General features: G+C 61.2%; 35 protein-coding genes, 1 tRNA gene and 1 pseudogene (1 of these 37 running past the window's edge). 18 read left to right on the top strand and 19 right to left on the bottom strand.

Annotation, left to right across the window (positions count from 1 at the left end):
• Together cysC and NKJ89_RS11560 are read left to right on the top strand one after the other, a co-directional pair.
• The coding region (gene cysC / locus NKJ89_RS11565; protein WP_352602437.1) for an adenylyl-sulfate kinase at positions 1–1,119 on the top strand (1,119 nt) is incomplete at its 5' end.
• A gap of 509 nt (positions 1,120–1,628) precedes the next feature.
• A complete protein-coding gene (locus NKJ89_RS11560; protein ID WP_352602435.1) occupies positions 1,629–1,886 on the top strand; it encodes a hypothetical protein in 258 nt (85 codons plus the stop codon).
• A 140-nt stretch (positions 1,887–2,026) separates the two neighbouring features.
• Here NKJ89_RS11560 and NKJ89_RS11555 read toward each other — a convergent pair whose 3' ends face one another.
• The 3 genes from NKJ89_RS11555 to NKJ89_RS11545 form a co-directional block, all read right to left on the bottom strand.
• A complete protein-coding gene (locus NKJ89_RS11555; RefSeq protein ID WP_352602433.1) occupies positions 2,027–2,341 on the bottom strand; it encodes a DUF982 domain-containing protein in 315 nt (104 codons plus the stop codon).
• Between the two features lie 271 nt (positions 2,342–2,612).
• On the bottom strand, positions 2,613–2,861 hold the full coding sequence (locus NKJ89_RS11550; protein ID WP_352602431.1) for a hypothetical protein: 249 nt from the start codon (positions 2,859–2,861) through the stop codon (positions 2,613–2,615).
• A 124-nt stretch (positions 2,862–2,985) separates the two neighbouring features.
• The gene (locus tag NKJ89_RS11545) at positions 2,986–3,456 is read right to left on the bottom strand and encodes an Hsp20 family protein (protein WP_352602429.1); all 471 of its coding nucleotides are present in this window, start codon (positions 3,454–3,456) and stop codon (positions 2,986–2,988) included.
• 529 nt (positions 3,457–3,985) lie between these two features.
• On the opposite strand from NKJ89_RS11545, the gene NKJ89_RS11540 reads away from it, so the two are divergent.
• The 9 genes and pseudogenes from NKJ89_RS11540 to NKJ89_RS11500 all read left to right on the top strand — a co-directional run bounded on the left by NKJ89_RS11540 (position 3,986) and on the right by NKJ89_RS11500 (position 14,424).
• A complete protein-coding gene (locus tag NKJ89_RS11540) occupies positions 3,986–5,386 on the top strand; it encodes a Do family serine endopeptidase (protein WP_352602427.1) in 1,401 nt (466 codons plus the stop codon).
• A 566-nt stretch (positions 5,387–5,952) separates the two neighbouring features.
• Positions 5,953–6,699 (top strand): annotated as a pseudogene (locus NKJ89_RS11535) (YoaK family protein); the annotation flags it as partial.
• A gap of 255 nt (positions 6,700–6,954) precedes the next feature.
• Positions 6,955–7,269, top strand: a complete 315-nt coding sequence (locus NKJ89_RS11530) for a helix-turn-helix domain-containing protein (RefSeq protein WP_352602453.1) — start codon at positions 6,955–6,957, stop codon at positions 7,267–7,269.
• Entirely contained in the window at positions 7,266–9,287 is a 2,022-nt protein-coding gene (gene hyfB / locus NKJ89_RS11525; RefSeq protein WP_502904124.1) for a hydrogenase 4 subunit B, read from the top strand. Before NKJ89_RS11530 ends, hyfB begins: the two co-directional genes overlap by 4 nt.
• Positions 9,278–10,234, top strand: a complete 957-nt coding sequence (locus tag NKJ89_RS11520; RefSeq protein WP_352602425.1) for a respiratory chain complex I subunit 1 family protein — start codon at positions 9,278–9,280, stop codon at positions 10,232–10,234. The genes hyfB and NKJ89_RS11520 overlap by 10 nt, the downstream gene beginning before the upstream one ends.
• Positions 10,234–10,896, top strand: coding sequence for a hydrogenase-4 component E (locus NKJ89_RS11515; protein ID WP_023758337.1), 663 nt, complete (start codon positions 10,234–10,236; stop codon positions 10,894–10,896). The genes NKJ89_RS11520 and NKJ89_RS11515 overlap by 1 nt, the downstream gene beginning before the upstream one ends.
• Positions 10,893–12,344, top strand: a complete 1,452-nt coding sequence (locus NKJ89_RS11510; RefSeq protein ID WP_352602423.1) for a hydrogenase 4 subunit F — start codon at positions 10,893–10,895, stop codon at positions 12,342–12,344. The genes NKJ89_RS11515 and NKJ89_RS11510 overlap by 4 nt, the downstream gene beginning before the upstream one ends.
• Positions 12,345–12,363: 19 nt before the next feature.
• Positions 12,364–13,881 (top strand): hydrogenase large subunit, encoded by a 1,518-nt coding sequence (locus NKJ89_RS11505; protein ID WP_352602421.1) that lies wholly within the window; start codon positions 12,364–12,366, stop codon positions 13,879–13,881.
• Positions 13,882–13,893: 12 nt separating this feature from the next.
• The gene (locus tag NKJ89_RS11500; protein WP_352602419.1) at positions 13,894–14,424 is read left to right on the top strand and encodes an NADH-quinone oxidoreductase subunit B family protein; all 531 of its coding nucleotides are present in this window, start codon (positions 13,894–13,896) and stop codon (positions 14,422–14,424) included.
• Here the strand turns inward: NKJ89_RS11500 and NKJ89_RS11495 are convergent.
• Together NKJ89_RS11495 and NKJ89_RS11490 are read right to left on the bottom strand one after the other, a co-directional pair.
• A complete protein-coding gene (locus tag NKJ89_RS11495; RefSeq protein WP_352602417.1) occupies positions 14,407–15,618 on the bottom strand; it encodes an aspartate aminotransferase family protein in 1,212 nt (403 codons plus the stop codon). The two genes, NKJ89_RS11500 and NKJ89_RS11495, sit on opposite strands and share 18 nt — an antisense overlap.
• A gap of 193 nt (positions 15,619–15,811) precedes the next feature.
• The gene (locus tag NKJ89_RS11490; RefSeq protein ID WP_352602415.1) at positions 15,812–16,699 is read right to left on the bottom strand and encodes a LysR family transcriptional regulator; all 888 of its coding nucleotides are present in this window, start codon (positions 16,697–16,699) and stop codon (positions 15,812–15,814) included.
• 96 nt (positions 16,700–16,795) lie between these two features.
• On the opposite strand from NKJ89_RS11490, the gene NKJ89_RS11485 reads away from it, so the two are divergent.
• Positions 16,796–17,761, top strand: coding sequence for a quinone oxidoreductase family protein (locus NKJ89_RS11485; protein WP_352602413.1), 966 nt, complete (start codon positions 16,796–16,798; stop codon positions 17,759–17,761).
• A 236-nt stretch (positions 17,762–17,997) separates the two neighbouring features.
• Here NKJ89_RS11485 and NKJ89_RS11480 read toward each other — a convergent pair whose 3' ends face one another.
• Positions 17,998–18,915 carry an AraC family transcriptional regulator gene (locus NKJ89_RS11480; RefSeq protein ID WP_352602449.1) on the bottom strand — a complete coding sequence of 306 codons (918 nt, stop codon included), beginning with the start codon at positions 18,913–18,915 and terminating at the stop codon, positions 17,998–18,000.
• A 132-nt stretch (positions 18,916–19,047) separates the two neighbouring features.
• On the opposite strand from NKJ89_RS11480, the gene NKJ89_RS11475 reads away from it, so the two are divergent.
• From NKJ89_RS11475 to NKJ89_RS11465, 3 genes are read left to right on the top strand one after another with little or no spacing between them, the layout of a single operon-like run.
• Complete coding sequence (locus NKJ89_RS11475) at positions 19,048–19,791, top strand: SDR family NAD(P)-dependent oxidoreductase (RefSeq protein WP_023758344.1); 744 nt, start codon at positions 19,048–19,050, stop codon at positions 19,789–19,791.
• 10 nt (positions 19,792–19,801) lie between these two features.
• Entirely contained in the window at positions 19,802–20,203 is a 402-nt protein-coding gene (locus tag NKJ89_RS11470; protein WP_352602411.1) for a VOC family protein, read from the top strand.
• 4 nt (positions 20,204–20,207) lie between these two features.
• A complete protein-coding gene (locus NKJ89_RS11465) occupies positions 20,208–20,549 on the top strand; it encodes a nuclear transport factor 2 family protein (protein ID WP_352602409.1) in 342 nt (113 codons plus the stop codon).
• A gap of 148 nt (positions 20,550–20,697) precedes the next feature.
• Here the strand turns inward: NKJ89_RS11465 and NKJ89_RS11460 are convergent, their stop codons facing one another.
• From NKJ89_RS11460 to NKJ89_RS11440, 5 genes are all read right to left on the bottom strand, one after another.
• Positions 20,698–21,549 (bottom strand): LysR family transcriptional regulator, encoded by an 852-nt coding sequence (locus tag NKJ89_RS11460; protein WP_352602407.1) that lies wholly within the window; start codon positions 21,547–21,549, stop codon positions 20,698–20,700.
• 390 nt (positions 21,550–21,939) lie between these two features.
• Positions 21,940–22,944, bottom strand: coding sequence for a zinc-dependent alcohol dehydrogenase family protein (locus NKJ89_RS11455; RefSeq protein ID WP_352602405.1), 1,005 nt, complete (start codon positions 22,942–22,944; stop codon positions 21,940–21,942).
• 42 nt (positions 22,945–22,986) lie between these two features.
• Positions 22,987–23,280, bottom strand: coding sequence for a hypothetical protein (locus NKJ89_RS11450; protein WP_352602403.1), 294 nt, complete (start codon positions 23,278–23,280; stop codon positions 22,987–22,989).
• A 6-nt stretch (positions 23,281–23,286) separates the two neighbouring features.
• Positions 23,287–23,751, bottom strand: coding sequence for a (2Fe-2S)-binding protein (locus NKJ89_RS11445; protein WP_352602402.1), 465 nt, complete (start codon positions 23,749–23,751; stop codon positions 23,287–23,289).
• Between the two features lie 31 nt (positions 23,752–23,782).
• A complete protein-coding gene (locus NKJ89_RS11440; RefSeq protein ID WP_352602400.1) occupies positions 23,783–25,240 on the bottom strand; it encodes an LVIVD repeat-containing protein in 1,458 nt (485 codons plus the stop codon).
• A gap of 102 nt (positions 25,241–25,342) precedes the next feature.
• On the opposite strand from NKJ89_RS11440, the gene NKJ89_RS11435 reads away from it, so the two are divergent.
• Positions 25,343–26,242, top strand: a complete 900-nt coding sequence (locus NKJ89_RS11435) for a LysR family transcriptional regulator (RefSeq protein ID WP_352602398.1) — start codon at positions 25,343–25,345, stop codon at positions 26,240–26,242.
• Between the two features lie 9 nt (positions 26,243–26,251).
• Here the strand turns inward: NKJ89_RS11435 and NKJ89_RS11430 are convergent, their stop codons facing one another.
• From NKJ89_RS11430 to NKJ89_RS11410, 5 genes are all read right to left on the bottom strand, one after another.
• Positions 26,252–26,764 carry a nuclear transport factor 2 family protein gene (locus tag NKJ89_RS11430; RefSeq protein WP_352602396.1) on the bottom strand — a complete coding sequence of 171 codons (513 nt, stop codon included), beginning with the start codon at positions 26,762–26,764 and terminating at the stop codon, positions 26,252–26,254.
• 190 nt (positions 26,765–26,954) lie between these two features.
• Positions 26,955–27,923: an alpha/beta hydrolase gene (locus tag NKJ89_RS11425; protein WP_352602394.1), complete on the bottom strand. Its 969-nt coding sequence runs from the start codon at positions 27,921–27,923 to the stop codon at positions 26,955–26,957.
• Between the two features lie 98 nt (positions 27,924–28,021).
• A complete protein-coding gene (locus tag NKJ89_RS11420; protein ID WP_352602392.1) occupies positions 28,022–28,705 on the bottom strand; it encodes a helix-turn-helix domain-containing protein in 684 nt (227 codons plus the stop codon).
• 615 nt (positions 28,706–29,320) lie between these two features.
• A tRNA-His gene (locus NKJ89_RS11415) sits at positions 29,321–29,397 on the bottom strand.
• 349 nt (positions 29,398–29,746) lie between these two features.
• Positions 29,747–30,205, bottom strand: a complete 459-nt coding sequence (locus tag NKJ89_RS11410; protein ID WP_352602390.1) for a phasin — start codon at positions 30,203–30,205, stop codon at positions 29,747–29,749.
• Positions 30,206–30,453: 248 nt separating this feature from the next.
• Here NKJ89_RS11410 and NKJ89_RS11405 point away from each other — a divergent pair, with 248 nt between their 5' ends.
• The gene (locus tag NKJ89_RS11405; RefSeq protein ID WP_352602389.1) at positions 30,454–34,389 is read left to right on the top strand and encodes a PAS domain S-box protein; all 3,936 of its coding nucleotides are present in this window, start codon (positions 30,454–30,456) and stop codon (positions 34,387–34,389) included.
• A gap of 404 nt (positions 34,390–34,793) precedes the next feature.
• Here NKJ89_RS11405 and NKJ89_RS11400 read toward each other — a convergent pair whose 3' ends face one another.
• On the bottom strand, positions 34,794–36,764 hold the full coding sequence (locus NKJ89_RS11400; protein WP_352602387.1) for an acetoacetate--CoA ligase: 1,971 nt from the start codon (positions 36,762–36,764) through the stop codon (positions 34,794–34,796).
• A gap of 212 nt (positions 36,765–36,976) precedes the next feature.
• Between NKJ89_RS11400 and NKJ89_RS11395 the strand changes: the two genes are divergently transcribed.
• Positions 36,977–38,830 carry an AsmA family protein gene (locus NKJ89_RS11395; RefSeq protein WP_352602385.1) on the top strand — a complete coding sequence of 618 codons (1,854 nt, stop codon included), beginning with the start codon at positions 36,977–36,979 and terminating at the stop codon, positions 38,828–38,830.
• A gap of 19 nt (positions 38,831–38,849) precedes the next feature.
• Here the strand turns inward: NKJ89_RS11395 and NKJ89_RS11390 are convergent, their stop codons facing one another.
• A complete protein-coding gene (locus NKJ89_RS11390) occupies positions 38,850–39,668 on the bottom strand; it encodes an ABC transporter permease (RefSeq protein ID WP_023758360.1) in 819 nt (272 codons plus the stop codon).
• Between the two features lie 4 nt (positions 39,669–39,672).
• On the bottom strand, positions 39,673–40,614 hold the 3' portion of the coding sequence (locus NKJ89_RS11385) for an ABC transporter permease subunit (RefSeq protein WP_352602383.1). 33 nt of this gene lie beyond the right edge of the window; only the last 942 of its 975 coding nucleotides appear in the window; the start codon falls outside the window, past its right edge; its stop codon occupies positions 39,673–39,675.

Here is a 40,614-nt window from a genome sequence, read left to right as displayed (position 1 = left end):
GGCGACGAGATCGTTGTCGCCAAGTCCGGCAAGTCTTCGCGCGTCAAGCGGATCGTCTCGCATGGCGGCGACCTCGCCCAGGCGGCTGCCGGCCAGGCCGTCACACTGGTTCTTGACGACGAGGTCGAGATCTCGCGCGGCAACATGCTGGTTTCGCCGGCCGCACGGCCGCAGGTCGCCGACCAGTTCGCCGCCAACATCGTCTGGTTCGACGAGCATGCGCTGCTGCCCGGCCGCTCCTACATCCTGCGCACCGAGACCGACCAGACCAGCGCCACCGTCACCGACCTGAAATACCGGATCAACGTCAACGACTTTGCCCATGAGGCGGCCAAGTCGCTCGAAATGAACGAAGTCGGCATCTGCAACATCTCGACGCGGACGCCGATCGCCTTCGATCCCTTCGCCGAGAACCGCACCACCGGCGCCTTCATCCTGATCGATCGCATCTCGAATGCCACCGTCGGCGCCGGCATGATCCTGCACACGCTGCGCCGCGCCGAAAACATCCATTGGCAGTCGCTCGACGTCGGCAAGCGTGTGCGCGCCGACATGAAGAACCAGCGGCCCGCCGTGTTCTGGTTCACCGGACTGTCGGGCTCCGGCAAGTCGACCATCGCCAACCTGTTCGAAAGGAAGCTGTTCGCCACCGGCCGCCATACCTATATCCTGGACGGCGACAACGTCCGGCACGGTCTCAACCGCGATCTTGGTTTCACCGACGCCGATCGCGTCGAGAACATCCGCCGCGTCGCCGAAGTGGCGCGTTTGATGGCCGATGCCGGGTTGGTGGTCATCGTGTCGTTCATTTCGCCGTTCAGCGCCGAGCGGCGCATGGCACGCGAATTGATGGCCGATGGCGAGTTCATCGAGGTGTTCGTCGACACGCCGTTCGAGGAATGCGCCAGGCGTGAACCGAAGGGCCTCTATGCGCGCGCGCTGAATGGCGAGATCAAGAATTTCACCGGCGTCGATTCTCCCTACGAAGCGCCGCAAAACCCGGAAATCCATCTCCAGACACTCGGCAAATCGGCCGAACAGATGGTAGACGCCCTGGAACACTGGCTGAACGAGCGCGACATTGCCGAAGACCAATACGACAGCGGCGGCGGCATCTGACGACAGGGAGGTGAAACTTAAAGGCCCCGGCGCATCACCAGCACCGGGGCCCTTGAGGCATGTACGAGCTACCTAGCATGTCTGCATATGATCGTAGCCTAATATGATGAATGAACAGTGAATGACCACCATCTAGCTTGGGGGCAATGACCGGTGCAGCGGGCGACCTTGGAGGGACTGATGACCCGCCGCACTTGTCACTCTCCCCACGGGATATCCGCGATTTGACGGTACCTTAGCGTTTAACGCAATTGCGTCAAAAGGATTACCCCAGTCAAAGGGGATGATCGCCGCTGCTACCGGGTGAACTTTCGTATCGCCAGTGTCTCGCGGCGGACTTGGAGGGCGGCAGCCGGCGCTTCGCTGTCCGATTCAGGTCCAACTGTTGGCTGCATGCCCACTATGCCATCTCTGCCCCGGACCGTCGCAAGCGTAAAGCCGGGGGGACGCCTCTTGCAAATAGTCCTTCGAACACCATCTGCTTCGCTAGCATTCGGACGGAGGAAAGGATGAGCATGACACGCCAAGACGTTCTCTCGATCCTCGGACGCGTAGACGACGCAACGATTGCTGAAATCATTGCGTCCGGTGCTTCGCTCGAGGAGTTGAGAGAGGCATGGGCCTGGGCTTTTGCCGATGAGGCGCTGATGAGCGAGGGACGACCGCTGCCAGGAACACGGATGGCAAATCTAATCGATCTGATCCAACCTGACGAAGAAGGAGACCTGGCGGATCCGGCCCAAGGGAATCCCAGCGGCAGCCATTAATTCTGAGAAGCCGGCTACAGCCTTTTCGAAGACCAATCCCGATTTCGCGTGAGCCCCTAACTCTGCGAGCCTTGCCGTCGTACGACGAGGCATCGGGCGGCGATTCGAATTGCCCCCGTCTTTAGCCGCTGGATGACGGGCTAGCCGTCAATGTCCATAGGCTGATTTACGCCGCCAATCTTCGGCCCTGTCATCCAGTGCGGCGCCACAGGCACATTGTCGATCACACCGACCCTGCGTGCCCAAGCCGTAAACGTCTTGTGCGCCGCCTCGACGGACTTCCGACCATCATACGCAGCGTAGCAAGTGTCACATGCCGCCGCGTGAAGGAGGCCTCGCCTTTCGACCGGCCATTCCTCCAGAAACTCTATCGCATCCATGAGACAAACGATCTTTCGGAGAGCAAAGGTATCGTCCCGTACGAAAATCGCATGTTTGAACATCTCACTTTCCATAATGACCTCCCTTCGAATTGTGCGCCAACCGATTTCTGCTCGTCCTGTCGCCAAGATGAGGGGTAAGCCGACGAACTCGGCAGACCACGAGGCAGCTGTGGAAAAGATCGGAATCGCCTCTTTTCAGTTCAAGAGGAAATGGCGAGACGAACAGCCAGAATCTTAAGGCGCCTTGCGAGCGCAGGGCCAGCATGGCAAGCAAGGGAGGGATAATGATCAAGTCTCACGCGTTCTCCACGGTGAGGCTGTGGCGCAATGTGTCGATAAACGTCTACTCGTCAGGGCTGATCGCGTCCGGCAGTGAAGGGTTGTCAGCAATTGAAACACGCTCACTCATCACCACCTCGATCGGCGATGCATAAATCGCGTCAAGGTTCTGCCAACGCTGGCCCATAATGCGACGCCTGCAAAGCAGCGCCGTAGCTGGTCTGCAGCAAGGCCAGTTGAAGCCGGTTCCAGAAAGATCCGCCCCGGCAATTTTCCACGACTCGTTCGCGTGCTTGGACTTGAGTGACTTCACTTGCTTGCACCTGCATCATTCGTCTCTTCGATGGAGCGAAAGGATGCGCCGGAGACGGCGACGTGCCGCCTCCGGCTTACTCTGCGCGTCAGTGGGTGCCTGTCGCTTCTGATTCACGCTGACTTCAGGCCGCGCTCTTTTCGGCTTCGATCTGTCGCGGCGCTGCCTTTGCCGTGCTGCCGGCGATGGCGATCCGGCGCGGTTTCATCTCTTCGGGAAGCTCGCGCTTGAGATCGATGTTCAGCAACCCATTGTCCAGGCCGGCGCCGACGACCTTCACATGGTCGGCCAGTTCGAACCGACGCTCGAAAGCGGGCCCGGCAATGCCGCGATAGAGGTACTGGCCATTGTCCTCGCCAGGTTGCGACCCACTCACAACCAACAGGTTAGGCTGATGAGTGATTGTCAGCTGATCCTGCGAGAAGCCGGCAACCGCCATGGTGATGCGATAGTCGTCCTCACCTGTCTTGGCGATGTCGTAGGGCGGCCAATTGTCTGTCGCAGTGACGCGGCTCGCATTTTCCAGCATGTCGAAGACGCGGTCGAAGCCGATGCTGGACCGGAACAGGGGGGCAAAATCAAGGTTTGTCCTCATAGCCATATCCTCCTTTGAGCAACATGGTTTACAAGAAGGTGCCAAAAAGGCTTGGCGCCTCCTCGGCTCATGCCGGCCCCTTTTGGCGGCCGGCCAACATGAATCTAAAAATCCGTTCCTGCGCCTTCAAGAGGATAGGAAAATTTTCACGTGGCGGGTAGCTTCCCGCGCCGTGACTTGCCGCTGAGTGAGAAGGATCCGCCGGCGGAACGGTCCGCCGATGCCGGCTGACCGTATTTCGCGAGTCCATTCAGGTCGGACTCTGCTGACGTCCTAGAAGAGCGCGATGATCCGCCTCTTTGAACAATCTCCTTTGTTGTCGTGGATCGGCAGCTTTCGCGAACCGGTGTGATTTTTGGCGTTTTCGATCGATTTTCAATGGCCGAGGTAGGTTTCAGGGGCAGGATTTCAGCCCTTTGAGCGCCATTTTTTCGGTCCGGTGAAACAATCAGCGTGGATCGCAGTTCTCGCGTTCGTAGGGGCATAGTCACGCAGCGGCGCCGGGGCGGCCCGGGCAGGAGAACCAATCATGTCCTACATTTCGAAGAAGCAATTATGGGCTGGGCTCGTGGCGGGAACGCTGATCCTCTCGGTCGGCGACTTTGCTCCGACCGTAGCTCAGGAGATCCCGAACGATTTCACCGAAATCGTGCGGCAAAAGCTGCCGGCAGTTGTCGCGATCACGACGAGACAGATTATCCAGGACCAGACAACACTCAACGATTTTCTCGACCCGTTCGATAGTCGCGGCTTGGGACCTGCCCAACCGCAGGTACGAGAAGCCCTTGGCTCCGGGTTCGTGATCAGCCCCGAGGGCTATATTGTCACCAACAATCATGTTGTCGCCGACGCTACCGAAGTTCACGTCCTGTTTTCCGACAAGGAATCTAAGCCCGCTCGCCTTGTAGGCCGGGACCCGGCCACGGATATCGCCGTGCTGAAGATTGAGCCGCGGCCCAACATGACAACAGTCGCTTGGGGCGACTCGGACGCAATGCAGCCGGGCGCCTGGACAATCGCGATCGGCAGTCCATTCGGGCTCGGCGGAACCGTCACAGTTGGTGTGCTTTCTGCCCGTTCACGCGACATCCAATCCGGGCCTTTTGATGATTTCCTGCAAACAGACGCCTCCATCAACAGGGGCAATTCCGGCGGACCGTTGTTTAACGTGCGCGGCGAAGTGATCGGGGTCAATGCCGCCATCGTCTCGCCGTCCGGGGGCAGCATCGGCATCGGATTCGCCGTGCCTTCGCGAACTGCCCAGAGTGTCGTCGACCAGTTGATCCGCACCGGCCGCATCGAACGCGGCTTCATTGGAGTGCGGCTCCAGGAAGTCTCGCCGTCAATTGCCGAGGCTCTTGGAATGCCAGGGCCAATGGGCGTGCTGGTTGCTTCCGTCGAGCCCGGCAGTCCGGCCGACAAAGCAGGTTTACAGTCGGGTGACGTCATCACCCGTTTCAACGGCAAGGACATTCAAAGTGTTCACGATCTGACTCTTGCAGCAGCAAATCAGAAGCCAGGGTCAAAGGCGACGCTGACTAGAATCCGCGATGGCAGCCCGCAGGAACTGGCCCTGACAGTTGGTCAACGCAAGGACGAAGAGGTGCAGACGGGCGCTGTTCCTCCCCCCGCGGCCGCAGACCAACATCTTGGACTTTCGCTCAGCCCGATCCCGGACGAGGCGCGTCAGCAACTGGGTCTACAGCCGGGCACGACCGGCGTGTACATCCAGCGAGTGGCACCCAACAGCCTTGCCGAGGAAGGCGGCCTGAGGCCTGGCGACGTGATCGTCTCGGCCAACAACAGGAATGTGGCGCAGCCTTCGGATATCCAGCAAGAGTGGTCGAAATCCCGTCAGCGGAACAAGCCAATTTTGCTGCGCATCGACAGGCAGGGACAATCACTTTTCGTAGCCCTGGCGGCCTCCTGATATACAATGCGTCAGAACTGCTGCGTAGACTGCTGTGCCAAGTCCGAGCGAGTGCCAGGTGCCTGACGGAGCATCGGGTTCGACGGCGCCATAGGTCGCGCCTTCGCCAGTACGCGATCTGCTCAAAAGATTGGGATACGCATCAAGGCTGCCGCTGCCCTTGTTCCCCGATCGCCTTCAAGCGGACGATCAAAACCGAGCAAAGGCCCTGCGCCATGACTTGCGTCGAGACGCTGCCGAGGTGACGGCGGATTGCCGAGTGCGGGCAATCACTATTCTTCGATTTGTATTGATGTTTTATACTCCAATGATACCGTGCTGAATATCATTTCTCATATCAGACACCAGCACCTCGATGATCACTGCTTCCCAGCTTCGTGCCGCCGCGGCGTCAGGTTCCGGCACCCAGACATGCTGTTGGGCAGGCCAAACTAGATAATACAAAGCGCTTGGCGCCACGCATTCACCGTCCTTCGTCCTCCTTTCCTTCCAGAAACACCAATGAGCCTCTCCCAGCACGTCAGCTTGCGGTCCCGCTTTTCCGCTTGGAAAGGCAAGGGTCGCTCATGATCATGTATCTGCGCCGATTGACCGGAAAGGAACGAAGCGAAAGAACCGATCGGCATCTCGCCCGTTTCTTGACCTTTGTCGCAGGGGCAGCCAATGCCGGCGGCTTTCTGGCGGTTCAGCAGTACACGTCCCACATGTCCGGCATCGTTTCTTCGATGGCTGATCATTTGGCGCTCGGCAACGTCGAACTGGCGCTCTCCGGGTTGGGGGCCTTGTCGTCATTCGTCGCTGGTGCCGCCTGTTCGGCAGTCCTGGTCAATTGGGGAAGGCGGCAGAGCCTGCAGGGCGAGTATGCGTTCCCGCTGGTCCTGGAAGCGATCCTGCTGATCTGCTTCGGTCTGCTCGGCAGTCATCTTGCCCGCCATGAAGCCCTATTTGTGCCAATGACGGTGATGCTGCTTTGCTTCATCATGGGCTTGCAGAACGCCATCATCACCAAGCTGTCGGAAGCCAGAATTCGGACGACGCATGTCACTGGCCTGGTGACTGACATGGGCATCGAACTGGGCAAGCTGCTCTATTGGAACATCCCAGGCAATGACTCGGACGAACTGTTCGTGAAAGCAGATCGAAGGAAGCTGAGGCTGCTAGCGTCGCTTGTTTCATTGTTCTTTATCGGCGGCATCATCGGCGCCGTGGGTTTCAAACACGTCGGTTTTGCAGTGACGCTATTTCTCGCGGCCATGCTCCTCGTGCTTGCCTCCATGCCCGTCCTGGAGGATGTGTCCGTTCGCATGAGGCGGCTCTGGCCGTAGTTCGACAGACCTTTGCTACATGCCGGATTTTGCCGCGTGCCGGATTTGGCTGCACTGCCGCACCGACTTCACGAACTTTGTTCTGTGAGCACCTAATGGGGCTTCGTCATGCGGCGCTTCGCACAAAGGCCGTAGCGGCCAAGGCAGATGCGTCACGCATCATTATTTGAATGCTCTACATTTTAATATATGCTGCAACTCGTAGAGATAATATCTCAACGCTGGGTAAGAGGGGATGCGACCGTGATAACCGCTCCACAGTTGCGTGCTGCGAGGGCACTCCTTGGCATCGATCAGCGCAGGCTTGCCGAATTGTCCGGCCTCTCCGTGCCGACAATTCAACGCATGGAAGCCAGCGAGTCGATTATCCGGGGCAATGTCGATTCCCTCATGAAGTTGATCGGGGCACTCGATCTCGCCGGCGTCGAATTGATTGCCGAAGGCGCCTCTAGCCAAACGGGCGGGCGCGGCGTGCGGCTGAAGGCAGATTTTGACCCTGCCATGGTTCTGGGCCGGGTCGATGCGGATGCCAAAATTCCCGTGAGGAGCGTGGCGTGATTTCAGGGGCCGCGGTCCTCCTATGGAGCGTTGCTGCGCTCCTGGGGACTGCGGTGCTTGCGATTGCGGAAAGCCGCAGGTCGGGCTCGGGAACACACCTGATCTACAGCTTGACGCTCGGTATATCGGCGGCTGTGCTCCTGGTTCTCGCCAGCCGCATCTTCGATGATCCCGTCACTCCATCGACTGCCGCGTTGCCTCTTGGGTTGCCATGGATTGGCGCTCATTTCCGCCTGGATGCGCTCTCCATGTTTTTCCTCGTCGTCGTCAACTTCGGCGGCGCCATGGCCAGTCTTTACGGCCTCGGATACGGCAGGCATGAATCCGCGCCACATCGGGTGTTGCCGTTCTTCCCGGCCTTCCTCGCAGGAATGAATCTTGTCGTGTTGGCCGACGATGCCTTCACCTTCCTGCTTTCCTGGGAATTCATGTCACTCGCCTCCTGGGCGCTCGTCATGGCGCACCATCGCGAACAGGACAATGCACGGGCGGGTTACATCTATCTCGTGATGGCGAGCTTCGGCACACTCGCGCTGCTGCTTGCATTCGGCCTCCTGTCGGGCCCTGGCGGGAACTACACGTTCGAAGCGATGCGTGCTGCCGCTCCCACCCCTTTCGTCGCAACTTTCGTCCTGGCGCTCATGTTGCTGGGCGCGGGCTCCAAGGCGGGACTGGTCCCTTTACACGTCTGGCTCCCACTCGCTCACCCGGCCGCGCCAAGCCACGTCTCGGCTCTGATGAGCGGCGTCATGACGAAGGTGGCCATCTATGGTTTCATACGCGTTACCTTCGATCTGCTCGGTGAGCCGGCATGGTGGTCGGGCGTTGCAGTGCTTTTTCTCGGAGGCCTGACGGCGGTTCTCGGCATCCTTTACGCCTTGATGGAAAAGGACCTGAAGCGGCTTCTTGCCTATAGCACCATCGAAAACGTCGGCGTGATCTTCGTAAGCCTTGGACTGGCGCTGGCCTTTAAGGCGAACGCGATGCCATCGGCTGCAGCGTTGGCCCTGACCGCCGCGCTGTTCCACGTCCTCAACCATTCCTTTTTCAAGAGCCTGCTGTTTTTCGGTGCGGGCGCCGTGCTGACAGCCACCGGCGAGCGGGACATGGAGAAGCTTGGCGGGCTCATACATCGCATGCCCCTAACAAGTTTTGCCTTTCTTGTCGGCTGCGTCGCGATCTCGGCACTTCCACCTTTCAACGGGTTCGTCTCCGAGTGGCTGGCCTTTCAGGCCATTTTGCAGAGTCCCGATCTGCCACAATGGGGGCTGAAAGTCATGGTGCCTGCCGTTGGTGGTTTGCTGGCTCTCTCGGCGGCACTGGCCGCGGCCTGCTTCGTGAAGGCGTTCGGGATCACATTCCTCGGCAGGCCACGCTCGGCCGCAGTTGAACGCGCGCACGAGGTCGATCGGTACTCGCTGGCGGCAATGTTCGCCCTCGCGGCACTTTGCCTGTTTGCAGGAATACTTCCAGGTCTTGTCATAGACGGCCTCTCGTCGGTGACGCTCCCGCTGGTTGGCAGCCGCATGCCTGTGCAGATGGCGCAGGCCTGGCTGTCGATCGTGCCGATTGCAGCAAGCCGCAGTTCCTACAACGGCCTGCTGGTGTTCCTGTTCATCGCCTTTTCCGCCTCCGCCGCGGCATATGTGATCCATCGCTTCGCGTCGCATGCACTCCGCCGGGGTCCGGCCTGGGGTTGTGGTTTTCCGGATGTGATCCCAAGCTCGCAGTACACGGCCGTCAGCTTCGCGCAGCCGATCCGCCGCGTCTTCGGTACATTCGTATTCCGCGCAAGGGAAACGGTCGAAATGCCGGCCCCTGGTGAGATCGGCCCATCTCGTTTGAATGTCGAAATGCATGATGTGATCTGGGAGGTGATCTACCAGCCCATCGCCAGGGGCATCGACTTTGCGACCGAGCACCTCAACCATCTGCAGTTCCTGACGATCAGGCGTTACCTGACCCTCGTCTTTCTTTTTCTCGTGGCCTTGCTTCTGGTGCTCGCACTATGGCCCTGATCCTTGAGTTGGGTGTTCAAGGTGCGCAGATGGCGCTCGTGCTTTTGCTGGCACCGCTCCTGACCGGCTTCGTGCGCAAGGCAAAGGCACGACTGTTGCGCCGCCAGGGTCCCTCCCTGATCCAACCCTACCGCGATCTCCTGCGGCTGATGCGCAAGGAAGTCGTTCTGGCGGATAATGCATCCTGGCTGTTTCGCGTGACACCCTATCTGATCTTTGCCGCTACCTGGGTCGCCGCCGCACTCATCCCGACATTCGCCACCGGCCTCACATTCAGTTGGACCGCCGATCTCATAGCCATCGTCGCACTGCTTGGAAGCGCACGGTTCTTCCTGGCGCTGGCGGGGTTGGATGTCGGTACGAGCTTTGGCGGCATCGGCGCAAGCCGCGAGGTGATGATCGCTTCCCTGGCCGAGCCCGCCATGCTGCTGATCGTGTTCAGCCTGGCGCTCGTCGCCGGCGCCACGCAGTTGTCCACAGTCGCTGCCTTCATGGGCTCGCCACAGGTTGGCCTGCGCGTATCGCTCGGGATGTCCCTCATCGCTCTCGTGATGGTGGCGCTTGCCGAAAATGCCCGCATACCGGTGGACAACCCATCGACCCACCTGGAACTCACCATGGTTCATGAAGCGATGGTGCTGGAATATTCGGGTCGACATCTGGCGATGATCGAGTTCGCGGCCTTCCTCAAACTCCTGCTTTATATGTCGTTGATTTCCTGTGTCTTCCTGCCTTGGGGGCTGGTGACCGCCCGAGCCGGACCGGGATCTTATGTTCTGGGCGTCGTTTTTTATATCGGCAAACTTACCGTCAGCGGCACTCTCCTCGCCCTGTTTGAGACTGCCATCGCCAAGATGCGGGTCTTCCGCGTCCCGGATTTCCTGGGCGCCGCTTTGATGCTGGCCCTGCTCGGCACGCTTCTGCTGTTCGTCTCGCGGAGCCTGTGATGCACAGCCTCACCTTCGACATCGCTCACCTGCTCGCCGGCGGCCTGGTGCTGGTCAGCTTCATGATGCTGTACCAGGATCGCCTCTTTGCTCTGATCAACGTTTTTGCGCTTCATGCGATCGTCCTCGCCATGTCCGTGGCCTGGCAGGCATACATTCAGGACGCCCATCATCTCTATGTCACTGCGGCGATCGCTCTCGTTTTCAAGGCGATCGTAATTCCCGTTGGGCTTCATCGCATCATTCAGCGGCTCGGCATCCATCGCGACATCGAGACCGCCGTCGGCATCGGTCCGACCATGCTTGCCGGAATAGGCCTGGTGACGCTCTCGATGGTACTGATGCTGCGGGTCACTCCCGAGGCTGACCCCCTCGCCCGTGAGGACCTGGCCTTCGCGCTGTCGATCATATTGTTGGGGCTTCTGGTGATGGTCACCCGCCGTAATGCCGTCAGCCAGGTTGTCGGCTTCATGTCGCTCGAGAACGGCCTGGTGCTGGCCGCCACGGGAGCCAAGGGCATGCCGCTGGTCGTCGAGATAAGTGTCGCCTTCTCGATCCTAATCGCCTTCATCGTCATCGGCGTCTTCTTGTTTCGCATCCGCGAAAGGTTTGACTCGGTGGATGTCGGCGCGCTCGATGACTACAGGGGCGAACGCCGATGACCGCGTTTTCCTTCGATGCCGTGGCCGCCATTCTGGTGATACCAGTCGTGGCGGCCGCGCTTTTCGCGGCGCTGCCGAACTATCGGCTGACGGCCGGCCTGAATGTCGCTGCGAGCTTCCTGACCTTGGTCGCCGCGCTGTCACTGTTCGTGATGGACCGACCAGAGCCCGGCCAGTATCTGCTCGTCGACGATCTCAACATCGTATTCATTGTGCTCAACACGTTCGTAGCTTTCACGACCAGCGTTTTCAGCGCCTCCTACATTGCGCACGAACTGCACACCGGACGACTGACCGCGCCGAATTTGCGGTTCTACCACGCAATGTACCAGATCATGATGTTCGGCATGAACCTCGCCTTCGTGTCGAACAATATCGGTTTGATGTGGGTGGCGGTGGAGCTTGCCACGCTGACCACCGTGCTCATGGTCGGCATCTATCGCACGCATGAAGCACTGGAGGCCGCCTGGAAATATTTCATTCTGGGAAGCGTCGGCATAGCACTTGCCCTCTTCGGCACCATCCTCGTCTACATGGCCGCCCAGCCGGTTGTCGGCGAGGGCACCAATGCCATGGTCTGGACAGTGCTTATCGAGCACGCCTCGCGCTTCGATCCGGCATTGCTCAACGTCGCTTTTGTCTTCTTGCTGCTCGGCTACGGCACCAAGGTTGGGCTCGCGCCCTTGCATGCCTGGCTGCCCGATGCGCACGCGGAAGGCCCGACGCCGATTTCCGCAGTGCTGTCGGGCTTGCTGCTGAACGTCGCGCTCTATGCCGTCCTGCGCTTTAAGCTGCTGCTCGCGGCAAGCCCCGAAGCAATCGCGCCTGGGCCACTGATGATCACGATGGGGCTGACATCGCTTGTTTTCGCAGCCTTCATGCTCTATCGCCGCCGCGACATCAAACGCCTGTTCGCGTACTCCTCGATCGAGCACATGGGCATCATCGTGTTCGCTTTCGGCATGGGTGGCCCGCTCGCCAACTTTGCCGGCCTGCTGCACATGGTCATGCACAGCCTGACCAAGTCGGCGATCTTTTTCACGGTCGGACATATTGCACAGGTCAAGGGAACGCAAAACATAGCGGAGATCCGAGGACTGACGGAGACGCATCCAGGGCTTGGCTGGGCGCTCGTCATCGGCGTCGTCGCCATTGCCGGCCTCCCCCCGCTCGGCATCTTCATGAGCGAATTCCTGGTCGTGAGTTCGACATTTGCAAGACACCCCCTTTTGGCGATGCCGTTGGTATTCGGGATTCTGCTCGCTTTCGGAGCCTTGCTGCTTCGACTGACCGGCGTCGCTTTCGGCGAACCGCACGGCAGCACCGCGCCCGCCAAAGCGTCCTACGTTCCGATGTATTCCCATTTGGCGTTGGTGTTTGCCGCCGGCATCTATCTGCCGCCTCCACTGGTCACATGGTTCCAGCATGTCGCAATTATCCTGGGGTGAAGCGGACGGAAGAAAAAGCATGCCCGCACTGATCGACTTCATTCTCGCTGGCCAACGCGTCGAGAAGCATGCCCCGTGGCCGCGTGCTGTGGTGACCCCGAGAACATGGAGCTTTGCCATCGATCAACTGGTCGAGGGTCACTGGAGCTTGCTTGGTCTGTGGGGCGAGCCAAGCACCGTCCACATGGCGCTTCTCGATGAAAATGCCAAGGACATCGGCGTTGTCAGCCTGGAATGCCGGGATGGCCGCTACCCGTCGGTCGGCCGGCTACATGCGCCCGCGTTGCGCCTCGAACGCGCGGCCGCTGACCTGTTTGGGCTCTTGCCGCAAGGCGCGCCCGATACACGACCGTGGCTTGATCATGGCCACTGGGGTGTCAGCTATCCATTGGCCACCAGCGTCCGGACATCCGCCCCGACAGCATCCCCCTACCCCTTCCTGCATGCCGAGGGGGAAAGCCTGCATCAGATCCCGGTCGGGCCCGTGCATGCCGGCATCATAGAGCCGGGGCATTTCCGGTTCACGGCGAGCGGCGAAACGGTCGTCCGGCTCGAGGAGCGCCTCGGATACACCCACAAGGGCATAGAAGGTCTGATGGCGGGGTCCGATATCGATCGCGCCGGTAAGCTGGCGGGCAGAATCTCGGGTGACAGCACGGTGGCATACTCCCTTGCATTTGCCCGCGCGGTCGAAGCGGCGCTTTGTATCCAGGTTCCATCGCGTGCGGTCTGGTTGCGAGCGCTCATGGCCGAGTTGGAGCGCCTGGCCAATCATCTGGGCGACATCGGCGCCATCTGCAATGATGCTGCCTTCGCGCTCATGCATGCCCACTGCGGGGTATTGCGCGAGCGTGTATTGCGGGCAAACGATGCTGCTTTCGGCCATCGTTTGGTGCGCGACCTTATCGTACCCGGAGGGGTGGCAAGCGAACTAGGCGAGGAGGGAGCGCGCGCGGTTCGGTCGGTGATCGCGGAGATCAGGCAACGCTTCCCTCACCTGATTGAACTTTACGACAACACTGCCTCGCTGCAGGACCGGACCGTCGGAACCGGCCGACTTAACGTCCAGCTTGCCCGGCAATACGCAGCCGGCGGCTATGTCGGTCGCGCCTCTGGTCGCGACTTCGACGCGCGGCGCAGTCCGGGCTACCCCCCTTACGACGAACTCACTTTCGACATAGCTGTCCTTAAGGAGGGCGACGTTAATGCCCGCGTCTGGATCCGCATCCGCGAGGTCGAACAGAGCCTGTCGCTCATCGAGCAAATCCTGGAGCGGCTGCCCGGCGGTCCGATCCGCGTTGATCTCGCCGCAGCAGATGGGCCGCGCGAGGGCATGGCGCTGGTCGAGGGTTTTCGGGGCGACATTCTGGCCTGGCTGCGTATCGGCAAAGGCGGCTTGGTCGAGCGCTGTCACCTGCGCGATCCGTCATGGTTTCAATGGCCTCTGCTTGAAGCGGCGATCGAAGGAAACATCGTCGCCGACTTCCCGCTGTGCAACAAATCCTTCAACTGCTCTTATTCAGGCCATGATCTCTGAGGGTACGCTGTCATGCGCAAGCTGCTTTTTGAAAGCCTGATACGTCCGCCGCTGACAGAGCGTCCGCCGGTGGCGAGCGACACGGCGGTCGACGAACTCGCGCGCGCGCTCGATGGCGCTGCTCACAAGCGATTGGGGCGCAGCCTGTCGATCCGGGCAGTCGACGCCGGTTCCTGCAATGGCTGCGAGCTTGAGATGAACGCTCTCAGCAACGCCTTCTATGACATCGAGCGTTTTGGAATCCGCTTCGTCGCGTCGCCTCGCCATGCCGATGTACTGCTCATCACCGGGCCCGTGACCAAGAACATGCGAGAGGCGTTGAAGCGAACCTACGACGCAACTCCCAATCCCAAATGGGTGGTCGCACTCGGAGATTGCGCCAGGAACGGCGGCTGTTTCGCCGGCAGCTATGCCGTATTGGGCGGCGTGTCGGAGGCTCTGCCCGTCGACCTGCACATTCCGGGGTGCCCGCCACCGCCAATCGAAATTCTGAAAGGCCTGCTCGCCTTGCTTGAGGGCGTGAATTCAAAGAGCGGTCACTGAGGTTGAATATCGATGTGGAGGCTTACCAGGCCGGCCAACGTCCACTTCCTTACGCGACCAGATCAGTGGTGGACGGAGCTTGAGGGTGTTGGGCGTCCCTTTGCCGATGAGGATGTTCCGGGCAAGCATGTCTTCTATAAGGCGATCGGTTTGCTGAATTGCCGGTTCTTTGGTGAGGCGATCGGTCACCAGTTCAACGCCGGTCATCATACCACGGCCGCGTATGTCGCCGATGATTTCGTACCGTTCAGCTAGGCGGCGCAGTTCATGCCGCAGATACTCACCTGTCTCGGCGCTTCGCTTTACCAAGTCTTCTCGCTCGATGACATCAAGCACGGCCATGCCGGCCGCGCATGCGACGGTGTTGCCGCCAAAGGTGCTGAACAGAAGCGGATATGTGCCGGTGAGGAACCGCTTCATGAGTGTCGAGCTAAAAATGACAACGCCGAGAGGGTGGCCGTTTCCGACCGGTTTGCCCATTGTTATGAAGTCGACATTGTCGTCCTTTAGTCCATTTGCCCTGAACCCCCAGAATGTCCCCATGCGGCCGCAGCCGGCCTGTACCTCGTCCGCAATGACGAAGCCGCCCGCAGCGCGAACCTTCTCCGCAACGAGATTGAAATAGTTTTCAGGCGCCTGCAAAACCCCGCTCGAGCACAAGGCGGTGTCTACCATGAATGCTGCGGGCCTGTGGCCCCTTTCGCTCAAGGTGGCTATCGCCCGGTCGGCGTCGGCTGCATACCTTTCAGCGGCTTGCGGGTCGCTGGCGTAAGGCCCCCTGTACATATCCGGTGCGATCAGGGTTTCAATCCGTTTGGGATGCTCTTCTGCAGGAAGATGACGCCAGCTTTCATTGGAGAGCGCCGTCGTGAGCTCGGTGCATCCGTGGTAAGCTTGGTCGATAATCAAGCCGCCATCATGCCGGCTGAGCGACACGGCTATCTGCATCGCCAGGTCGTTGGCTTCGCTGCCCGAGTTGACGAAGATGCAGGTGTCGAGGTGATCAGGCAGGTCGCCGGTCAGGCGCGCTGCGTACTCGACCGCCACGTCGCACATGTAGCGCGTATTGGTGTTCAGGCGCTGGCCTGGCGGTAGATCGCTCTCGCCACATGCGGATGGCAATGACCAATCTGGGGGAGGAGATCGTTGGCTGGCTGAGCGACAGCTCCATTTGTGCTGCAGATATGCCGCCATTGCGAACCACGCTTTCAAAGACACGAAACAAGTGGAGATCGGGGCCGGATATCTTCATGAATGCAAATTGCACCAAATGCGCTGGACGGCAAATTCGGCGCGACACCCGCGTGTGGCGAGATCTGGGCGCAGCAGCCTTTCCACGCGGAACTAGGTCGAGCCAGCTTGTCTGTCGGCGCGCTTAGAGAAACGTTTACTCCGCCGATATTCGATTGGCGAGCAATAGCTGTCGAACGGCTGGAGGGGGGTTCTGCTTGCGCCAAGCGAGCCAGAAATCGACGGTATGGGTCCACCACGACAAGGATCGGAATTTGACGCCGGGTACTTGCGCCCGCGTGGCGCTCGCGGGGACGAAGCCTCGGCCTACGCCGGCCTCGACTAGCCCAAGCATCGCCGAAAGCTGAGACACTTCGTAACGAATTTCGGGCCGAAAGCCGGCGCTGGCACATTGCTGAGCAAACCGGACCTGCCAGTTGGTGTCCTCTTCCCGTGGCACAACGACCCATGCTGCCCCGTCCAGATCGGGCGGCCGGATCTGCCGCTTCCCAGCCAGCCTGTCGTCCACCGGCAGTGCTAGGAGAAGGCGATCCGCCAGCAGCTTGTGAACCACAACATCATCGTTTTCAGAGCGTGGCGTGTAGACGATCCCGGCATCGATCACTCCATCCGCGAGCGCCTTTAGCTGCAGCTCGCTATTGAGCGGTACGAGATCTACTGCGAGCGACGGGCAGCGCGCGCGCAGTTCCCGCAGGTGCTTCGACAGAAGGCCTCCTTGCATAGCTCCATCGACGTATCCAACCCGTATGCGACCCTGCTCTCCGGATGACAGCGATTGGGCCCGCTGCTTGAAGCCGTTGACCCGACTGAGGATCGCCTTCGCGTCATCCAGCAGCACCGCGCCGACGGCCGTCAAAGTCAAGCGCTGCTTCTGTCTCCGGAACAGGTCGACGCCCAACTCGCTTTCGAATTCCCGAATGGCCCTGCTCAGCGGCGGTTGCGACACGCGCAGGCGCTGCGCAGCCCTTGTCACAAGCTCGTTCTCCGCAACCGCGACGAAATATCTCAAATGACGCAGATCCATCTCATACCCTGTTGATCTGAACTCATATCAAGAAAGTCCTTTTCGGTATAGCATGCCGCGCCTAGATTGTCGCGAAATTTGCCAAAGGAGGCCCTTGTGAAGGCGATTGTGTTCGATCGGGCCGGCGCGGCCGAAGATGTTCTTCGCTACAGAGAGGTGCCGAAGCCCGCGTGCGGTCCTCGGCAGGTCCTGCTGCGCGTTACCGCCCGTGTGATCCAGCCGGCCGACCGGCTGTTCATCGCCGGCAAATACGGCACGAAACCTGTCTATCCGCAGGTTGCCGGGTACGACGGTGCCGGCGTTGTCGAACAAGTCGGTGCCGAAGTCCGCGAGATCGAGATTGGGCGTCGCGTGGCATTTCGCAGCCCCGGTGCATGGGCCGAATACGCTGCCGTTCCGGTCGAACAGGTGCATGCTGTACCCATTGAGCTCTCCGAGCGTCTGGCCGACGAGGTGGTCTGTCAGTTTCCGCTCAACCCGCTAACCGCCTGGGGCATGCTGGACCTGGCTCCGGCGGTGCCCGGCCATCGTGTTCTGCTCACTGCGGCGCACTCCGCGGTTGCCGCCGTCGCCGATCATTTGGCAAGCACGCGAGGCATGACTGTCGAACGCCTCGTGCGCGAGGGCGCGAGCTACCGTCTTCTTGATGCCGAAAACGGAGCTATCGGGCTCGGTGCCAGCATTGCGGAAGCCCTCAGCAAGGTGGAGCCCTATCACCTTGTGCTCGATCCGGTCGGCGGCCCCGATACGCTCGCGCTCATCGAACGGATTGCTCCCGGAGGGTCGCTGTTCTCCTACGGAGTCCTGGACGACCGGCCGGTTGAAGTTAAGGCCTCCACCCTGCTCTACAAGTCCCTGCGGTGGCAGGGTTTCGCGATCAGTGCCTGGCAGCGCAACGGTGGCAGGGAGACGCTCGCGAAGGCGACACGAGAATGTTGGGCGCTGCTTGCCGAACATCCAGGCAAGCTGCCCATCGTCGCCCGCTACGGGCTGGAACAGTTCGGCGCCGCAATCGAACACGCGGCGAAGTCCGCGGGCGAAGGCAAGATTGTGCTGGTCTGAATGCGCGAGCAACTCATGTCGAACTCATCTCCAGACGCAGTCCGCGGGTACCCTGCTTTATCCTCGGCTACGCGAGGCGCCCGAAGTATGCTGTTCCCTCCCCTATCCCGCACCACTTTGAATGTCGGAAAAAGATGTGACTCGATAAGGATGTCATCTCCACGTCGGAGCAGGATTGAATTGAAGCCCTGTCGACTGTGTCGTCCTTCGTCGTCCGCCAGTTCGCCCCGCGATTATTATCCATTGCTGATTGCCAGCAAATGTTCAGCGTTACGTGGGCCTTTCTGGCGCAATCGCGCAACATCTCTCGACGGCGGCAACCCGAACTGACGAGCATATTCGCGGCTGAACTGGTTTGGGCTTTCGTAACCCACACCGAACGCGATAGACGTGGCGTTGCCTTCTCCGGCAATGAGCAGGGACCGGGCGTGTAGCAAGCGCACGTGCTTTTGGTACTGCAGCGGGCTGAGCGCCGTCACGGCCTTGAAATGGCGGTGGAACGCGGAAACACTGAGAGCCGCCATCTCCGCTAAAGCCTCGACGCGCAACGGCTTGGCGAAGTTCCCCCTGATCCACTGGATGGCGATCCCGATCCGCGACAGAGCAGTGTCAGGCGTGGCGATGTCACGGAGCAACCAGCCGAGCGGCCCCTGCAGCACGCGGAAAAGAATTTCGCGCTCGTAGGCAGGCGCCAGGGCTGCGATCTCGTTCGGACGCTCCATCAAGCGCAGCATGCGAAGCCAGGCGTCGAGCAGGTCCGGTGTGACCGGCGCGACGGAGAAACCGGGGCTGTAGAGTTCACCTCCAGCAGGTTTGGGCAGGTCGGCCAGCAGATTGGCAAGGATGGCCGGCTCCAGCGTCAGACTGATCGCCAGATAGGGTTCTCCGTTTTCAGATGGGTGCACGGAGCCAACCGCTGGCAGATCGACCGACATCACGAAATAGGTCGCGGGATCGTAGCGGAACGTCCGGTCGCCGACCGTCATCGTCTTCGACCCTCTCAGGATCAGATTGACCATGGGATCGTAGACGGCGGCAAGCTGATGTTCCGGTATCTCGCCCTGAACCATGGCGACGCGCGGAATGCCCGTCTCCGTGCGGCGGTTCTCCGCCCGAGAAGCCAGTTGCCTGAGTTCCTGAAGCTGCGTTCTCATGGGCAGCGTTGTTTCACAGCGATGCACGCGGATCAACGGGAAAGCAGAAATAGGCAAGATCCGAAGAGGATCGTGCGAGCGGCCGCGATCCCCCGCGCCTATCACCTGGTCAGCGAATCCAAGGAGCACCAAATGAGCATCGTCATCATCACCGGCGGGAGCCGCGGTCTCGGCGCCAGCGTCGCCATCCAGTGCGCCAGGCGCAGCATGGGTGTCATCCTGACTTACAACAGCAATCCAGATGCGGCAGCGAAGGTCGTCAAAGCGATCATAGCGGATGGCGGCAAGGCAGTCGCCATAAAGCTGGACGTCAGCGACAGTGCGGCGTTCCTTGCGTTTCGCGACGCAGTCGGCGAAGCGCTAGCAAAGACCTGGAACAGAAAGACCTTCGATTTCCTCGTCAATAATGCCGGGCACGGGCTCTACAACCCCATCGCGACGGTGACCGAAGAACAGTTCGAGGGACTGTTCCGCGTGCATCTCAAGGGGCCGTTCTTCCTCACGCAGGCCCTGCTTCCCCTGATCGCCGATGGCGGTCACATCGTAAACGTGACGAGCGCGACCAGCCGTGTGGCGACCGCCGGCGTCGCGCCATACGCCTCCTTCAAGGGCGGCCTTGAAGTCCTGACCCGCTACATGGCCAAGGAGTTCGGCGAGCGCCGCATCCGCGCCAATTCCATCGCACCGGGACCGATCCGCACCGAACTCGGCGGAGGCCTCAGCGAAGAATTCGAGGCGCTGCTCGCCGGGCAGACTGCGCTCGGTCGCGTCGGCGAACCGGGCGATATCGGCTGCATGGTCGCCGGCCTGCTGTCGGACGAGAACCGCTGGATCAACGCCCAGAACATCGAAATCGGCGGCGGCTATATGATTTGAGGAGGCTCACATGCTCGAACATATCTTCCTGACAGTAAATGACACGGCGCGCTCGATCGCCTTTTACGAGAGGATACTCCCGATCCTCGGCATCACCGCTCGCCTCGACTACGACGGCAAGGACGGCCCGGCCGGGCACCCCGACCTCAAGGGCTTCGGTTCGAAGGGCCGCATGTTCTTCTGGCTGAGGCAAGGCACAGCAACACCCGGCGCGGCGCATGTCGGCTTCGTCGACGATTCCGAAGCGATGGTGAATTCCGCCCATGCCGAAGCCTTGGCGGCCGGCGCGACCGAGATCCACGCACCGGGACCGCAGCTTCACTACGATCCCCGCTACTATGCGGCGCAGGTCAGAGACCCGGACGGTTACAGCCTCGAATTCGTCTTCAAGAGCTGGCAGCACCGGAGCTGAAGCGATGACCACCAACACTTTGCGCAAAGCGGCAGATGCGCTGATCGCGGCAAGCAACGCCTTCGACGCCGACACGGCAGTGACCTTGTTCACGCCAGATGCGGTGATCGACGACCCGTCGACCGGCCACCGCTTCGACGGTCATGCCGGCGTCCGCGACTACATCGAGCGGTATTTCGTAGGCTATCACACGGTCACCCGCTTCCTCTCGATCGAGAGCATCGGCGATGGCCGAGCGCGCGTGCGGGTCGATTTCACCGGAGACTTTGGTCACGAGATCGGCCTTCTGGACATCTCAGTCAATGCCGCCGGGCTGATCGTTCGCATTGACGCCGATCTCGAATAACTCGGCTAACCCTACGCGCCCAGGCCGCCGCGATATGCCGGTCAGGGTCCTTGGAGCGTGGGGGCCACGCCTTGCTGGCGTGGACGTAAATGCGAACGTCTCCTCGACGCGACAACGGCGTGCACCACCGAATGGAATCGACAAGAGATCAATTTGCGAGCCGCTCTATCACCAGGTCGAGCAAGGCTCGTAACCGTGCGAGCCGCCGTAAGTCCCGGTGGTAGCCCACATAGGTATCCCGGCCGGGTGGCGTTTCGCCGATGTCCATCGCTGCGATCCCAGGCGTGCGGTCGCCCAGTGGCCTCGGCAAAACCGCAAGCCCGGCACCCTGCGCACAAAGCTGTGCCTGGACCTCGCGATTGTTGCTGCGCAGGCAGACTTCAGCATTGGGCAGCTTCTGTTTAAGCCACACTGCGTCGGGCATTTCTGCGTATGCCATATCCATGGTGATCAGACGCGCGCCCGCACCGTCCCCCAGCATCGGGCAGGCCATGCCTGGAGGTGCGTAGAGCGCATAGGGAATGTGCATCAGTCGACGCGAGATCACTTCCGCGTCGCTGAATGGGGCAATCCGAAAAACCAGATCGGCCTCTCGCCGGGGGAGGCTGTAGAGGCGCGCGTCGGTGAGCAATTCCACGCACAGCTTCGGATGGCGGCGGCCAAACTCGGCTAGAACGGGAGCCAGCATGATGTGACCGAACCAATCCGACGACGATACGCGCAAGTTGCCCTCAAGATGTGCCTCGGCACCGGCAAGCTGCCGCTCGAAGGCCAGCGCCTCTTCCTCGATCCTTTCGGCATGACCGAGCACCGCTTGACCTTCGTCGGTCAGAACAAAACCGTCGGAGTTGCGTTGGAAAAGCGTATGGCCGACAGCCTCTTCCAGCGCGCGCAACCGCCGACCCATTGTCGGCTGCGTCTGCCCAAGTCGGCGCGCTGCCGCGCCCAAGGTGCCCTCGCGGGAAATAGCCAAAAATATCTTTAAATCGCTCCATTCCATCCTTGATACTCAAACGTGTTCGCATGGACTTTCACGAATATCGCTCAACTTCATGCGATTTCATATGCAGCAAACCGAGGTGGGGCGCATGGGAGGCGCGATATTTTCGAGCCGGGAATGCAGGCGCCGGCTCGAATTGTGGGATTCTTGAGAGCCCACGCTCCCCGTCACGCAGTTATGGGTGGGGCCAACCGAGCAAATTCCTCCCGCGTCGCGGGAGTTCCGTCAATCGACTCGTAAACCTTCTTGCTTCGTTCGAGCATGCCCATCAGAGACTTCGGACCTTCGAACGGACATGATGTTTTCCTTTTAGGTTCTTGGGATCCATGAACGGAGACGTCGACTGGGGGGCTGTCACGGTCCCGGAACAGCCCGCTTCGACGTTGCGCATCAAACGTCTATGTCGACGACCAGCTTGCCCTGGGCATTGCCATCTTCGATGACTGCGTAGGCATCGCTCGCTGTTTCGAGTGTGAAGAGACGCGGATCGACGATCGGGACAAGCTCGCCAGCCTCCGCTAGCCGCGTGGCCTCCCGCATGATCTCGCCGTGGTGTTCACGACCAATGCCTGTCAGCAGCGGAAGAAGCGTGAACACGCCCGAATAGGTCGCCGCCTTGAACGACAGTGGCGCCAGCGCGTGACTAGCCCAACCGAGGGAACTGACGACATGGCCAAACCGCTTCACGGAGGCGAATGACGCGTCCAGCACCGCCCCGCCGCCGGTGTCGTAGACGACATCGAAGCCGAGACCGTCCGTGTATTCGGCGACATATTGCTCCACCGTCTTCTCGCGATAATCGATCGCGACCGCTCCGAGGCGCTCGATCAACGGCTTCTTAGCGGCTGCGTCAGTGGCGTACACTTCGGCGCCGAACGCCTTCGCGATCTGGATCGCGACATGCCCGACGCCGCCCGCGCCGCCCTGGACCAGGACCTTCTGACCTGCTGAAACCTTGGCACGATCGACGAGGCCCTCCCATGCGGTGATGAAGACCAGCGGCAGCGCTGCCGCCTCGCGCATGGACAGGTTCGCGGGCTTCGGTGCAAGCAGCCGCGCATCGACTGCTGCGAACTGGGCCAGCGAACCTTGGTTGCCGCCCACGCCTCCGGTCATGCCAAAGACCTCGTCTCCGCGTTTGAACGCGGTGACACCCGGACCAACCTGCTCGACGACGCCGGCAAGGTCGATGCCGAGGATCCCCGGAAGCGGATGTTTCGCATGTGCCGCCGCGCCGGCGCGGATCTTGGTGTCGAGAGGATTGACGCCGCTCGCTCTGACCCTGACGAGAACCTCGCCATCGCCGGGAACGGGCCGCGTGACTTCCGACAGCCTGAAGGGCTGCTTGAATTGATCCAAGATCAGCGCATTCATGGTATGAGTGGATTGGGACATTGACGTGCTCCGTCGTTTGTTGGCGGAGTTACGTTGCCCCGTTTAAAGCCGCTTGGAAATTAACGATACTGCACGGCGTCCAAACATAAATGTTTGGCCCGAGCGCAGCCCTTGCGCACCACTGCCTGACCGAAGCTGAGGGCACTCCGTGACTTGACTTGTTGCTGCGGCTGTCGCAGCACCGATGCCGCATTTGTGGACGGCGCCCGGGACATAATTGTCCTTGCCGCCGAGCTTGTCGATGTCGAGCGGCAGGATCAGGCCTTCCTGGCAGGCGATCTCGAGCTCTTCGCTTTCGGCATTGACGATGTCCCAGCCGCTGTCGCCGCCCTCCACCTTTCGTTAGTCGATCGTCTTGCGCGTGACGCCGGTCTCGGCGGTTACGGATTTGTCGAGCGTGCGAACGCCAGCTGAGGAAGGCGGCCTTCTCGGAACCATACCGGCCATGCCCTTGCCAAGGGACCTGCGGCCGCTGAACGCTACGGCCAGCGAATACATTGTCGTTCTTGCGCCGCCGGCGCGCTTGATGGACTGGGGGATGCCGAACGCGATACAGCACCGGGCTGTCGCTTTCGTATGATCGGTTTCGCAGCATGTGACGACAATCATGCTTTCAGGCCTAAGCGTCTCGACCGATTTGCCGGCGACATCTTCAAACAGAACCACACAGGATGCCGTGATCTCATCGTTGACGATCATGCGGCAGGAGCCGCATTGAGCCAGTCCGCAGCCGAATTTCGGGCCGCTGAGCTCGAAGTCATTTCGCAGCACGTAGAGGAGAGGCGTGCCTGCTTTCGCGTTTGCCAAAACCCTCGACCGTTGAATCGGAAAGGCACCTTCATGGTCCGGCACCATCGGGTTTCGGCCCTGTGTAGCGGAGTGTCCAGAGCCCCTGGTTTTTGTCGCTGATATAGATGAAGCCGCGGCGATCCACGACGACATCCTCGGTCTGCAGGACCAGCTTGTCCTCGGGCATTGGCCCGTAGCGGCGGGTGGGTTCCGGCGGGATGAAATAGCCGACCTCACGCGGAAGCCGGGTGTTCGAAACGTCGTAGATCCTGAGCCCGGCATTGAAGTGCGCGATGTAGAACAGATCGCCCTGTTTCTGGACATCGGGATGATGCTGGTGGTGGTTGATGTTGTGCGGCCCGCGCCAGCCGCCACGCGTTGTGAAATCCGAATAGGGAGCGCCTTCGGGCGGCACGGGTTCGGGCAACAGCGACAGTAGAAAGGGTTCGCTTGGATCTGAAATGTCGATGATCGACGCGTGATGCATCGGACCACGTCCATAGGTGACGTTCTCCGAATTGGCGAAGGCGATGCCGCGTTCTGGGATCGGCAGCACGCCATGCACACCGAAGCGCGAATGAAACGGAGGGCTGAAGCTTAGGCCGCCGACCTGCCTCGGCCGCGAGACGTCGCTGATGTCGAGCACAATTATACCGGCCGCGCCGTAAGGCAAATAGACGAGATCGCCGGTGACATAGGGCGGGCCGTGCAGCGAGACATCCGCGCCCGTGCTGGCGCAGAAGGCGCCGCACATGCATTGCGGCTTCAGTCGCAACTGGTAGCGATCGGAGGTCTTCTGGTCGGCGGCGGGCTCCGCGACTGCGAAGCTCTCGCCGCCGGCCTCATGCTGGCCCGGCACCCACCAACGTCCGGCTTCGCGCGGCTTGGAGCGATCCGAGATATCGAGAATGACGTAGATGTTGCCCTTGTACCCCGGCATGCCGGCGGCAAGGTGAACGTAGCGCCCGCCGGGATAAAGATTGCGGTGAGTGCCGTTTCCGCCAGTTCGGTAGTGGCTCAGTTGTTTCGGATTGACGGGATCGGCGATATCCCAGATCAGAACCCCTTCTCCGAACGGCGCATCGGGATCGCCACCGAAATTCGCGAATGGCTTTTCGAGTGCGGTCACCATCGTGTCGCCGGACAAATCGATCTGCAGCGTCCAGGTGTTCGTGCCGGGATAAGGCACGAATTTGAGGACCTCCGGCTTTGCCGGGTCGGTTACGTCGATGATGCTCCATCCGGAGTGCCAGAAGTGCCCGGTATAAAGATACCATCGCTCGCCTACCTGCCTGATCGCCATCTTGAAGGCCGGGCGATGATCGAGATCGGTATAGCCAACCGCTTCGACATTATGGGCGAAGGCGCCGGAAGGTGCCGGCGACGAAGCTGGAACCGGCTGTGCAAGTGCCTCGCAGACAAGCCCGGATTGAGATGCTGCTGCGAGCGCCGCTCCGGCAAGCGGCACCTTGAGCATCTGGCGGCGTGAAATCTCGGAATTCTTCAAAATCCTGCCTCCTTCTTTTGCGGCTTTTCAGATTTTGCAGGCTCCAATACTTTCAGTCCAATATCGATTGGACTCGCAGTAATTCGATTTGGGAAACTAGAAATGGACCACAAGCTCATGCAGTCCTTCGTGGCTGTAGCGGAAGAACTGCATTTCGGGCGCGCCGCAATACGCCTGCACATCTCCCAACCCCCTCTGACAAAGCAGATCCAGCAGCTGGAGCAGGCCATCGGCGTGCGCCTACTCGATCGCACCAAGCGCAAGGTCGAACTGACTGCTGCCGGCCGTGTGTTTCTGGACGAAGCGCGGGCAGTGCTTCATCAGACGGGGCAAGCGGTGGAGCTTGCCCGCAAAGCCGATCGTGGTGAAACCGGCCATCTGTCCGTCGGTTTCATCGATGCGGCGATCTACAGTGTCGTGCCTGCAATCGTTCAGCGCTTTGTTGAAGCCTATCCCGAGGTCGAGCTGAGCCTGACGGACCTGCGTATTCCCAGTCAGATCAAACTCGTGGCTGAAGGCCAACTAGATATCGGCTTTGTTCATCCGCCTATTGTTCACAACGCTCTGCAGGTCGAAAGCATATTGATCGAACCTTTGATCGTAGCCTTGCCGGAAACGCATCGGTTGGCCTCGGAAGCCGAGGTGGCGCTGGCGGACTTGGCACCAGAGGCACTGATTCAATTTCCGCGCGGCATCAATCCATCCCTTTATGACGAGATCGTCGGGCTGTGCCGGTCGTCGGGCTTCAGCCCAAGGATCGTGCGGGAAGCAACGCCCAAGCAGACGATCATCGGCCTTGTATCTGTCGGGCTTGGTGTCTCACTGTTGCCAGCCTGCCTTCAGAACCTGCGGCGATCCGGCGTGGTCTATCGTCCAATTCGGGGCCGAAACCTGGCTATCGATACCTCCATCATCTATCGGCGCGAACAGCCCTCACCGGTGCTGAAGGCATTCCTCGACGTCGTGCGGAGCACGACGCAGACCAATGGCCATGGGCGGTAGTCTCGGCAATCATTTGGCTCGCGCGACCTTGGCCGCAGCCTCTTCGACGAGGGTGCGATCGCCGCTTTCCTCGGCCAAGTGAAGCGTCATCCGCGAGACCTGCCAGCCGCTGCCGGTGCGGATAAGCGCGTATTCGTAAGATCCGGCCACGACCCACATGCGATCACCCAGCCAGTGCGTTGCGCGGACACTGGCTTGTGCCGTTGCCGCGCCATCGCCGATCTCGACCTGGATATCGGAAAGCTCATGACGCGTGGCGTCGAAACCCGGCAGCAGGTCGGCCCAGGCATCCATCAACGCCGAGGGCGCAAAGCGCTGCGACTCGCCACCCCACAAGGACGTGTAATCGATCGTCGTTTCCGGTGCGAAGAAGCGTTCGAGAGGGCGGAAATCGCGATTGTCGGCGTAGACGGCGACGGCGGAGATTACGCCGGCTATGCGGGCTTCGTCGGCGGGCGACGCAAAGGACGTCTGAGCGCCAGCGACTGTGAGCAGTGCGGCGCCGAGCAACGCCGCCTTCATTCCACGACATCTTTGGCCGGTGGTTCCAGTGGGTCGCGTCGATGCTGGGTTTGAATGATTAGGTTCCATGGAAATATCCTCCTTGTTTGCATGCAAGCCGTTTCGTTACCATCCATCGATCCGCCAGCCGCCCGAGCAGCGGCTTTGGTGCAAGGTAGGCCCAGCGCCCTGGCACCGGGGTAGTTCTGTTTCAAGAACCACTATTGATTCGGTTGAAATGCGCCGCAGCTGCATCGGCGGCCCGCGTCACGTTCTCGGGCTTGTCGTAGAAGTCGAACTGGGCGACGTCGTCCAGCCAGAGTTCGGACCGGTCGCCCTCAAGAAGCGCGAAGAAAGCATGCGCACCCTGCGGGATCGCTGCAGCTTCCGAGTGGACGATGAGCGTGGGCTTGTGGAGCTGCGCACCGACGGCCACGGAGTCGTAGGTCAGCCACGGTTCCCAAGAGGCCAGGTTGAACTTGTTGTCATAGGCCGGGATGAGGCCCCGGTTACTCTCCGTGTAATAGGGTATCTGGTACATCAGCGACGTCCGGTCGCTCATGCTCGCGGCGACGATGATCCGGGGTCGGCCCTTGCGCTCGGCGGCCTCGGACTCTCGCGATGTCGCAATCAGTGCGGCCACACCTTCTGGACCGCCATAGACCTGTTCGACGATGCGGGCGTCATGCAGCCAGGGAGCCACCAGCGCCACGCTGGCGAAGTTCGCATTGGCTGATGCGGCCTGCGCCATGTAGCCGGCTGAGGCGCAGATACCGAGGCCCGCGATCTTTGCCGCGTCGACATCAGGCAAACTCGCCATGAAACGGCCGGCAGCAACAATATCCGACTTCTTGGCCGCAGGGTCTTCCTTGAACCTGGCAGTCCCGCCGGACTCACCCCAGCCGCGGAAGTCGAAGGCAAGGGACACATAGCCGCGTTCTGCCATTTCTCGGGCATAGAGGCCGGACATCTGCTCCTTGACCGATGTCCAGGCGCCGGTCACCAGCACGCCGGGGCGCTTCTCGCCAGGCCGGTAATCGGCGGGCAGATAAAGTGTGCCGATCAGGGCGACCCCTTCGTTGTCAAAGGAAACCTTGCGGGTCTGGACCTCAGCGGCAAGCGCAGCTCCGGCAAAAAACATCGAAGCCGCCGCGGCGATAAACGACGAGAGCACGGACATGGGAAAAGCCTCCTCAGGACAGGATTTCCTCAAGGATCGCGCCATGACGTCCGCTCGTCAGCGCCCGTCCTTGCGCTTTGCCGATCCGATCTTGCGCTTCAGTGCCCGCGCCAGGCTCCCGGTCTCTCGCCCACCAGCTTGCGGAACTGCGCCGCGAACTTTGCCGGATTCGAATAACCGACCCGCCATGCGACCTCGGCGATCGGTAGTCGAGTTGAGCGCAACAGATCCTTCGCCCGCTCGATCCGGCGGGAGACGACAAAGGCATGTGGCGGCACGCCAACGGCATCGCGAAATGCGCGCGCGAAGTGGAACCGGCTCATCACCGCTACCGCCGCCAGGTCATCGAGCGTGATATCATCCGCAAGATGCGCCTCGATATAGTCGAGCGCCCGCAGGATACGGGGCTCTGCCGCAGGCGGATCGCCTGCAGGCTGGCCCGCGACACGCGCGAGCTGCGCTGCGAGTGCGACAGCCAAAGCGTCGCGATATAGCCGAGGCGCGGCATTTCCTGCAGCGTGGAGGCTGATGGCGAGTTGAGTCACCAACGCATCGATCGTACCTGACCGAGGCACAAAGGACGGTGCTGGCATCCCCGCACCCATGAGGAGATCGTCGTCGATCTCGACATTGAGGAAGTCGTTCGGCTCATCCCACCGGCACCAGCCCTCGAAGCCGGCGGGGAAAACCCAGCCTTGGCCCGGCAGCAATGGCAAGGCCCGGCGGCGGTCATTCCCATAAGCGGCATGATGGCTTCTAAGCGGCGCCAGCACCACGCCCACGGTCACGCGCTCGAAATGGAACGCACCTTCGCCAGGACCGACCCTGAGAAACGTGGACGCGCCTCCCGACCATTCATATGAACCGGGGGCGCAGTTCTCGCCTGGTCTGTTCCAGCCCGATCAACATGGATTCAAAATAGCAACAGACGTCGCAAGCTGCCAGTGAACCGCTTCAAATACGGCTCTGTCGCAAACCTTTCGGTAATCGGAGCATGCATGGAACGCTCCTCAGCTATGGAGGAGCACGTGATGTTCAAGGGCCGCCATTTCGACCTCTGTCGAAACACGGTTGTGTGCGTCAAGTTCTGCAAAAATGGCGTGGCGGTGTGGGGGCGTTATTCTAAACGTTGGCGCTGCCATTCGTTTCCGGACAGCGACATCAAATGTTGCAGCCGTCCATGCACGCATGGATCAGTCTGCAGCTTCAAGCCCCTTCACCTCAAAGCAGAACGACGGCCGACGTCGTTGGCGGGGTCCACTCCCACCGCCAACTTTGTTGACCGTCATGGGCATAACTGAACGCCCTCCGTATGATACCAGAATGGTACCCATCCGTAGGGAGCCTACCTCACTGCCCCAATAACCTTTAAGTAATTGAAATTATTTGATGAATTATGGTACCGTTGGCTGGGATCGAACCAGCGACCTCCGGATCCACAATCCGGCGCTCTAACCATCTGAGCTACAACGGCACGTCTGCCTGAACGGGTCGAAGCGGAAACTCATCCCACTCGACCGCTCTGTCGTTCGGCGATGCGTCCTTACGGGCTTATGGATTCTAATTCAAGGCTTTTGGAAAGCAAAGGTCACTTCCCCACATCGGCGCGATATTCGCGGCGCCAGGCAAAGAAAAAGGCCGGCGGGAGGAGGTGCCGGCCTTTTCCTGTTACGAGCCAGCGGGAGGAGGTGCTGGCTGGTCACCCCAGCAGGCAGAGGGAGGAGGTTCCACCCGCCGGGTATTCCTTGATTGCCGACATCATACGCCCGATCTTTTTTAAGAAAATGCGACCTTTTGTTGCATCTTCAGATCATGCGCAAATGTTAAGCAATCTTGATATCCTTCATCGCCTTCTCGAAGGCGGTCTTGATCGGCTTGGAGACGTCCTCGGCTGCCTTGGAGGCGACAGCCTGGAAGTCCTTGGCCTGCTCTACCGTCGTCTCAACGCGCTTGCGCAGGAACGCGGTCTGCAACTCGACGACTTCCGACAACGACTTGGCGCCGATCAGCGCTTCGAGATGGGAGAAGCCGGCCTCGGCATTGGCACGCAGAGCGGAAATGGTCTTGAGCGACAGGTCGCTCGAAACGGTCTTGGCGGTCTCGAAAGTCGACTCCAGAGCCTTCTGGGTCTCCTCGGCGCCGGTCTTCAGCTTGGCATAGGCTTCCTTCGACTGCTCAACGCCCTTTTCGGCGAAAGCGCGCATCTGGTCGGTAGCCTTGGAAGCGTCGAAGCTCGGGAATTCAACGTTTTCAATCGTCTCGGCAGTCTTGGTCCTGGACATTTTCCATCCTTTTCAGCGCCAGCGGCTTTGACAGAAAGCCGTCTCGTTCATGTATGATGGCAATATAAAGGCAAATTTTGTGCATTGCAATATCTTTGTTGCAGTGCACCATAAATTCTTTTGGGCCGTTAACCAAGAGCCCAGATTCCGGCCTTTGCACGTTCTGGCTTGTGGACCTTCGCGCCGCTGGCTTTTATTAACAAAGCGTTAACTGCAAATTCGCCGCTCCGTGAGGGTTCGCCAAGCGCATGCCGTCCGAATATTCCTTCCTTGACGTCGCCGTGCTCGACGCGGTCCGCCAGCGCTTTGCCGCCGGCGACGCGATCGCGATCCTGTCGGCGGACCTGGAGCAGGTGATCTGGGCCAATGGGCCGGGAGCCGCGCTGTTCGGCTATCCCGACATCGAGGCCATCATCGGCACCTCGGCGCAACTGCCCTTGATAGCCAGGCGCCAGATCATGGCGACCAGCGGATTTCCCGAGATCGGCAATGACCGGGCTATCACGGTACGGCTTGCGACCGGCATGACCAGCCGCGCCGTCAGCTTCCTGGCCAGCGCCGTGTCCATGCCGGATGCCGAAAAGGCGATCATGCTGGCCGTGCCGGCGGCGCAGACGGGCTCACGCAGTGCCGGCGAAATCGCCGCTCGCGGCATAGGCGGGTTTACAGAGGATGGCCATTTCATCGCCTTTGTCGATGCCGCAGGCAACGTCGAGGCCGCCTCGGAGGGGTTTTCTGCGCTGGGCATCCTGCCGGAGACGCTGGCTGCGCTCGTCGCCGACGTCGCGGCCGAGAGCGACCGGATCGTCAAGCGCCTCGTCCCCGGCGGCACGGCCGCCTATCCGGCGGGGCTGGCACGATTGACCGAGGAGCGGCATCTGCTGGTGGTGATCGACGAGGACCAACTCGACGACACCGCAGCTGGCGGCGAACACCCGGCGCAAACCATCGCCGAGGCCGAGCCGGCTGGCGACGCTGCTGTTCAGCCGGAACAGGGTGCCGAGCCGGCCGACGAACCGGGTGCCTCACAACCGACCAGCGATATCGCCGCATCGCAGGCGCATGAGATCGCCGACGCGACGGTGCAGCCGCCGACAGCCGCCAACAGCGATCACCCACCTGCGCGCACGCCGGCGCAGCACGACCATTGGTACTTCAACACCGGCGAGGACGAGGGGCAACAGGCGCACCGGCCAGCCGCGCCTGAACCTGAAGCGCCCGCAGAACCGGCCGGTCTGGACACTCCCGCCCAAAACACGAAACAACAAGACCCGATACAGAACGATGTCCAGGCCACCTCCGCGGCCGCGCCTGGGACCGTTCCGGCGATAGACCGCATGGCGCCGCCGCTGCGCTTCGTCTGGCGCACTGATGCCGAAGGCAAATTCAGCGCGCTGTCGCCGGAATTCGCCTCCATCGTCGGCAAGCCCGCAGCCGACGTGATCGGCCGGCGCTTCAGGGATGTCGCGGCCACTTTCGGCCTCGACCCCTCCGGCGAGATCGCAGGCCTCCTAGAACGGCGCGATACCTGGTCCGGGCGCTCCGTGCTGTGGCCGGTGGTCGGCACCGATCTGAAGATACCTGTCGATCTGGCGGCGCTGCCTGTCTATGGCCGCAGCCGTGCCTTCGAAGGTTTTCGCGGCTTCGGCGTCGCCCGCGCCAGTGATGCGGTCGTCGATCCTGAAGCCATCGGCATGGCGCTGGTGCCCAACGGTGCGGCACCGGCGGCACCGGAACCGAAAACCCTCGAACCAGCATCGGGAGAGCCGAAGGCCGAGGGCCCACCGGCTTCGGACCCTTTCAAGGGCGAGGTGCCGGCGCTGACCATCGTGCCGAAACCGGAACGGCGCTTTGCCGACAAGGTGATCCGGCTGGCCGAACATCGTCAGCCGGCCAACGACAAGGGCCTGTCGAGCCTGGAACGCAGCGCGTTCCGCGAGATCGGCGAACGGCTGAAGAAGGACAGTTCCCCGGTCGAGCCGCCGGAAGCTGAAAAGCCCGGTGCCGAGAACCTCGAGCCGACGAGCGAGACATCCACGGAACCGGCGGTGGAAGCAGCAGACGTGCCGGCAGCGGGGACGGAAGCCTCGGCAGTCGGCGGGGTTTCATCAACGCCCGACACCGCGTCGCATGAACAGCCTACGCATGCCGGCGAAATCCCTGCGGCAGAGCCGGAGAACGAGACAGCGCCAGCCGAGCCGTCCGACGTCGATGCCGAGGACGAGCGGGATCTGGCGCGGCTTGATGGCGGCCACCCGGACGAAACGGTTCAGGAGCCCGATGCGCCGCCTAATGCGACGGGCTCGTTGCTGGATTATGCCGGCCATGACAACGAAAGCGACACTGCAGCGGACAACAGCGACCAGTCCCAGGTCTCCGAACCGGTGGCGGCGGAACCAGACATCACCAAACCCGGTGCGACTGGCGAGGAGCCGGTTGGCGCCGATGCGCGACGTGATGCCGTCGATGACGACAGCATGACATCGGCTGATTTTCGCGATGCCGAAGATAGTGAAGATTGGGCGCAGCCCGACGAGAAAGCCTCGCCCGACCAGCAGGCGGTTGCGTCCGCCGAGACAACTGCCAGCGCAGAGGACGCCGTGGAAACACGCATCGAGCGCCCGCGCCTGCAGGTGCCGCCGCTCAAGGCCGAAGGGTTCGTGCCGTCGGCGTTTTCGGCTGGAAATGAGCACAAGACTCCCGACACTTCGCTTCTCGGCAAGCTGCCCGTGCCGCTGCTCATCCATTCCGGCGACGAGCTGCACTACGCGAACGGGGAATTCCTCAACCTGACCGGCTATGAGGCACTCGACGACCTGGCAGATGCCGGTGGCCTCGGCGCCCTGTTTGCCGACCCCTACGCCGACGACGGCTCTTCCGATGGCGCCGATCGCGCGCTGCGGCTGAAGACGCGTGACGGGCAGGAATTCCCGATCGAAGCTATTCTACGCTCAGTCCCCTGGCGCGACGGCAAGGCGCTGATGCTGGTGGTGCGCCGCCACGGCGAGGATGACGCACCGGTGCATGCGGTCGGCGACGAGCAGACGCAGCCCGACATTCCCGAGCTCAAGGCGCGCATCGCCGAGATGCGCACCATCATCGACACCGCCACCGACGGCGTTGTGCTGATCGGCCGAGACGGCACCATCCGATCGATCAGCCGTCCGGCCGAAGCGCTGTTCGGTTTCGACAGCGACGATGTTACCGGCAAGCCGTTCGCTTCACTATTTGCAATCGAAAGCCAGCGCGCGGCGCGCGACTATCTCAACGGACTGTCCGAACCCGGCGTGGCGAGCGTGATGAATGACGGCCGCGAGGTAATCGGGCGCGAGGCGCAGGGGCGGTTCATCCCGCTGTTCATGACCATTGGCCGGCTGCCCAACGATAGCGGCTTCTGCGCTGTCGTGCGTGACATCACGCAGTGGAAGCGGGCCGAAGAGGACTTGACGCAAGCGCGTGCGATGGCAGAGCGCGCGTCCTCGCAAAAGACCGATTTCCTCGCCCGCATCAGCCACGAGATCCGCACGCCGCTCAATGCCATCATCGGCTTTTCCGAACTGATGGTCGACGAGAAGTTCGGACCTGTCGCCAATGACCGCTACCGCGACTATCTGCGCGACATCAACCGCTCCGGCAATCATGTGCTCGACCTGGTCAACGACCTGCTCGACATCTCGAAGATCGAGGCCGGCCAGCAGGAAATGGCCTACGAGGCGGTGTCGCTCAACGACACGCTGGCTGAGACGGTGGCGATGATGCAGCCACAGGCCAACCGTGAGCGCGTCATCATCCGCTCCAGCTTCGCTTCCCGTTTGCCGGAAGTGGTGGCCGACCTGCGCAGCGTGCGCCAGATCGCGCTCAACATCCTGTCGAACGCCATCCGCTATACCCAGGCCGGCGGCCAGGTGATCGTCTCGACCGCCTATGAGACGTCGGGCGACGTCGTCATGCGGGTACGCGACACCGGCATCGGCATGAGCCAGGCCGAGATCGAGCAGGCGCTGAAGCCATTCAAGCAGATTAACGCGCTGAAGCGCGGACGTGGCGACGGCACCGGGCTTGGATTGCCGTTGACCAAGGCGATGGTCGAAGCCAACCGCGCCCGGTTCATCATCAACTCCACACCGGGTGAAGGCACGCTGGTTGAGGTCGCATTTCCATCGACTCGTGTGCTTGCGGAATAGGCCAGCGCCCTCCACAGCTCGATCCCTTTTGTTTGTCGCAACTCCCAAAGGGATGCGCTTTTCCCGGGAAAAACGCTCGACGCTTTTCCTGGAATTGCTTCGGCAAAAGAAAAGGCGCCCAAAAGGACGCCTTAAGAGATGGAATTGCTGTCACAACGGGGGCTTGAGCGAATCGGATCCTCCGGGGGCCGAGGAACGGGATTTCTCCCTCAAGTTGTATGCGACTATCGACGCCGGACCTTAACAACTCCTTACCGAGGCGGCGGAAAATTTACGGATGTGTACCACTGATGAAATCTAGGTAAATTCTACCGACATATTTCGGTAACCATGCTGGAAATCCTTGTTTCATGCAGGTCGTTGGCTCAAAGCCCGAGCCAATTTGTGCGACATGCATTGGCGGTTCACTCGGCCAGTTGCGGCAGGTTCTTGAACAGCTCAAGCGCCTCTGGGTTGGCGAGCGCCTCCTTGTTCTTGATGGCGCGGCCATGCACCACGTCGCGCACCGCAAGCTCGGTGATCTTGCCCGATTTGGTGCGCGGGATGTCGGTGACGGCGACGATCCTGGCCGGCACGTGACGCGGGCTCGCCCCGCTGCGGATTTTTGCCCGTATGCGTTTCTCGAGTTCCTCATCGAGTTGCACGCCAGCGGCCAGGCGCACGAACAGCACGACGCGCACGTCATTGTCGAAATCCTGGCCGATGCACAGCGCCTCCAGGATTTCCGGCATCTGCTCGACTTGGTTGTAGATCTCCGCCGTGCCAATTCTCACGCCGCCCGGGTTGAGCGTGGCGTCGGAACGGCCGTGGATGATCAGGCCGCCATGGGCGGTCCATTCGGCGAAATCGCCATGACACCAGACATTGTCGAAGCGCTCGAAATAGGCCGCGTGGTATTTCTTGCCCCCGGGGTCGTTCCAGAAGCCGATCGGCATCGACGGAAAGGCCTTGGTGCAGACCAGTTCGCCCTTCTCCTGCCTGACCGGCTTGCCGTCGTCGTCCCAGACATCGACGGCAAGGCCGAGGCCGGGACCCTGGATCTCGCCGGTCCAGACAGGCTGCGTCGGCACGCCGAGCACGAAGCAGGAGACGATGTCGGTGCCGCCGGAGACCGAGGCCAGATGGACGTCCTTTTTGATGCCGTCGTAAACGAAGCGGAAATCTTCCGGCGACAGCGGCGACCCGGTGGAGGAAATCGCACGCACATCAGACAGATCGTGGCTGCGGATCGGCTTCAGTCCGGCCTTGCGGACGGAATCGATGAACTTGGCCGACGTGCCGAAGAAGGTCATCTTCTCGGCATCGGCAAAGTCGAACAGCGCATTGCCGTCAGGGTAGAAAGGCGAGCCATCATAGAGCAGCAGCGTGGCACCCGAAGCGAGCCCCGACACGAGCCAGTTCCACATCATCCAGCCGCAGGTGGTGAAGTAGAAGAAGCGGTCGCCCTCGATCAGCCCTGCGTGCAGCCGGTGTTCCTTGACATGCTGGATCAGCGTGCCGCCGGCCGAATGGACGATACATTTGGGAATGCCGGTCGTTCCTGATGAGAACAGGATGTAAAGCGGATGCGAAAACGGCAGCTGCTCGAAGCTAACGCGTTTGCCGGCGAAGGGCGACAGCGCCACTTCCAGCGCCACGGCCTTATCGATGGTCCCAGCGACGTCGCTCGATGTGCCGAGATAATCGACGACCAGGACCTTGCGGACGCTCGAGAGCTTGGCCGCGACCGCAGCGATCTTGTCGGCGACCTCGATCGCCTTGCCATTGTACCAATAGCCATCCGGCGCGATGAAGATGACTGGCTCGATCTGGCCGAAGCGATCGAGCACGCCCTGCTCGCCGAAATCGGGTGAGCAGGACGACCAGACGGCGCCGATAGAGGCGGCGGCAAGCATGGCGGCGACGGCCTCGGGCATGTTGGGCATCATCGCGGCAATGCGATCGCCCTTCTTCACCTTGAGCGACAGGAAAAGCTGCTGCAGCCGTGAAATCAGCGCATGCAATTCGTTCCAGGACAGACGGCGCTCGACCTTGTCCTCGCCGCGAAACACGATGGCCTCGCCCGCGCCGGTCTGCTTCAGCAGGTTCTCGGCGAAATTCAGCGACGAGTCGGGAAAGAAGGAGGCGCCCGGCATCTTGTCGCCATCGACAAGGATGGCATCGCCCGCATTGGTCCCCTTGTCGCCGACGATGCCGCAGAAATCCCAGACCAGGCTCCAGAACCCTTCGCGATCCTCAACCGACCACGCGTGAAGCTGCGGATACGAAGAAAACGCTACACCGGCCCTCAGTGCGGCTGCCTTGGTGAAAGCGGTCAAGGGTGCCGCATCGACTTGCTCTTGCGTCGGGGTCCAGAGCGGTGCTTCGGCAGCCATGATCGTTCCTCCACGGTCGCCATCGCTTATGCATATCGCAGCGCAGCAGAGCAAGATTTTGTTCGATTGATGCGGCTAGATGTGTGCAAATGCCATCGCCGGGCCATAAAGACTTGAAATGCCTCAGCCCTAGGTCGTAGTGACGACTGGGGTCGTAGTGACGACCAGGAAGTCGTGGTGACGACTGGGGTTACAGAAGCATACGGGGCGATATGCCATCATCTTTGATCCGGCGCGGAATATGGGCGATCGGCGCTGCCGTGATCGTCATCGCGCTGGTGGTTGCCACCCTGCCGCTGATCGCCTCCACCCGTATCGTGCGCGACCGCATCGCCTGGGAAATGAGTGCGTGGAGCGGCTTCCGGGTCGCCATCGAAGGCTCGCCGCGGATCGAGGTCTGGCCGACCTTCCGGGCGATCCTGACCGATGTGACGCTTTCGCAATGGACCGACACCGAGACGCCGCCGGTCGTCGAGGCGGAACGGGTCGAGGTCGACCTTTCCGCCATGGCGGCCTTGCGCGGCGACGTGGTGTTTTCGACAGCACGGCTGGTGCGGCCGACGATCCGGGTTCAGCGCACGCCAACTGGCCTTTTCCTGCCCGCCGTCCCAACCGGTGGGCGCATCACGCGTTCCATCGACACGGCCCGCGGCGTCGTCAATGCCGACCCCGCAAAGCCGAATCTCGACAAGCTGCCGACCGACACTTTCGGCACGGTTGAGTTTCGCGACGGCCGCATGGTGGCTTCGGTCAACGGTAAGGACGTCGAGATTCTGAGCAGCCTGAGCGGACAGGCGACCTGGGCGGCGATGAACAGCAATGCAACGCTGTCGGCGACCGGGATCTGGCGCGGCGAAAGTGTGGCCGTGGACGCCGCCTCGGAGAAGCCGCTGGTGCTTTTTGCAGGCGGCTTGGCGCCGCTTTCCCTGTCGTTCAAGGCCCCCCCCGCCACCTTCTCTTTCGACGGCACGGCCAGCATGTCCGAAAACAGCTATTTCGACGGTCAGGCGAAGTTTTCGGCGCCCTCGCTACGCCGCGTGCTGGAATGGTTGCAGGCCGGCATCGCGCCGGGCGCTGCGATCGGCTCGGTCAGCATTTCGAGCAAGGTCACGGCAACGGCCGGGCGCGTCAAATTCGAAAATACCGCCATTGCGCTGGACAACAATCCGGGAATGGGAGCGCTGGACCTGTCACTTGGCGAAGCTCAGCCGGTGATCTCGGGCACGCTCGCCTTCGACACGCTCGACCTCAGATCGTTCCTGTCGGCCTTCACGCCGCTGGCGCCCACCGGCGCGGTGGGGCCTAGCGAAGTCGACACAAGTTTCGCCGACAAGATCAACCTCGATCTCAGGCTGTCCGCGGCACACGCCACCGCCGGGCCTATCCAACTCGCCGACGTCGCCGCCACCGCCCAGGTCAAGGATGGTCTGTCGGTCTTCGATATCTCCGATGCCTCGGCCTTCGGCGGCAACATCCAGACCAGCCTTCGCTTCGACCGCAAGCCGGAAGGCTCCCAGGTCGAAATCCGGCTGCTGGCATCCGATATCGACGGCGGTGCTTTTGCCTCGGCGGCGGGGATGACCCGGCTGGTGCCGGTTGGGACGGGGACCGTTTCGGTCATACTCAAGGGGCCGGGCAGAACCTGGAACTCCATTTTCGACAATGCCGACGGCTCGGTTTCGGCGACCTTCGGACCAGGTGCGTTGAGCAAGCTCAACCTGCCGGCGTTCCTCAAGCATACCGAGCAAGGCGGCTTTTTCGCGCTCGACGACGTCTCCGACGGAACGCTGCCGATCGACGGCGCAGAGATCAAGGCCAGCATTTCGAAGGGCGTGGCACGGATCGACAAGGCCGAAGCCAATTCGGCGAAGTACAAGATCTGGTTGTCCGGGATCGCGTCCTACGCGGGACGCGGGCTGGCCCTGTCCGGCGGTGTCATTCAGCCGGACCAGGCTGCAACGCAGACCAATGGCCAACAAGGCCCCAACCAGGCATCGTTCTTCGTCGGCGGGACCTGGAGTACACCGTTCATTTCCCCGATCAGCCGCGGCGTTTCGGGAGAATAGGCAGCCGCGCTTTCCGCCTTCACCCGCGCTGTGCGGCCTGCTCGTCGAGCTGGCGCTGCACCTCGCGCCGCTTGTTGGCAAGCGAAGCGATGATGACGCCGATCGCCACGACGGCGATCAGGATGGTACAGGCGGCATTGATCTCCGGGGTTACGCCAAGGCGAACCTGGCTGTAGATCTTCATCGGCAGCGTCGTTGCGCCCGGCCCCGAGGTGAAACTGGCGATGACCAGATCGTCGAGCGAAAGCGTAAAGGCCAGCATCCAGCCGGAGACGATCGCCGGCATGATGACCGGCAGCGTGATCTGGAAGAAGGTCTTCACCGGCGTCGCGCCCAGATCCATCGCGGCCTCTTCCAGCGAGCGATCGAAGGTGATCAGGCGCGACTGCACGACGACGGCGACGAAGCACATGGTCAAGGTGATGTGAGCCAGCGTGACGGTCAGAATGCCGCGATTGAGACCGACGGCGACGAAGAGCAGCAGCAGAGACAGGCCGGTGATGACTTCCGGCATGACCAATGGCGCGAAGACCATGCCGGAGAACAGCACCCTGCCCTTGAAGCGCGTGTAACGGGTCAAGGCGAGTGCCGCCAGCGTGCCGAGCACCGTCGCCACAGTGGCCGAGATCAGGCCGACGCGCGCCGTCACCCAGGTCGCGTCCATGAGACCCTGGTTGTGGAACAGCGAGACGTACCATTTGGTCGAGAAGCCGCCCCAGACGGTGACCAGCTTGGACTCGTTGAAGGAGAAGACGATGAGCAGGACGATCGGCAAATAGAGAAAGGCAAAGCCGAGGACGACCGAGGTGATGTTGAAGCGGCTCCAGGTGGTGTTCATGATGTCACCGGTCCATTTCCTGAGCGCGCGCCTGCGCTCGCTGGAAGAGCATGATCGGCACAATCAGCAGCAGCAGCAGGATGACGGCAACGGCCGATGACAGCGGCCAGTCGCGGTTGCCGAAAAATTCATTCCACAAGGTCTTGCCGATCATCAGTGTCTGCGAGCCGCCGAGCAGGTCGGGAATGACGAACTCGCCGACGGCTGGAATGAACACCAGCAGGCAGCCGGCGATGACGCCCGGCAGCGACAGCGGGAAGGTGATTTTCCAGAACGCGCTGGTCGGCGGACAGCCGAGATCCTTTGCCGCCTCGATCAGCGAATAATCCATCTTTTCCAGAGCGGAATAGAGCGGCAGCACCATGAACGGCAGGTAGGAATAGACGATGCCGATGAAGATCGCCGTATATGTGTTGAGGATGATCAGCGGCTGGTGGATGACGCCGGTGGCGAGCAGCAGCTGATTGAGCAGTCCCTCGGGCTTGAGAATGCCGATCCAGGCGTAGACGCGGATCAGGAACGATGTCCAGAACGGCAGGATCACCAGCATCAGCAAGGTTGGACGGATCGTCGCTGGCGCGCGCGCCATGCCGTACGCGATCGGATAGCCGACGAGCAATGTCAGAACCGTCGAGATCGCGGCGATGATGACGCTGGTCACATAGGCATTGAAGTAGAGCGCGTCCTGCGTCAGCCAGGTGTAATTGTCGAGGTTGAGTTGTTTCAGCTGAGCGACAAATCCGGAAAAGCCGTCGCTGATATCGAGCGCCGGCGTATAGGGCGGAATGGCGATCGCCGTCTGCGATAGCGAAATCTTGAAAACGATGACGAACGGAATGAGGAAGAAAAACAGCAGCCAGACATAGGGGATGATGATGACCAGGCGGCCAGAGAATGCAGCGCCCAACCTGGCGTGGACGGATTTGCCGATATTGGTTGCCGGAGA

Source organism: Mesorhizobium sp. M0047, from assembly GCF_040323315.1.
GTDB lineage: Bacteria > Pseudomonadota > Alphaproteobacteria > Rhizobiales > Rhizobiaceae > Mesorhizobium.
Note: the sequence above shows the minus strand (reverse complement) of the source record. Positions and strands in the feature narration are given on the sequence as shown.

Coding starts and splice junctions, on each gene's coding strand:
- NKJ89_RS11560 (WP_352602435.1), top strand. CDS start 1,629: ATGAGCATGACACGCCAAGACGTTCTCTCGATCCTCGGACGCGTAGAC.
- NKJ89_RS11555 (WP_352602433.1), bottom strand. CDS start 2,341: ATGGAAAGTGAGATGTTCAAACATGCGATTTTCGTACGGGACGATACC.
- NKJ89_RS11545 (WP_352602429.1), bottom strand. CDS start 3,456: ATGAGGACAAACCTTGATTTTGCCCCCCTGTTCCGGTCCAGCATCGGC.
- NKJ89_RS11540 (WP_352602427.1), top strand. CDS start 3,986: ATGTCCTACATTTCGAAGAAGCAATTATGGGCTGGGCTCGTGGCGGGA.
- NKJ89_RS11520 (WP_352602425.1), top strand. CDS start 9,278: ATGGCCCTGATCCTTGAGTTGGGTGTTCAAGGTGCGCAGATGGCGCTC.
- NKJ89_RS11515 (WP_023758337.1), top strand. CDS start 10,234: ATGCACAGCCTCACCTTCGACATCGCTCACCTGCTCGCCGGCGGCCTG.
- NKJ89_RS11510 (WP_352602423.1), top strand. CDS start 10,893: ATGACCGCGTTTTCCTTCGATGCCGTGGCCGCCATTCTGGTGATACCA.
- NKJ89_RS11505 (WP_352602421.1), top strand. CDS start 12,364: ATGCCCGCACTGATCGACTTCATTCTCGCTGGCCAACGCGTCGAGAAG.
- NKJ89_RS11500 (WP_352602419.1), top strand. CDS start 13,894: ATGCGCAAGCTGCTTTTTGAAAGCCTGATACGTCCGCCGCTGACAGAG.
- NKJ89_RS11495 (WP_352602417.1), bottom strand. CDS start 15,618: ATGGCGGCATATCTGCAGCACAAATGGAGCTGTCGCTCAGCCAGCCAA.
- NKJ89_RS11490 (WP_352602415.1), bottom strand. CDS start 16,699: ATGGATCTGCGTCATTTGAGATATTTCGTCGCGGTTGCGGAGAACGAG.
- NKJ89_RS11480 (WP_352602449.1), bottom strand. CDS start 18,915: ATGAGAACGCAGCTTCAGGAACTCAGGCAACTGGCTTCTCGGGCGGAG.
- NKJ89_RS11475 (WP_023758344.1), top strand. CDS start 19,048: ATGAGCATCGTCATCATCACCGGCGGGAGCCGCGGTCTCGGCGCCAGC.
- NKJ89_RS11470 (WP_352602411.1), top strand. CDS start 19,802: ATGCTCGAACATATCTTCCTGACAGTAAATGACACGGCGCGCTCGATC.
- NKJ89_RS11465 (WP_352602409.1), top strand. CDS start 20,208: ATGACCACCAACACTTTGCGCAAAGCGGCAGATGCGCTGATCGCGGCA.
- NKJ89_RS11460 (WP_352602407.1), bottom strand. CDS start 21,549: ATGGAATGGAGCGATTTAAAGATATTTTTGGCTATTTCCCGCGAGGGC.
- NKJ89_RS11455 (WP_352602405.1), bottom strand. CDS start 22,944: ATGTCCCAATCCACTCATACCATGAATGCGCTGATCTTGGATCAATTC.
- NKJ89_RS11435 (WP_352602398.1), top strand. CDS start 25,343: ATGGACCACAAGCTCATGCAGTCCTTCGTGGCTGTAGCGGAAGAACTG.
- NKJ89_RS11430 (WP_352602396.1), bottom strand. CDS start 26,764: ATGAAGGCGGCGTTGCTCGGCGCCGCACTGCTCACAGTCGCTGGCGCT.
- NKJ89_RS11425 (WP_352602394.1), bottom strand. CDS start 27,923: ATGTCCGTGCTCTCGTCGTTTATCGCCGCGGCGGCTTCGATGTTTTTT.
- NKJ89_RS11410 (WP_352602390.1), bottom strand. CDS start 30,205: ATGTCCAGGACCAAGACTGCCGAGACGATTGAAAACGTTGAATTCCCG.
- NKJ89_RS11405 (WP_352602389.1), top strand. CDS start 30,454: ATGCCGTCCGAATATTCCTTCCTTGACGTCGCCGTGCTCGACGCGGTC.
- NKJ89_RS11400 (WP_352602387.1), bottom strand. CDS start 36,764: ATGGCTGCCGAAGCACCGCTCTGGACCCCGACGCAAGAGCAAGTCGAT.
- NKJ89_RS11395 (WP_352602385.1), top strand. CDS start 36,977: ATGCCATCATCTTTGATCCGGCGCGGAATATGGGCGATCGGCGCTGCC.
- NKJ89_RS11390 (WP_023758360.1), bottom strand. CDS start 39,668: ATGAACACCACCTGGAGCCGCTTCAACATCACCTCGGTCGTCCTCGGC.